The organism is Cellulophaga algicola DSM 14237, assembly GCF_000186265.1.
Classification (GTDB): Bacteria; Bacteroidota; Bacteroidia; order Flavobacteriales; family Flavobacteriaceae; genus Cellulophaga; species Cellulophaga algicola.
The window spans coordinates 1,095,758-1,153,428 of the sequence record NC_014934.1; the positions used below are offsets into that span (position 1 = coordinate 1,095,758).

The following is a 57,671-nucleotide window of genomic DNA, read 5'->3' on the forward strand; positions in this document are numbered from 1 at the left end:
TTGATGCAAAACCCTGGGAACTAATTAAATCTTATGGAAAACTAACCCCTATTATTACGATCTTGACCGTGTTAGTTTTTACATTTTTTAGAAAAAATCATGATTTAAAAACACTAATAAGTTCAATGCTTTGGGTATTATCCATATACTACTTCATATCACCAACCGTACACCCGTGGTATATTATCTTTTTAGTATTGCTTTCCTGCTTTACCAACTATCGATACGCATTAATCTGGTCAGCTACCGTAATTCTGAGTTACTGGGCCTATTCTGATCCTAATTACATAGAACACCTAGGAATTCTTACCGTTGAGTATCTTATAGTATTTTCCTTTATGATTTACGAATTAAGCAAACAACGTAACAAATTGTAAAGTTTTTGTAAAAATTTGAACACTACTGTTGAAAAGTCAATTTAATTTGTACTTTTGACTCATAATGAACAACAACAATAACATATTCACTACTAACAGGTCATCTTCACCTGTTCGTTCATTTACGCCTACACGTCGTCGCCCGTAAGGGTGCATTATAACTATGGAAATAGGTGAGTCCATTTCCGCTAAGTCTCAAAACAACATTTCATTAATATTTTTACTCTTAAACCCTAATTGGCAATGGAATTACTAATTGCTAACGAATCACATTTTAAGTATGCAGAAATTATCTGCGATACTATTGCAGATTCTGCTAAAACTCGTGGTACTGGTATTGCAAAACGTACGCCAGAATACATTCGTAAGAAACTTGAAAACGGTAATGCTGTAATAGCTTTAGATGGAACCACATTTGCGGGCTTCTGCTATATTGAAGTTTGGGGACATGGAAAATATGTCGCCAACTCTGGACTTATCGTACATCCAGATTACAGAGATAGAGGCTTAGCTAAACAAATTAAGCAACGAATCTTTGATCTTTCTGGTGAAAAATTTCCTGATGCTAAAATCTTTGGTATTACTACCGGATTAGCCGTAATGAAAATTAATTACGAATTAGGATATAAACCAACAACATTCTCTGAACTTACAGATGACCCAGAGTTTTGGAAAGGTTGCCAAACCTGTAAAAATTTTGATATTCTTACACGTACCGAACGTAAGATGTGCTTGTGTACAGCTATGCTTTACGACCCTAAAGCCGTATCAAAAAAGAAAGCCGTAGAAGAGAAAGAAAAATTAAATACCAAAGCTTTTAAGCGATTAAAAAGTATAAAAGAATCCCTTTTCCTAAAAAAGAAATAAAATGAAAAAATTAGTTTTAGCCTACAGTGGCGGATTAGACACATCATACTGTGCAAAACATTTATCAAAAGACAAAGGGTTTGAAGTTCATGCCGTTAGTGTTAATACAGGCGGATTCTCAAAAGAAGAAATAAGTCAGATTGAAAAAAAATCTTTAGAATTAGGGGCTACTTCGTATAAATCTATTGATGCCGTTCAAACATTTTACGATAAAGTAGTAAAATATTTAATCTTTGGGAACGTATTAAAAAACAATACGTACCCATTATCGGTTAGTGCAGAACGTATTGTACAAGCTATTGAAATTGTAAACTACGCTAAAAAAGTAGATGCAAAATATATTGCACACGGAAGTACCGGAGCAGGAAATGATCAAGTTCGTTTTGATATGATTTTTCAAATCATTGCCCCTGAAATAGAAATCATCACCCCTATTAGAGATAATAAATTATCTAGAGAAACAGAAATTGCTTACTTGAAAGAAAATGGAATTGACTACCCTTGGGAAAAAGCAAAATACTCTATTAACAGAGGGCTTTGGGGAACATCTGTTGGGGGCGAGGAAACATTAACCTCTAACAAAGCATTACCAGATAGTGCATACCCAAGTCAATTACAAGAAAAAGAACCTACAGACGTAAAACTAACTTTTGAAAAAGGAGAATTAGTAGCTGTTGATGGCGTCAAAGATAAACCTGTTGCCAATATAGAAAAGCTAGAAGCTATGGCTTCTAAATATGCCATTGGTAGAGATATACATGTGGGCGATACTATTATTGGCACAAAAGGCAGAGTTGGTTTTGAAGCTGCTGCTGCTTTAATCATCATTAAGGCACATCATTTATTAGAAAAACATACCCTTACCAAATGGCAACAATACCAAAAAGAACAGCAAGGTAACTTCTATGGAATGTTGTTACACGAGGGTAATTATTTAGATGAAGTAATGCGAAACATTGAAGCTTTCTTAACAGATACTCAAAAGAATGTTTCTGGGGATGTTTTCTTAAGCTTATACCCATTCCAATTTAGATTAAACGGAATTTCATCTACACATGATTTAATGACGGATGCTTTTGGAAGTTACGGTGAAGAAAATAAAGGATGGTCTGCTACCGATGCGAAAGGTTTTATAAAAATACTTTCAAATCCAGGTAGAATATACAATCATGTAAACGTAGAAAAGTAAAAACGATGATCAAAGCAGGCATAATTGGTGGTTCTGGATATACGGGTGGAGAACTTATTCGTATTCTTTTAAACCATCTTGAAACAGAAATAGATTTTGTGTATAGCACTACAAGAGCAGGTAAAAAAATTACTACAGCACATCCTGATTTATTAGGTCTTACAACTATTGCTTTTACAGGTACTGTAAATTTAAAAGTCGATGTTGTTTTCTTATGCTTAGGACATGGAAATTCTACCAAGTTTTTGAAAGAAAATAAATTTTCTTCAGATACTAAAATTATAGATTTAAGTAATGACTTTCGCTTACATGCAGATGCTATATTAGAGGGCAAAGAATTTGTTTATGGTTTACCTGAAACCAATAAGGAAAAAATAAAGTCCGCCAATTACATTGCAAATCCCGGTTGCTTTGCTACCGCTATTCAATTGGCTTTATTACCCTTAGCAAAAGCAGGACTCCTTAAAAAAGAAATACATATTAATGCTGTTACAGGGAGTACTGGTGCTGGCGTTAGTCCTTCTGACACGACACATTTTAGCTGGAGGAACAATAACGTGTCTTGGTACAAGCCATTCACACATCAACATTTAGGAGAAGTAGGTGAAAGTTTAGCTTCTTTTAATACTCCTGTTGGCGAGTTATTATTTCTACCCACTAGAGGAAACTTTCCTAGAGGAATTTTAGCTACAGCATATACCGTGTTTGATGGTGAACTAGACGAGGTAATTGCTTTATATAAAGATTTTTACAAAAACGCTTTGTTTACTCAGGTTGCAGACGAAGAAATACATCTAAAACAAGTGGTAAACACCAATCAGTGTCATATTCACTTACACAAACACAATAACAGATTATTGATCACTTCTGCAATAGACAACCTATTAAAAGGTGCCTCTGGACAAGCGGTACAAAATATGAATCTCATGTTTGGTCTTGAAGAGCGTAGCGGATTAAATTTAAAAGCAGCAGCATTCTAGTTAGCTTCGGTTAGCGCAAAATAAACGCATCCTTTATCGGAAAGGAAGGTATAGGTAACAAAAACGAACTTAAAGAACAGTAATGAAAATAGCAATTATAGGAGCAGGAAATTTAGGTCTGGCTATTGCCAAAGGAATCTTAGCTACCAATGGTGCAACTACCATGTACCTAACCAAAAGAAAAACAGGCAGCATTGAAAAGTTTGAAAAATACGGCAATGTAACCGTCACCTCTAATAATAGAGAGGCTGTAACTAACGCTGATATTCTAATTTTTGCAGTTCAACCCAATCAGTTTGTAAACATACTAGAAGAAGTAAAAGACCTATTAACAGATAAACATGTGTTAATTTCAACCATTACTGGGTTTAGTATCGCTCAAATAGAGGCTATCGTAGGAGAAGACCAAAATATTATTAGAAGTATGCCTAATACAGCAATTTCTGTAGGCAAATCTATGACCTGTATTTGCGCTAATGAAAGGGGAAAGAAAAGAATTGAACTGGCGCTGGCAATCTTTAACAGAATGGGATATTCTATGGAAATTCCGGAATCTCAAATGCAAGCAGCTACTGTAATTTGTGCTAGCGGAATTGCATTTTGGATGCGTATGATTCGCGCAACTACACAAGGTGCAATACAATTAGGTTTTGATGCTAAAGAAGCACAAGAACTAGCCATGCACACCTGTAATGGTGCCGCAGCCCTACTCATTGAGTCTGGCAGCCATCCAGAAGCAGAAATAGACAGAGTTACAACGCCTCAAGGTTGTACTATTCAAGGATTAAACGAAATGGAACATCAAGGTTTGAGTTCTTCATTAATACAAGGGATTGTAGCTTCTTACGATAAAATTAGCCGTATCAAAGAAGGAAACATGTAGTTACTAATACATTAAAAATTAAAAAATGAAACTATTTGATGTTTATCCTTTATACAACGTAACTCCCGTAAGTGCTAAAGGAAGTATCGTTACCGATATAAACGGACAAGAGTATTGGGATTTTTATGGAGGTCATGCTGTAATATCTATCGGACATGGACACCCACATTATGTTAAAAGATTAGAAGATCAATTACATAAAATTGGGTTTTACAGCAATGCTATTCAAAACCCACTACAAACAGAACTCGCTACTAAATTAGGAGTACTGTCTGACTGTGAAGATTATAATTTATTTCTATGTAGTTCAGGAGCAGAAGCCAATGAAAATGCTTTAAAAATGGCTTCATTTATTACTGGAAAATCAAGAGTTATTGCTTTCAATAATGGATTTCACGGAAGAACCTCTGCCGCTGTTGCCGCTACTGATAATCAGAACATAAATGCCCCCATCAATAAACAGCAAAAAGTAACTTTTTTACCTTTTGATGCTATTGATGCCTTTGAAAGCGAAATTAAAAAAGGAGATGTTTGCGCCGTAATTCTTGAAGCAATTCAAGGAGTGGGCGGATTAGACGAACCATCTACCGAATTCTACCAAGAAATTGCAAGAAGCTGTAAAGAGCATGGTGTTATATTAATCGCAGATGAAGTGCAATCCGGATTTGGCAGAAGTGGTAAATTCTTTGGATTTCAACATCACAACATTCAACCAGACATTATTAGTATCGCTAAAGGAATGGGGAATGGTTTTCCTGTAGGAGGAGTTCTAATTCACGAAAGCATTGAAGCTAAATACGGAATGCTAGGAACCACCTTTGGCGGTAACCATTTGGCATGTGCTGCATCTCTTGCCGTGTTAGAAGTTATTGAAAAAGAGAAGCTAATAGAAAATGCAGATAAGATAGGTAACTATTTTAAAAAACGTGCTGTTGAAATTCCACAAGTAAAGAAAATTAAAGGACGTGGATTAATGCTTGGTTTAGAGTTTGATTTTGAAGTGTCAGAATTACGCAAGAGACTAATTTACGATCAGCATATTTTTACCGGTGGAGCAAGTAATAAAAAACTGCTGCGTATTTTACCTGCGCTTAACATTTCAGAAAAAGAGATTGATATCTTCTTTGAAGCTTTAAAAAAAGAACTATAGTGAGTTTATTATTAAGTATAGAACAACGGAATAAGGTTTTAAATACCATGGCTGAGTATATAGCCCTGGAAAAAGAAGCTATTTTAGAAGCCAATAAAAAAGATCTGGCAGCCTATACCGGTGATGATCTTGCTATGGGAGACCGACTAAAAGTTGATGACGCTAAAATTGAAGGTATGATTATATCTTTACAACAATTGGCAGAACAAGAAGATCCTTTAGGGGTAGAACGCTTTGGTTTCACGCATGAAAATGGCATTAAAGTGAGTAATAAAACAGCTCCTTTTGGAACTATTTGCATTATTTACGAATCAAGGCCAGATGTAACTATTGAAGCCGCCGGGATTGCTTTTAAATCTGGAAATAAAATCTTATTAAAAGGCGGAAAAGAATCCATACAAAGTAATTTAGCCTTAGTAGCGCTTTGGCATAAAGCTTTAGAGCACAACGAGTGCACTACGGACTGGGTAACCTATTTGCAATTTAACCGTGAAGAAACACAAGCATTTTTACAAAATCCAACACAAAAAATAGATTTAATTGTACCACGTGGAGGAGAAAAGTTAATTGCCTTTGTAAAGAAACACGCTACTTGCCCTGTAATTATCAGCGGGAGAGGTAATAATTTTGCTTACGTTGCCACAGATGCCGATTTAGAAATGGCAATCGATATTATTATCAATGCAAAAACCACCAAAATATCAGCTTGTAATGCGTTAGACAAAGTTCTAATTGCTGCTGATATGCCTCGGAAATTTGAATTTCTTCAACATCTAATTCAAGAATTAAAGAAACGTGATGTAGAAATTTTAACAGATCAAACGCTTTCTGATTTAGAAGGTTCTACCACTTTTGAAGATGAAGCAATTTGGTATGAAGAGTTTTTAGATTATAAGATTGTTATTGGACAGGTTGCAGACATAAACGAAGCAGTAGCTAAAATTAATACCTACGGTGGCGGCCATTCTGCTGTGATTATCACTTCAAACGAAGAAAAAGCACAGCTATTTATGGAGTCTGTAGATTCTGCCGCAGTATATCATAACGCCTCCACGCGATTTACCGATGGTTTTCAATTTGGATTAGGAGGAGAACTAGCCATAAGTACAGATAAATTACACCAAAGAGGACCTATTGGCCTACAGCATTTAGTAACCAATAAATGGTATGTTTTAGGAAACGGACAAGTTAGAAGTTAAGATAAAATGAAGAAGATTCGCGTATTATTAAAAGTGGGTTCAAATACTTTAACTAAAGAAACAAATCATATTTCTCGAGGAAAAGTAGAAGATATTGGGCGTCAAATAGAGCACTTAAAAGACACACATGAATTTATTATCGTGAGCTCTGGTGCAATTGCTGCAGCACGACAATTTGTAAAATTAGAGCACAATGGGGAAGATATCAATGTAAAACAGGCATTAGCTTCTATTGGTCAGCCCCACTTAATGCGTATTTTCCAAGAGAATTTTCGTGAATTAGGGTTGTTTACTTCACAATGTTTGTTATCCTATTTAGATTTTGAAAACCCAAAATCTAAATCGAATATTAAAAATACTATAGACGTTTTAGTCGCGAATAATTTTATCCCAATTATTAACGAGAATGACACCGTAGCTACCGATGAAATACAGTTTGGCGACAATGATAAATTAGCCGCATTAACCGCAGCTTTATTAAAAGTTGATTTACTGATCATTGCCACCAATACCGATGGAGTTTACACGAAAAAATCACTTACGGAAATAATGCCAGAAACGATTAAGGAGGTCATCCATTTAAATGAATTGATTAATGAAGTTGGCGATCATAAGTCTACACACGGCACTGGCGGTATGCAATCTAAAATAGAAGCAGCAACCATTGCAAAAGCTGCTAATATTGAAACATGGATCATCAACGGAATAAAAGATAATTTTATCACGGATGCCATGAATGGTAAAAGTAATTTTACAAAAATAAAGTAAAGCCTTAAGGTTATAAAAAGTACAGTATCATGAAGCATTACACTAGCATTCAAGACATAGATTCGCTCCCAAATTGGATACAGGAAGCAAGAGCATTAAAAGCAGCACCTAAAGCGTTTAAAAATTTAGGAGCAGATAAAACCATTTGCCTATTGTTTTTTAATAATAGTCTAAGAACACGCTTAAGTACGCAAAAAGCAGCTACTAATTTAGACTTGGAAGTAATGGTCATGAATTTTGGAAGTGAAGGCTGGGCTTTAGAATATGAAGACGGCACTATTATGGACCAAGGTACATCTGAACATATTAAAGAAGCTGCGCAGGTAGTTTCTCAATTTTGTGATATCGTTGCCATACGTGCTTTTGCTACTTTAACAGATAAAGAAAAAGATGAAGCAGAGTTAGTCCTTAACGGTTTCAAAAAATATACGAGTATTCCTGTTGTAAATATGGAGAGTTCTGTTGGTCACCCATTGCAAGCCTTGGCAGATGCTATCACGATAAGTGAGCAAAACACAAAAGCTAGGCCTAAGGTTGTGCTTTCTTGGGCACCACACCCTAAAGCTTTACCACATGCCGTAGCAAATTCTTTCACAGAAATGATGCTAAAACAAGAAGCCGATTTTGTAATTACACACCCAGAAGGTTATGAATTAAATCCTGAAATTACAAAAGACGCTACGATAGAATACAATCAAGAAAAAGCATTAGAAAATGCAGATTTTGTGTATGTAAAAAATTGGAGTAGCTACAAAGACTACGGTAAAGTAATCAACCAAGATAAAAATTGGATGATGACTAAAGAAAAACTAGGGAGTGCAAAATTCATGCATTGTTTACCTGTACGTAGAAATGTAGTGGTAGAAGATGCTGTTTTAGATTCTGATCAAAGTATTGTCATAGCACAAGCCAATAATAGAACTTATGCTGCCCAAATCGTATTAAAGAAAATTCTAGAGCACCTTATCTAATACTAGTAGGAGAAAGGAATAACAAACTTAATCTGGAAAAATGAAGACAAATTCAACCGAAAATAATAATCTTCCTTATGGGGAGAAAAAGAGAGGATTATCAGTTGTAAAAATAGGAGGCAATGTCATTGAAGATTCCGTTGCTCTGGATAAATTCTTGACATTATTCTCAAAAATAGAAGGCCCTAAAATTTTAGTCCATGGAGGTGGTAAATTAGCCACTCAATTAGCCAATAAGCTAGGGATTGCTTCACAATTAGTTAACGGAAGACGTATTACCGATGGTGAAAGTATTGATATTATCACCATGGTATATGGAGGCCTAACCAATAAAACTATTGTTGCAAAATTACAAGCAAAGAGCTGTAATGCCATAGGTCTTAGCGGTGCTGATGGCGATGCCATTCAGGCCCATAAACGCCCTGTAAAAGAAATAGATTATGGTTTTGTTGGTGATATTGACGGAATAAATTCAGAATTAATTAATTCTTTATTAAAAATAGGCTTAACCCCTGTATTTTGTGCTTTATCACATGATGGTAATGGACAAATATTAAATACCAATGCGGATACCATCGCTTCTGAAATTGCTATTGGAATGGGAGAAAAATACGAGACAACTCTGTACTATTGTTTTGAGAAAAAAGGGGTTCTTTTAAATATTAACGACGAAAATTCTGTAGTTACGCATATCAATACAGCGAAGTATAAAGAACTACTGGATCAAAAAATTATAGCAGATGGTATGCTTCCTAAGCTAGAAAATTGCTATCATGCATTACATCATAACGTACATAAAGTGTGTTTGGGTGATCTAGAAATGATTCACGAAGACGCACAATTGTTCACCACAATAACCTTATAATCATGAATCAAAAGCAACTTACAGAAAAAGCAATCGATTTACTAAAACAATTAATTAGTATACAATCTTTTTCTACCGAAGAAGACAAAACTGCTAACGCTATCCAAGACTGGTTTCACTTTTTGGAGATTCCTTTCACAAGAGATAACAACAATGTATATGCAAAAAATAAACATTGGGATGATACAAAACCGACATTACTTTTAAATTCCCATCACGATACTGTTAAACCTAATCAAGCTTATACGAAAGACCCATTTCTACCACATATTGAAGATGGCAAGTTATATGGCTTAGGCAGTAATGATGCTGGAGGTTGTTTGGTTTCTTTATTAGCTACCTTTTCACATTTTTACGCTTCAGAAAATCTAAATCACAATATTCTAATGGTTGCGTCCGCAGAAGAAGAGAACGCTGGAGTGAATAGCCTAAGAGGACTTTTACCTTCATTACCGCATATAGATGTTGCTATTGTTGGTGAACCTACATTAATGAATTTAGCCGTTGCAGAAAAAGGATTAGTAGTTTTCGATGCAGTTGTTAAAGGAACGCCTTCTCATGCTGCACACCCTAATAATGACAATGCCATATATAATACCATAGAAGTTTTAGAATGGTTTAAAAACTATAGCTTTGAAAAAACATCAGAGGCACTGGGAGAAGTAAAAATGACGGTGACGCAAATTAAAGCTGGAAGCCAACATAATGTAGTACCATCACAGGTAGATTTAGTTATTGACGTGCGTGTCAATGATTGTTATACCAATCTAGAGATTGCTACGATGCTTAAAACAGAAGCACCTTGTATGTTGCAAGAACGCGGATTAAAACTAAATTCATCAAAAATTAATAAAGACCACGCTTTGGTGCAATCAGGAATTGCACTAGGAAGAGAAACCTATGGTTCTCCTACACTTTCTGATCAAGCTGCACTTACATGCCAATCGTTAAAATTAGGGCCGGGAGATAGTACACGTTCTCATTCTGCAGATGAATTTATCTTTGTGAATGAAATAGAAGAAGGCGTAGATTTGTATATTAAAATTTTAGAAGGATTTTTGCACTAAGCGTGCAGCTAATTATGTAAAAAATTCAGGTACAAATATGTATTTTGAATTTTAAATTTCAACTTGACAAACGACTTATGAAACTTTGGGATAAAGGATTTAGCACCGATAAGAAAATTGATCATTTCACAGTAGGTAATGATCGCGAATTAGATTTATTATTGGCTAAATATGATGTAATAGCATCTACAGCACATGCCAAAATGTTAGGCAGGATTGGCTTACTAACGAAAGATGAAACCGATAGCCTTGTAAAAGAACTTGCCAATATTGGTAAAAGTATTGAAAAAGGAGAATTTATCATTGAAGATTCTTTTGAAGATATGCATTCTAAAATCGAGTATGTGCTAACCGAAAAGCTAGGCGATACCGGTAAAAAAATTCACACAGCACGTTCCAGAAATGATCAGGTTTTAGTAGCGATGCATTTGTATTTAAAGAATGAGTTAGCAGAAATAAAATCTGAGACAAAAATACTTTTTGACCTATTATTAAATTTAGCTGATAAATATAAGTCGGTTTTAATCCCTGGCTATACTCATTTACAAATTGCAATGCCGTCTTCTTTTGGCTTATGGTTTTCTGCCTATGCAGAAAGTTTAATTGATGATTTGTATTTTATTGATGCAGCTTACAAAATAGCAGATCAAAACCCTTTAGGTAGTGCTGCTGGTTATGGTAGTTCTTTTCCTGTTGACAGGACTTTTACGACGAAAGAAATGGGTTTTGCAAATTTAAAATACAATGTTGTTGCCGCACAAATGGGACGTGGAAAAGTTGAGAAAGCCACGGCTTTTGGCATAAGCAGTATAGCTGCTACCTTATCCAAAATGGGAATGGATATCTGTTTGTATATGAGTCAGAATTTTAATTTTATTTCTTTCCCTGATGAACTTACAACAGGCTCTAGCATTATGCCACACAAGAAAAATCCTGATGTTTTTGAACTGGTACGAGGTAAATGCAATAAGCTACAAGGAGTCCCTAATCAACTGGCTTTAATCTTAACAAATTTACCTAGTGGGTATCACCGCGATTTACAATTGGTAAAAGAAGTAATTGTACCTGCAATTCAAGATTTAAGAGCTTGTATAGAAATCTTAACGTTCAGTTTAAAAGAAGTTAGAGTAAATCAAAACATTCTGGAAGATCCTAAATATGATTATTTATTTAGCGTAGACACTTTAAATGAATTGGTTTTAAGTGGCATTCCTTTTCGCGATGCATACAAACAAATGGGTACAGAAATTCATGAAGGTAGATTTACGCCCAAGCGTGATATAAAACACACCCATGAAGGTAGTTTAGGCAACTTATGTCTAAATGATATCCGAAAGAAAATGGAAGATATCATGTAACCATTACAGCTTTAAAAGGATTATTTTTTATTCTACTAAATAACCATGCTAGCAGACAATTTCTTAAAATCGTCTGCTAGTATTTTTTTTATCTGCTCCTCTACAAAGCTGAAGAACACTCAGTGCTCTAACTGAAAAATTCTATTGCGCTGTCTTCAGTGCTTTTACAGAATTTCTTTTTCGCTTTCTACTTTTTAAATATTTATAGCCCATATATCCAAATTGAGCACCTATAAGTACGAGTTTTATTTTCTTGCTTTTGACAAACAATTTTGCCATTCCTATTAGTGGAGTAATTTTCATGTTATTTATTTTAAAGGCAAGGTAGCCACAAGTGGAAAATACTCCTTGTTGAAATGAATTAAATCTTAACACATTGACTTTAAACAACTAGAATTTTTACTATAAAACACTTAAAATCAATCGCTTAATTCATCCTTTAGAAATGGACTTCCATTAATGTCCAGTTTGGGCTCTGCTATTCCTTAAAAAAAAATAAAATCAGGTGTCACTACAGATTAATCTCTTTTCCTGGCTGGAGTATATTTTTGATAGTGTCTGGTGTATAAGTAACTATAAGCTAAGTACAAAAATCTATATTAGAAAATACCCATGGGTTTGTACCTAATTATCAATTTTGTGAAGGATACCCTATTGATTCAGTTCTTTTTATCAAGCTTGTTACTTTCTAAAAACACTTAGAAGGATGTGAATAAAATAGGTAATTTGAGCTATTATGAAGAGTAGTATACCAAGATAATTTAAAGTGTCAGGATATACTGTAATCTCATAAAATCGTTTTGAAGGACTTAAAAAATTCACAGTACTGTATTCTAATAGTAACAATGTGAAGGCAAGTAAGCTCATCAACAGATGACCCCTACTCAACCAAGAAAACATTCTCTTGTTATAATACTTCAAAAGAAAATAACCAATACCACAGACAAAAAACCAATACCCGAATGCCTGCAGTAATGAACTTTTAGAGATCACATAATAGGTATCGTAATAATTTATATCAATCGTTGAATCATAATTAAAAAAATAGCTCAAAGAATAAATAACAAAACATAGCGCAGCAAAAAACCAAAGAATAATATGTGGCTTTTCTTTGAGTGAGTATATATTCTTAATTTTCAAAATACAACTAATCTACTTCACCCTCACTTTTAAAACAGTCGCCATAGCTATATTTACAAAATAGATTGTTTGTGCTACAAGGAAGATTAAAATTGATGCCCAAGCTATTACACTTTCTACCCCATCATTATTTGTAAACTGATCTACAACGATGCCAAGCAAACTTAATAAAGTTGCTCCTAAATGAATTTTTGTGAGTGAATAAATGGGCTCTATTTCATACTTATGTAAGATAAAATAACCAAAACCACATAATAAAAACCAAAGTGATCCTAAAAGAAATATATGAGAGTGTGCTACTACTAAATAAATATCTCCTATCGTCAATAAAAAATTGGTGTCAATCTTAAATAAATAAGAAATACAACAACCTACAGCCAATATAGCACCAATGAACCATAAAACTAAATGTGGTTTTTTCTTTAACATGTTAAGCAACTATTATTTTATCATTCCTAAGTTGATAATTTCTTGCTCGGTCAAAGGTCTCCAGTGTCCACGTGGTAAATCTTTTTTTGTAAGTCCCGCATATACCACAAGGTCTAGCTTAACTACATCATAGTCTAATTTTTCAAATAGTCTACGTACAATATTGTTTCTTGTACTGAATATTTCAACACCAACTTGTGTTTTAGGAGCATTCTCGATATAACTAATATCTTGTATTCTTACAACACTCTCTTCTATTTCAATACCTTCTTTAATACGCTTAAGATCTGTACTTTTTAAAGGTTTCGTTAACTCTACGTGGAATATTTTACGCAAACCATTTTTAGGTGAGTTTAAACGAGCCGTCAAATCTCCATCATTAGTAAATAACAACAAACCTGTAGAGGATTTATCCATTTTACCTACAGGAAGTAATTTTGCTTTTGAAGCGTTAGAAACTAAGCCCATTGCAGTACGGTTACCAGCACCGTCTCTTGTAGAGGTTGCAAAATCTTTAGGCTTATTAAGTACTACATATTCTTTTTTGATCGGATTTAAAAGTCGGCCATCAAAACGAACCTCATCTGACAATTGAACTTTATAGCCCATTTCAATAACAGGCTTACCATTTACAGTAACACTACCTGCAGCAATATAGATATCAGCTTCTCTACGAGAACAAACACCTGAATTTGCTACATATCTATTTAGTCTTAAAACATTAGGGTTAGAAGGTTTTCTTGTTTCAACGTTCTTCTTCATTGGAGCATTGCCTCTGGCATAGCTTTTCTTTCTAAATGTACCTCCCTGTCTTCCTGATGACTTATTATCATTATTGGAATCTGACCTACTCATAACTAAAATATTTCCGCAAAGGTAATAAAGGAAATCGGATGTATAAGCAATCTAGCCCGTGATTTAACTGTCTCGGTTATATAAAGTTAAAAATAACACTTAATCGTTGTATTCTACAGTAGATTGCCGTTCTCTATTAACCGTTAACCTGGTTACATCTGGTCTTGAATAATGGCCTACTACATCAAAATTCTGACGTTCTTCATACACCCTATTAAAGTCTAAAGTATGATAGATAAGCCCTTCTGTATCCAAAACAGGTTTCACAAGCCATTCGCCATCAGGTCCGGCAATACAGGAACCACCGTTAGCTAAGACTTCAGGAGATTTTTCTAGAATTTTATCGAGGTGCGGTGTATTTTTAGGGAAATCACTTTTTTTCATTAAGGAGGATACTGAAATTACAAAACTACGCGACTCGCGGGCAATAAAACGCGTAATGTCTTTTGTATTATGATCACTACCTGGCCACACTGCAATATGCAGATTTTCACCTAAACCATATAATGCAGTTCTAGGCAATGGCATCCAATTTTCCCAGCAATTTAATCCACCCACTGTAAATTCTTTTAGTGGATGCACTTGTAAACCATTACCATCTCCAGGAGCCCACGTTAAACGCTCATCATAGGTAGGTTGTAATTTACGATGAACAGATTTTATTTCTCCCAATTCATTAATATAAACTAAAGAGCAATAAATGCTATGACCTCCTCTATTTTTTGCGCGCTCCATGATACCCAAATAAATAGCAATGCCATGTTCTTTAGCTAATTTACAAACTGAGTCAAGTTCTCCTGCCTCTACTTGTATGGCATTACGAACATAATGTGCATGAATTTCTTTATTTACTTTTAAATCCCAAGTAGCACCATCCGTTAATGCCAACCAAAAAGGATAACCAGGTAATAGCGCTTCGCCAAAGATTACTAATTCTGCTTTTTCGTTTGCCGCTTCTATAATAGAAGCTTCAATTTTCTTTAAAGTTGCTGCTTTATCTAACCACACTGGAGCAATTTGCGCCAAGGCTACTTTTAGTAAATTATTCATTATAAAATTCTATTTAATACCAGATTTACATTGATTAACAAGATACTAAAAACCCCCGCTATAATTATAAATTTAAGAATATTGTGTAGTAGAATATAATGCTTTTTAGAATCGGAGCGCAATAATAATACAAGGCATAATAACAATAGAATAACACATGCTATAAAGTAGATGTACATATAACCAACATCAAATTTTAAAATTAATAATACAGATGGTATTAAAGTCAATAAAAATAAGATTCCGATTATCGTCTTTGATGTATTTTCTCCGTAGAGAATAGGTATTGTTTTATAATTCTGAGCAATATCTCCTGCTATATTCTCTAAATCTTTAATTAATTCTCGCGCTAGAATCACTAAAAATAGAAATAACGCATGAACAAATATTACATGCTCAAAATTTCTATAGTATACGAAAACAACAAAAAATGGCGCTACAGCAAGTGTTGCCGAAATAAAATTTCCAATAAACGGAATTCTTTTCAATTTGTGTGAATACACCCAAATTCCGAATATATAAGACGAAAAAAATAAAACTGCCTTAAAAGAGACATAACTTGCTACGAGTACTGATAAAAAATTTAGAATAAAATAAGTACTTAGCTTGAAACGCTGACTCACCAATCTATCTAACATAGTTTTATGCGGCTTATTGATTAAATCTTTCTCTGCATCATAAAAATTATTGATAATATACCCTGCTGCAATGACCATTGAAGAAGATAAAACTATAAGAAAAAGATTGAAATCAAAAACCACTTTACGTAGTGGTAAATTAGGTGATAAAATATAGATAGATGCTAGGTATTGAGCAATTACAATAATTAAAATATTGTACCCTCTAACTACAGAAAACAGACTCAATAACTTTAAAAGCAGGAGCTTGTTTTTTCTATTAAGCATGTTTCAGCAATTTAACATTAGAGTATCGCATAAAATCCATTTCTTTCTCGCTCATTTGTCATCGCAAAAGAGAACCATAGTTATTGCTATACTTATATTTTACTCTTAAACTGGACAAAATAATTTAAATTTTTAAGACGACATTTAAAAATTTGATGGTATTGGGTTCCTTAGAAGTTATAGACTACTTCTAATTTATGACCCTTCAAAGATTTCTCTGCTTTCTCAAAGTCTTCTGTAAACCCTAGGATATAGCCGCCACCACCTGAACCACAAAGTTTTAAATAATACTCATTGGTATCTATCCCATGTTTCCAAAGTTTATGAAATTCTACAGGAATCATAGGTTTAAAGTTATCCAAAACAACATGAGAGAGTTGTTTTAAATTTCCGAAAAGTGAACTCATATTGCCACTAACAAAATCCTCTACACAAGCATCAGTATGTTTTATAAATTGATCTTTTAACATTTTACGGAACCCTTTCTCTTTCATTTGCTCCATGAAGATTTGCACCATTGGCGCAGTCTCGCCAACAATACCACTATCTAACAAAAACACAGCACCTTTACCCTCAGCATTTTGAGAAGGAATACTGGTAGACTCAATATTATCTTTAGAATTGATTAAAATAGGAAGACTTAAATAACTATTTAAAGGATCTAACCCAGAAGATTTTCCATGAAAAAATGATTCCATTTTTCCGAAAACGGTCTTTAAGGTCAATAATTTTTCTCTCGTAAGGTTTTCTAAAACAGTTATTTTATCAAAAGCATATTTATCATAAATAGCAGCTACTAAAGCACCACTACTCCCTACCCCATACCCTTGAGGTATAGAACTATCAAAATACATTCCTTCTGCTACATCCTTTTTAAGTAATTCAATATCAAAAACTACTAAATCCGGATTTTTAATAGATAGCTGCTCAAGATACTGAGCAAATCTATCTAAACTACTGTTCGATTTTTTTGCTTCCTCTGACAAATTATCATCTGTCTTTAAAGCACCTTTAAAGAAATTATAAGGTATAGAAAGTCCCTTGGAATCTTTTATAATTCCATATTCTCCGAAAAGTAAAATTTTTGAATAAAATAATGGTCCCTTCACCTTTTTTATAGTTTTGACTTGATACTAAATTAACAAATTATTACAATTTAAATGGGCTTCATCCAAATTATAACTGTAACAATCAGAATATACTTTAATTGATAACGTAAATAATTAGCTTAAATTACTCTTGTTATGCATTCATTTTTAATTGTTTAGCACCAAATCCAATTCGATCGCAAATATACTGCTGGTTTTCACAATATCCAATTAACTCATCTTTAATAAATTGAAAAACCACATCCTTTTCATTTTCAGGATAAAGCACATGAACATTGGCGCCAGCATCTAAAGTAAAACAAACATTGGAGTTCGATTTTTCTCTGAATTCCCAAATCTTATTAATTATTTCTAATGTATTTGGTTTCATTAAGATAAAATTAGGCATACTAGTCATCATCATTGCATGTAACGTTAAAGCCTCACTCTCTACAATGGCAATAAATTCTTTTAAATCTCCACTTTCAAAAACAGCAATCAATTTATCTAAATTTTCATGGGCCTGCTTAAATCGCTGTGTAGCAAATGGGTGGTTGTGCATCAAATTATGTCCAACAGTACTACTCACTTGCTTTTGACCTTTATCTACTAGCAAGATCGTATCATGAAAACGTTTAAAATTATCATGAACTTTATATGGATATTTAATTCCGAATAAATCTGAACTTCCCTCCGTATTTTCATGATTTCCCCACTGCACTATATCACCTTCAATACTTCTACAGGCACTCCCCGACCCTAATCTTGCTAAAAAAGATACTTTTTTAGTAAAAAAATCATCACTCATTTCAGGATTAAGCTGCTTTTCCAGAGCTACCAGACACAAGGCTAGTGCAGACATCCCACTTGCGGAAGATGCAATACCACTGCTATGCGGGAAAGAATTTGAAGTTTCAATCGTGAAATGATATTCTTTTAAAAAGGGCAAATAAACTTCTATTCTAGTGAAAAAAATTTTGATCTTTGGTTTAAAATCTTCCTTTGAATTTCCTTCAAATAATAAATCAAATGAATACTCTTCACTTGGTTTATTTAATCTCTTAAAAGATATTTTAGTTGTTGTTGCGCAAGCATCTAACGTAAAGCTTATAGAAGGGTTTTGCGGTAATTGATTTTCTTTTTTCCCCCAATATTTGACTAAGGCTATATTACTGGGTGATTTGTAGCTTACTTTACCCTCTGTAATCGTATGGTTATATGCTGAAGGAATAAAGTCTTTTTCAATCATGAAATTTCAATTTTCTTACAAAGATAGTTTTTAAGTACTATTCCATGATTATCATTAGAATTAAATCGCTATTTTAGTTGCGAGACAGCCACTTATATTGTGAAAAAACAACTATATTATATCAGCATTGCTATTGCCATTTGTTTGGTGATAGGATTTTTATCTGGTTTTGCCACCAAGGCATCTATTTTAGATTGGTATCCTTTGCTTAACAAGCCTAGCTTTAATCCGCCTAATACTATTTTTGCCCCCGTTTGGAGTGTTTTATATGTTATGATGGGTGTTGCCGCAGGATTAGTTTGGGCCAAGGGATTTCATCACATTTGGGTAAAAACTGCCTTGTATCATTTTATTTTCCAATTACTTTTTAACGCCTTATGGAGTATTGTGTTTTTTGGATTGAAAGAACCCTTTTGGGCGCTGATTGTTATTCTGACTCTTCTACTACTTATCATACTAACTATCCGCTGGTTTAAAGTCGTAAATACAACATCAGCCTATCTCCTTATCCCCTATTTACTTTGGGTTTGCTTTGCTACAGTGTTAAATTATAAAATTTGGGAACTTAATTAACAACACTTGATAGCGCTACTAATTTTGACATCGTTTTAAGATTTCTTGTCGTTGCTTGAACCTTTAACTTACGTTCAAAAAAATTATTAGTACACTTAGCCTTCCCATACCCTATTTTACAATTTAAATAGATGCATTTTGCAGAAATGACAAACTCTTCATTCAAAAACGTTTCTGAGTTTAATAGGGCTACCAAAAAATCTGCTGGCAATGTTTTAAGTAGCACAAAGTAGCTATGATTTACCTCAAAACAGTTTCTGAATCTAAATATGGAGAACCTTTGACAATAGTTTCAAATTCTTTCGCCTCAAACACCAACACCGGAACCTCAAATTTATAGGACTCAAAAATTAATTTCTCAATGGACTTTTCTAAACTAGATTCTGAAGTTATAGCTGAGTCAAAAACCACATTTCCACTTTGAATATAGGTCTGAACGTTTTGTAAACCTAACTTTTCTAAAGATTGTTTTAGGCCTGTCATTTTGATTTTTTTCTGACCCGAAACATTTATTCCTCGTAAAAGCAACATATAGGTTTTCATAAAACTTATTTTTTAGCAGCAATTGCTTGGGCAGCTATATACCCACTGGTCCACGCATTTTGAAAATTAAAACCGCCAGTGATAGCATCAACATTAATAACCTCTCCTGCAAAAAATAAATTAGCAACTACCTTACTCTCATAGGTTTTAAAATTAATTTCTTTTAAAGCTACACCTCCAGCAGTAACAAATTCTTCTTTAAAAGTGCTTTTACCATCTACATTATATTCCCCAGCTGTTAATTCTTTCGCCAATAGTTGCAGCTGAACCTTAGTAACATCTGCCCATTTTACGGCTTCAGAAATTCCAGAAGCTTTTACTAAATTAACCCAAAGCCTTTTAGGAATAGCTACTGCATTGGTACGCAACACGGTTTTTTTAGCCTCTACATCTTTTATTTGAAGTAATAATTGCAACATTCCTTCTTCCTCATATTCCGGCAACCAGTTTACGCTGATTTTAAATTTATAACCCCAATCATTTAGCATCCTAGCCCCCCAAGCAGACAGCTTTAAAATTGCTGGACCGCTCATTCCCCAATGGGTAATTAACAAGGGGCCATCTGAAACTAATAATGCTCTAGAGGCCACTTTACTCTTTAGATGGATGGTTACTTTACTTGGTAAGGTTTTCTCCAACACTTCTATAGAAGCATACGTACTTACTCCTGGAATACCTTCTATACGATCGTCTTTTATATTAAAGGTAAATAAAGACGGGACTGGCGGAACTATCGTATGCCCTAATTTCTCTAAAAGCTTCCATATTTTAGGATTACTCCCTGTAGTAACTAGTAGTTTTTTAGCAAAATATTTTTTTTGGATAGACTCAATCATCCACCCTTTTAAAGGTGATTCTTCTGATTTTTCTACAGTTTCAATAGCAACTACAGAACTGTTTCTAAGCAATTTTATACCTAAACGTTCTGCTTCACTCATGAAACAATCAATAATAGTTTGAGAGGTATTACTTTCCGGAAACATTCTACCATCTTCTTCAATCTTAAGTGTAATTCCTCTTTTATCAAAAAAAGCAATAGTATCCCCACTACAATAGGTATGAAAAGGGCCCCGAAGCTCTTTCTCTCCTCTTGGATAATTTTTAACCAATTCATTAGGATCAAATTCCGCATGGGTCACATTGCAGCGCCCTCCACCTGAAATTTTTACTTTGGTCAACACTTCTTTACCACGTTCTAAAATGGCAATTTTTAATTCTGGATTCGCTTCTGCGATATGAATCGCTGCATAAAAACCAGCCGCTCCACCACCCACTACAATTACATCAAACATTAATTACTTTATTCTTTCTGGAAAGTTGGTAAACATACCATCTACGCCAATTCGTTTCATTTCTTCAATTGCCTCGGGCTTGTTTACAGTCCAAGGGTAAATTTTAAATCCTGCTGCTCTTATTTCATTGGCAATTTCCAAATCTAATTTTTCATAATCAGGATTAATTGCTATTGCTTTTAATTCTTTTGCTAACGGAATAGCTTCTCGTGGATCGTCATTTTCAATCAGTACGGCTAGTGCAATAGTAGCATTTTCAATCCGCATTAATTTAAGCTCTTCCCAATTAAAGCTAGAAATTACAAAATCTTCTAAGGTCCATCCTTTTTGTATAAAGTCTGCTATAATCCTATTTACCTCTTTAGCGGTACCTGCTCCTTTTAGTTCAATATTTAAAGACACCTTTCTATCTATTACTGTTATCACTTCGGTTAGTAAAGGTATTTTATGATTCCCTATAACCGTAAGCTTCTGCAGTTGTTCCCAAGAGTAAGTCTCTATATTTCCCTTCCCGTCTGTTAAACGCTCAACAGTATCATCATGAAAAACAACTATTTCTCCGCTTGCAATTTTAAAGACATCTATCTCTATCATATCTACTCCTAATTCCAAAGCCCTATAGATTGAAGGAATTGTATTTTCAGTTTCATGACCCATTGCACCACGATGTCCAATGATTAAAGGTGATTTATTTTCCATACAAGAACAAGCTATAAGTAAAATAAGAAACGAGTATCTAATTTTCATTTCTATTATTTTAATCTAAAAATAAATGACTCCAGAGGTTTTATCTGTATTGAGAACGCACCCGTTTTATTCTCTTCGACCAATAAATTAGGTTCTATGGTATGATACAACTGATCTTCCATTGGATATGCTCCAGGAGCTAGTGCCCATTTTTCAATCATAAATTCTGGTACTTTTAAAGTGAAATCATAAGATTTCTCCTTATCAAAATTTGTCACTATAATTAGTTTTTCATCTGACGACCATCTACAAAAAGTAAATAAGCGGTGATCATAACCCGGAGTATTATCTTTATTATAATAATGAATTTCTTGATATTCGCCCATTAAGGCATCACTTTGAATGGTAAAGCTTAATAAGCGTTTATAAAAATCGCGTAAGTTTTTCTCTTCTTCTGTAGATTGTCCTCCATCAAAATTTTTATTATTGACCCAACGTTGAAATGTAGGCACACCAATATAATCAAAGATTGATGTTCTACTTGGACTACCAAAACCAGCGTGCTCTGCTGCAGGCTCCCCAACTTCTTGTCCAAAATAAATCATGGTAGGCGCCGTACTCAAGGTAGCAGACACTACCATTGCAGGTTTTGCAATTTTAGGGTCTCCTGCAAACTCAGGACTTGCAATACGCTGCTCATCATGATTTTCTAAGAAACGAAGCATGTGGTGCTCAATATCTTTCATACCATGTTCTACGGTCTCTATATGATCTGTCCACCCATGGCCCTCCATAATATGTTTGAGGCTATCATATAATTCTACTTTATCATACAGATAGTCCATTTTACCTTTATGAATATAGGCTCGATACAAATCAGGATTATACACTTCTGCCAATAGAAAAGCCGTTGAATTTTTCATTTTGATGCTAGAATTCATGTAGCTCCAAAATTCTACAGGAACCATTTCTGCCATATCAAAACGGAAGCCATCAACTCCCTTTTCTAACCAATATAATGCGATATCTTTAAATTTAATCCATGAATCAGGAACGTCTTTATCCTTCCAAAATTCAAAATGTGCTTTATAATCTTTGGTATCAAAATTTTCAGGAAGCACCTCAAAATCATAAGTACCATCTGGACGTACTCCGTAGTTAACTTTTACAGTTTCATACCAATCATTCCTATCTGGTTGCGCTAAACGGGATCCATTGCCCGTCCATCTGGCTGGAACCTCGGTATATTTCCCGTCTGCTAAATCTATTTTTTCACCCCCTAAAGGCAAATATCCATCTTGCCATTGTGGGACTTGAAACGCTGCATTCGGGATGTAATAAAAATTATTATCACGATGGTATTCCACCGAGGTATCATCTGATGCTCCGAAAGGCTCCTTTCCTTTTGGAGTGGTTTTCCCTTCGTAATTACGAGCCACATGATTTGGAACGATATCAATAATTACTTTTAAACCAACTTTATGTGATCGCTTAATTAAATCTTGAAACTCTTTTAATCTATTTTTTGGGTCATCTGCCAAATCAGGATTTACATTGTAATAATCCTTCACTGCATAAGGAGAACCCGCTCTCCCTTTCACGATATCTGGGTCGTCATTAGAGATACCAATTGCCGTGTAATCCCTAATCACATCATGATGCGGAACACCTGTATACCAAATATGGGTTACCCCTAAATCTTTAATTTGGTTTAGCGCTTTTTCTGAAAAATCAGAAAATTTACCTACTCCGTTTTCCTCAATAGTTCCCCAAGGTTTATTGGTCGTATTTGTATTTCCAAAAAGTCGTGTAAACACCTGGTACACCACTTCTTTCTTTTTAATTGAACTTGTAGGTTTCATGATTTTTTCTTCTTTTTTATCATTCTTACAGGCAAATACTACGACTAAAACGAGTAAAGTATACCATTTTTTCATCGACACCCCTTAATTAGAAACTACTGTTTCTTTATTCGGAGCTATAACCACACGTTTTCCGTTAACACGTATTGATGTTTCTTCTGCACCTTCCAATTGAAATTTAGTTTCTTTTTGTGAAACGGCAACTTTTAGAATCCGATTCCTAAAATTTATTTTAAACGAATATGCCTCCCATTGTTCTGGAATTCTAGGAGTGAAAGATAATTTATCTTTTACCACACGCATACCCCCAAAACCTTCCACAATACTCATCCAAGTACCCGCCATAGACGTAATATGTAAGCCCTCTTCTACTTCTTTATTGTAATCATCTAAATCTAAACGAGAAGTACGCAAATAAAACATATATGCCTGCTGCATTCTATTTAACTTAGATGCTTGTATACTATGTACACAAGGAGATAATGATGATTCATGTACCGTAAATGGTTCGTAAAAGTCGAAATGTTTTTCTAAAGCTTCTATAGAAAATTGATCTTCGAAAAGATAAAACCCTTGCAACGTATCTGCTTGCTTAATATATGGAGAACGTAAAATTCGGTCCCAACTCCATTTTTGATTAATAGGACGTTGAGATTTTGGCAAATTAGCCACCGGTATTAATTCTTTATCTAAGAACCCATCCTGCTGGAGGTAAATACCATGTTCCTTTGAAAACGGAAAGTACATATTACCCGCTACCACTGCCCATTTCTCTAGCTCTGTATCATTAAGTTTTGTTACCCCAATAATTCTATGGTAATCATCAGAATAACCTTCTTTTACTTTCTGTAGTTGCTCTAAAGTATAAGTAATACACCATTTGGCTAAATAATTAGTATACCAATTATTGTTAACGTTATTTTCGTATTCATTAGGACCTGTAACTCCCAAGATTACATACTTATCTTTCTGTGTAGAAAAAGTAGCTCTTTGATGCCAAAAACGTGCAATACCAATAAGTACCTCTAGCCCCATTTCTGGAATGTAAGTATAATCTCCCGTGTACCGGTAATAATTATAAATTGCAAAAGCAATAGCACCATTTCTATGGATTTCTTCAAAAGTAATTTCCCATTCATTATGGCACTCTTCCCCGTTCATTGTTACCATAGGATACAATGCAGCACCTTTAGAGAAGCCTAATTTCTGAGCATTTTCAATCGCTTTTTCTAAATGATTGTAGCGGTATTCTAAAAGATTACGTGCCACTTTCGGTTCCTTAGTCGCCATATAAAACGGAATGCAATATGCCTCTGTATCCCAATAGGTACTACCACCATACTTTTCTCCTGTAAACCCTTTAGGACCAATATTTAAACGAGAATCTGTTCCTAAATAGGTTTGGTTCAATTGAAATATATTAAATCGGATACCCTGTTGTGCTTTTACATCTCCTACAATAGTGATATCACTCATCTCCCAGATATTTGCCCAAGCTAATTTTTGAGTATCTAGAAGTGCATCGAAACCTAAATCTAACACCTTTTTTAATGCTGTTTTTGCTGCTTTTATTAATTCTAATGGCTTGTGGTTTCTATCTACAGTATACCCACCAAATTTATGAAGCGCAACAGTTTCTCCTTTTTTAACGTGTTGAACATAGGAGTGTTTAACTAAAAATTCCGTCTTAGATTCTACAGGGGTTTGAATAGTTACTTCGCCATTATAAATCAATTGAGACTGCATAAACGTACAGGTGGCAAAATTGGTCTTCATGGTATGTGCTTCTATAAAAGCTTGACCACCTTCAGCCGTAATAGATGTGGTATTCCAGAACTTATCATCCCAATTACTATCCTCATTAGTAATACCACTATCTAAGTAAGGCTCAAAGATTACTTCCGCATCTATTTCAAGCGGAGTTACTTCATATGCTATTGCTCCTATCTCATTAAAAGCTAAACTTAAAAATCGGGTTGCCTTAACCGTAATTTTAATATTATTAGGTAGGACAGCTTCGAAAGAACGTTGATACCAACCCTCTTTCATGTTTAGTTCTCGCCTATACCCTGAAACAGCTTTACAAGTATTAAGATCCAGGTACTCTCCATTAATCCTAACATCAATCCCTATCCAGTTTGGTGCATTTAATACTTTAGCGAAATATTCAGGATAGCCATTTTTCCACCAACCAACACGCGTTTTATCGGGGTAGTAAACCCCTGCAATATAACTTCCTTGAAACGTATGCCCCGTGTATTTCTCTTCAAAATTAGCACGTTGCCCCATTGCACCATTACCCATACTAAATAAACTTTCGGAAGACTTTACACGTTCTTTATCAAAACCTTCTTCTATAATTGACCAAACGTCTGGTTTTATATAATCTTGATTCATTTTTTTAAATTATAATATTTTATTTTAATATAAAAGCATCTAAAACGATGGTCGATTGCACTATTCTATAATTAGTGTATCTAAAAATGAAAGGCTTATTTCTGTAAAATCTTTAAAATTATATTTTGCCTGGTTTAATATTTCGGCATCACCAATACCAATACTAATCATTCCTGCAGCGTTAGCCGCCTCTATTCCCGCTACTGCATCTTCAAAAACAATACAATTGCATGGTTTTACCCCTAATTGTTTTGCAGCAATTAGGAATACTTCAGGATCTGGTTTAGCTTTGGTAACATTATTACCATCCACTAGTACATCAAAATAAGACAATAAGTTTACCTTCTCTAATATTGGCTTTGCATTCTTACTTGCAGAACCTAAGGCAATAGGGATATTTTTATGCTTTAGATAATCCAATACTTTAGGAACATCAGGTAAAATCTCAGAGACATCCATGTTTTCAATATAAGCCAGGTAATCTACGTTTTTTTCAATCATCCAAGAATCAAACTGTTCTTGGGTTGCTTTAATTTTACCTATAGCTAATAAAATTTCTAAACATCGTTTTCTACTTACTCCTTTAAAAAGTTCATTTTGCTCATGAGTAAACTCAAAACCCAATTCATTAGCAAGCTTTCTCCATGCTAAATAATGATATTTTGCAGTATCTACGATGACACCATCTAAATCGAAAATAAAACCAGTTTTAATAGTATTCATTTTTTAAACGTGTTATTTTTTACGCATTAAGTGTTGATTCTCTTTCTATTATTGTAGGCTCTAGAATTTCAGTACGATAAGTTTCTACCTCATTATCGCTTTCTATCTTTTCAATCAACATTTCCGCAGCTATCTCACCCATTTTTTCTCCATGCTGCGCAACTGCAGTAAGAGTAGGGTTTGAGAATTTAGATAAAATACCATCTGTAAAACCTATAAATTCAATATCCTGTGGAATATTAAATCCTAATTTTTGAGCGATACGCATTCCATGAATTGCATAAATCTCATTTACACACAAAACAGCATCTACTTTTTCATTTTTAAAAAAGTTCTCCATAGCATCGCCTTCAACACTACTCATAGAAGGCAATTTCAAAATCAGGCTTTCTTTTACTTCAATATTAAATTCTTTCAAAGCTTGAAAGTAACCATCAGCTCTTTCTTTGCTCACACTTAAATAGTCTTCGGTAGCGACAAGAGCAATCCTCTTTTTGCCATTTTCAATTAGTTTCTTAACCGATCTATACGCACCATCTCTATCATTTATTAAAACCTTATCGCATGCAACCTCATCCGTAACCCGATCAAACAAAACCAATGGGATACCTTGCTCCGTAAGCTCCTTTAAATGATTGTAATCATTCTTAAGTTGAGTTTCGGAAGATAAAGACATGATAAAACCATCTACACTCCCATTAGCCAATATTTCCATGTTAATTACTTCCTTATCAAAAGATTCATCTGATACACAAATAATTACATTGTACCCCTTTTCATTGGCTATTTTTTCTATACCATGAAAAACAGTAGTAAAAAAATGATGCACAATATCTGGAATGATTACCGCTATATTTTTAGTGCTTTTATTCTTTAGACTAATGGCTATATTATTTGGCTTGTAATTATAAAGCTTTGCAAAGGCCTGAATTTTCTCTTTAGTATCCCTACTAATCTCTTCACTATTTTTAAGTGCTTTAGAAACTGTAGAGATTGAAACTCCTAATTCTCGCGCAATGTGCTTTAGAGTGATTTTTCGCTTTAACATTTTTAAATTTTGAGTAGTTACTTCAATTAATAGGTTAAATTAACATATAAATACGCACCCCATAGCAAATATTAGTTTTTTAACAATTGGCCGTGATATTCTAAAAAAATTAAGAAAAAAATAAATACGTATCTTAGAGTTATATTTTCAAATTCTCACAATAATTATAAAATTTTAAGAAAAATCTAATCTACCGAGGTGTATTTTAAAATTAGCGCAACAAAATAAAGTTATCAACACGAAACCGTTTTCGTAAAATCATATTGATTACGCCCTATAACTTTAACAACTTTTTTACATATTTTTAACTTTTGAATTTAAATTAACTCAACTTAAATTAATTATCTATGAAGATTAAGCTATTTAAAAGCTTGCTTATTGCTGGGGCATTTCTATGCTTTGGCATGATACAAGCACAGGAGGTATCAGGGACTGTTTCTGATGCCAGCGGGCCTTTACCTGGAGCGAGTGTTTTAGTAAAAGGTACCACAAACGGTACTCAAACCGATTTTGACGGAAATTTTTCATTAAGTAACGTAGCATCTGATGCTACCTTATTGTTTAGCTACATAGGATATAAGACATCTGAAGTAGCTGTAAATGGGAAAACAACCGTGAACATAACTCTTGCCGAAGACGCAGAGGCCTTGGATGAAGTTGTTATTATTGGATATGGTACTACTACCGTTAAAGATGCTACAGGATCTGTTGCATCTGTAACGTCGGAAGATTTTAACGGCGGTGTTATTGCATCTCCCGAACAATTGATTCAAGGTAAAACTTCTGGAGTACAAATATCTCAGTCGAGCGGTGAACCCGGTGCTGGTATTGCCTTAAGAATTAGAGGTACAGGTTCTGTTCGAGGAAACAACAGTCCTCTATTCGTAATTGACGGAGTTCCTGTTTCAAATGAAAGTGTTTCTGCATCAGGTCAAGATGTTGGAGCCGGAACTAGCGGATCTAAGAACCCATTAAACTTCCTTAATCCCAACGACATTGAAAGCATGAGCATCTTAAAAGATGCCTCTGCAACTGCTATTTATGGGTCAAGAGGTGCAAATGGAGTTGTCGTTATTACTACAAAATCAGGAAAAGGTGGCGGTTCTAATGGCCAATTTACATTTTCCAGTAACTTAAGTATATCAAAAGTCGCCAATCAATATGACTTACTAACTACTGAAGAATTCATTGAAAGAGGAGGGGCTAACTTAGGCGCGTCTACTGACTGGCAAGACTTCATATTTAGAACTTCGGCTTCAACAGACAATAACTTTTCGTATTCACAAAATTATGGAAGTGGAAACGTTAGAGCTACTTTTGGTTACTCAAAACAATTCGGTATTATAGAAAATACTGATTTAGAAAGAATTACAGGAAGAATTAACGTAAATCAGAGATTCTTTAAAGACAAATTAAAAGTTGGCGTACAAACAACTATATCTAGAATAAATGATAGAGTTCCTTTCATCACTAGAACAGCAGGTAGTACTGGAGATTTATTAGCCTCAGCATATTATTCAAACCCGACACTGAATGCTGATCCAAACTATAATACAAGTCCTGATAGAAATCCTGCAAATTTACTAGCCTATTATGATGACAATACCTATACGGATAGATTTTTAGGTAATGTTTCTTTAGATTATTCAATTACCAGCGAATTGTCTGCTAAATTAAATTTAGGTCTTGACACTTCTACATCTTCAAGAGAACAAGTTGCTGGTCCTCAAACATTAGGATTAGGAAATGGCGTTGTAGGAAATGGTAGAGGGGCAGTAAGTATTTTAGATACTCAAAATAAATTACTAGAATTAACAGCTAGTTACACCAAGGAATTTGAAAATTCTAAACTAGATGCACTTGTAGGTTTTTCTTATCAAGACTTTAATAGAAATGGACAAAACTTACTAGGTCAAGGTTATGGAACATCAGACTTGAATGAAATTGCCGCAATCACCAATCAAGCTTACGAAAACACAAAAAACATTACCAGTAATTACCAAGGTTACGGTATAGGTGTTTTTGATGATAACGTTGCTGCTGGAAACCAGTTTAGAGCATTAAACTTATTCCCAAATTTAAATGAAACGACTCTTAGTGCACCTTCTACAGGAATTGACGCTTTTAGAGTTGATACATTTGACAATACTGACGAATTACAGTCGTTCTTTGGAAGACTGAACTATACGCTTTACGACAAATATCTTTTCACTGGAACTTTCAGAGCTGATGGTTCTTCAAGATTTGGTACAAATAATCAATATGGATTTTTCCCATCAGCTGCAGTTGCATGGAAACTTAATCAAGAAGATTTTATAAACGAAGAGACCTTCTCTACCTTAAAGTTAAGATTTAGCTGGGGTATTACGGGTAATCAAGACGGTCTTGGCTATGGCAACTTTGTAAATAGAACTAGATGGAATGCCCTAGGAATTTCTGCAGGAACGCAATTATCACAACCAGCTTCCTCTGAAGTAGCATTTGCTAATCCAGATCTTAAATGGGAATCTACCGCTCAATATGGCCTTGGTTTAGACTTTGGTTTTATTAATGATCGTTTAACAGGTAATATTGACGTGTATAGAAAAGAAACAACTGACATCTTATTAAATTTACCAGCGGTACAACCTGCTACTTCTCCATTTGTTTTTCAAAATGTTGACGGAACAATCTTAAATCAAGGTATCGAATTAGGACTAGATTACGATATAATAGTTGGGGATGGTTTTAATTGGAATGCAAATTTCAATATATCATACAACGACAATAAACTAACAGATTATGAAGGTCCCAATATATTTGCAGGGCAATTATATGGTCCTGGTTTAACGGATTCTTTCTCACAGGTTTTAGCTAATGACAAACCACTCTACACCTACAATGTTAGATTAGTAGATGAAAACTATCAAGTAGATGAAAACTCAACGATTTTAGATAAGTCTGGATTACCAAAAATTATTGCTGGTTTTTCCACAAGTGCATCGTATAAAAATTGGGATGCTTCCGTATTTTTTGCTGGCCAATTTGGGCACTATGTTTACAACAACACGGCTAATGCCTTATTTGCACAACCTCAGATTGGAAGCAGAAATAACCTAAAAAGTGTTTTAGATGACAACATAAACCTTTCATCTGGTAACGCTAGTACCTATTTTCTTGAAAAAGGTGACTTTGTTAGACTTCAAAATGCCTCATTATCTTACAATGTACCCTTAAGTGGCGCAGGAGTTTTTAAAAGCATGCGTTTAAGCGCTGTTGGCCAAAATCTTTTTCTAATTACCGATTATAGCGGATTAGACCCTGAAGTAAGTACTTCTAATGTATCAGCAAGTGGCTTACCTTCTGCATCTATCGATTATTTATCATACCCTAGACCAAGAACTTTTAGTTTTGGAATTAACATGACTTTTTAAAAAAAAATAAATATGAAAAAAATAATAAATTATTCATGCTTAACACTATCTCTATTACTGATAACAGCTTGTTCAGATTTAGAGATTGAGCCAACGGACTCTTTAATTAGCGAAGGTTTTGCAGGTGTTGCCAATGTAGATAGTGAAGTTTCTAACCTTCAAAATATCGTAGCCGGAGGTGATTTAGCAAATCAAGCAGGACTATATGCATTGAATGAAGTTTCAACGGATGAATACATTATTCCTACAAGAGGAACAGATTGGGGTGATAACGGTAGATGGCTTTCCATGCATAAACAAACCTGGAATGCAGAATTAACAGATATTATCAATACTTGGCAAGAACTTAACAGTATCACTATCAACGCCACTCGTATAATCAACCCCCAAAGTACAATCACTGCGGACGGCGATTTAATTGAGCAAAAAGCAGCAGCTCATTTTTACAGAGCCTGGGCAATGACGTGGATCCTTGATATGTGGAGACAAGTACCTTATAGAGATGTTGATTTACCAAATAGTGAAACACCATCTGTATTAACTGGTCAAGCAGCTATTGATAGTATTGTTGCCGATTTGAATATCGCACTTAGAGACCTCCCAACAGTTACTGCTAGTGATGATATTTCAAAAAAATCACTACCAACTAAAGCATCAGCCAATCAACTATTAGCTGCACTTTATTTAAATAAGCATATTTACTTAAATACGGCTGCAAACCCAGCCGATATGCAAGTAGTAATTGATGCCGTAGATGCTATAGCTGCTGATGGTTATACTTTAGCTGCAGCTGGAGATTTCTTTGATATCTTTAGACCAAGTAATGACGTAGAAACAATTTGGTGGTCTCCTGCCGGCACAGGGTCTAGAATTTGGCCTACATTACATTACAATCTTAACTCTCCAGATCAAGCTGATGGTGGCTGGAATGGCTTTGCAACTCTTTCAGAGTTTTATCAATTGTTCGAAGGTGATCCAGATACGAACTACCAAGGCGACGGTCAAGAAGAACGAAGAGGATGGGTACCTGATGCTACTACTGCAAATTCAGATAATTTAGGTATTGGATATGGTTTCTTAATAGGTCAACAATATGAAGAAGATGGAACAGCATTAACCGCAAGGGATAATGTTGGTGGAGTACCATTAGTCTTTACTAAAGAAGTTGAAAAGGCTGAATATACCGCTCCTTCAGATAATGCAACATTAGAAACATCTGGAACAAGAATGTTAAAATACCACCCTAATGAAGAAGGTGGCCATGATAGAAAACACATTGTAAAATATAGATTTGCCGATGCCTATTTAATGAAAGCTGAGGCAATGTTTAGAAATGGTACTGATGTAACTGCTATGATCAACACTTTAAGAATACAAAGAGGCGCAACAGCTTTAGCTACGGTAAGTGAAGCAGATTTACTTGCAGAAAGAGGACGAGAATTGTACGCAGAAGGCTTTAGAAGACCGGATTTAATTAGATTTGGTCAGTATCTTAGAGCATGGAATCTTAAAGATGCAGGAGATGCTCATTTAGAAATTTTCCCAATTCCATTATCTGATGTATTAGCTAACCCTAACTTAGTGCAGAACCCAGGGTATTAATATTTATTTTATCCATAAAATCACTAGACCGTACTTAACGTACGGTCTTTTACTTTTTAACATTTTTGCAGCTCTAAAAAATGCCTTTTTAGTTTTACGTGCCTACTTAATTAATTACCTTAGCTGATAGGGACCAATGCTAATTTTAAAAAAATAGAATTAGTAACTTATGTAATTTAAACCTCGCTTTTTGACTAGAAAAAAATTACACACTTTCTACTTTTATACAAAAATTACTACTTAAAATGATTACTAAACGTATACACCTATTGAAATCTAAAAAAATTCTTTACTTCTCCCTATTAAGTTTAGCAATCCTATCTTCTTGTAACGAAGAAAAAAAATCTGAAAAGCAAAAAGTAAGTATCGAAAATCAAATGTTTACGTTACTAGACTCCACGGCTACAGGAATCAACTTTATCAATGAAGTACAAAATCAAAAAAACTTCAACGTTTTTAAATATAGAAACTTCTACAATGGTGGTGGTGTAGCCATTGGAGATATAAATAATGATGGGCTACCAGATATCTACTTAACCTCTAATATGCATTCCAATAAATTGTATTTAAATAAAGGGAATTTAAAATTTGAAGACATTACCGATAAAGCTTTGGTTGCTGGAAATAAACCATGGTCTACAGGAGTCGTAATGGTAGATATAAACAATGATGGCTTTTTAGATATTTATGTAAGTAATGCCGGAAACATGAAAGGCAACAATCATGACAATGATTTATATATTAATAACGGTGACTTAACCTTTACCGAAAAAGCTACGCAATATAATTTAGCAAAAACAGGTTTCTCTACGCAAGCATCTTTTTTTGATTACGATAAAGATGGCGACCTTGATGCCTACATATTAAACAACAGTAATATACCTGTAAGTAGCCTTGGCTATGCCGAACAAAGAGGTGTTCGCGCTCAAGACTGGGAAGGGGTTCCTGATATTTTTAAAGGGGTTGGAGATATGCTTTTAAGAAATGATAACGGAAAATTCGTTGATGTTAGTGAAGAATCTGGGATATACGGAAGTTTAATAGGTTTTGGTCTTGGAGTTATGGTTAGTGATATCAATGGAGATTTGTATCCTGATATCTATATCTCAAATGATTTCTACGAAAGAGATTACCTCTATATTAATAATCAAGACGGAACATTTAATGAAGAAATAGAAAACTGGACTTCACACCTATCTTTATCTGCAATGGGCGTAGACATGGCCGATATAAATAATGACGGTCTTACTGATATATATATAACAGACATGTTACCAGAAGGGGACCAAAGAGTTAAATCTGTCATGGAATTTGAAGGTTACAACGTATTTAAGCTTAAGCAAAGTAAAGATTTTTATCAGCAATATATCCAAAACACGCTCCAACTCAATAATGGTAATAATACTTTTTCTGAAATCGCTTATTATAGTGGAGTAGGAAAAACAGATTGGAGTTGGGCTGGTCTATTGTTTGATATGGACAATGATGGCTTAAAAGATATCTATGTCACTAATGGGGTTAATCACGATTTAACCGATCTTGATTTCATAGATTTTTTTGCAAGTGAGATTGTTCAAAAAATGGCGTTAACAGGTAAAAAAGAATCTATAGATTCCATTATTAATAAAATGCCCATTGCACCACAATCTAATTATGCTTACCAAAATAATGGTGATCTCACCTTTAATAATGCCACTAAAAAATGGGGATTAGAAATACCTAGTTTATCCAATGGCGCGGCTTATGGTGATTTAGATAATGATGGCGATTTAGATTTAATTGTTAACAATGTAAATATGCCACTTTTTATTTACGAAAATAATACACAAAAATTATCACATAACAATTATATTAAACTAAAACTAGAAGGTTCAGAAAAAAATAGATTTGCCATTGGCGCCAGTGTTAAACTCTATCTTAACGATACAATTTTACTTCAAGAACTTATGCCTTTTAGAGGTTTTCAGTCTTCTATGGATTACACCATGACTATAGGTCTGGGGAAAACAAAAAAAATAGATTCATTACAAGTTTTATGGCCTGATGATCAGACTCAAAAGCTATTTGATGTAAAAGCTAATCAGTTTTTAACTTTAAAACACAAAGACGCAAAAGAGAAGTACATCCCAATTAAAAATACACAACAAAAAACTTTACTAACTCCAATTAATGAAGACAATCTAATTGCTCATAAGGAAAATACATATCAAGATTTTGATTACGAAGGTTTGATTTCTAAAGCAATTTCACAAGAAGGACCAGCCTTGGCGGTAGGTGATATAAACAATGATGGAAATGAAGATGTTTTCATTGGAGGCTCAAAAAACCAGTCAGGTATAATATACATTCATAAGGGCAGCGGAAAATTAACCGCAAGTAAGCAACCAGCTTTGATTGCTGATGCAAATGCCGAAGATACCGCAGCAGCCTTATTTGACGTTGACCAGGACGGAGATCTCGATTTAATGGTTGGATCTGGCGGAAATGAAGTTGATAGCGAAAATACGTATACAACAAGACTCTATTTAAACGATGGCAAAGGGACGTTTCGTAAAAGCAAAGAAAATCTTCCTTCAGCATTTAAAAATATTTCAGTAATTGCCCCTGTAGATTTTGACCAAGATGGAGATATTGATGTTTTTATAGGCTCTAGAAGTATTGTTGGAAATTATGGCATTGATCCAAATCATATATTCTTAGAAAATAATGGAAATGGCACTTTTAGCAATGCAACAGAAAAAATAGCTTATGATACTAAAAATGCAGGAATGATAACGGATGCTATCTGGGTTGATATTGACGGCGATAACAAACCAGACTTAATTACAGTATCTGATTGGGGAGTTCCTAATATTTATAAAAATAACGGGAGGAGGTTAGCTAAATTCCCTACTGATCTAGATAATCTAAAAGGGTTTTGGAATACCATAGAAACTGCAGATATTGATAATGATGGCGATTTAGATTTAATAATAGGGAATCAAGGTAGTAATGTTCCTTACAAAGCTACAAATTCAAATCCAATGAAAATGTGGATTAATGACTTTGACTCCAATGGAACTATTGAACAAATTTTCACTCAAAGTTTTAGTGGCAATGATTACCCACTACATCAGAAGAGAGAAATAATGGCACAAATAGTTTCACTAAAAAAGAAAAATCTAAAAGCATCTGAATACGCAAAAAGAACAATTTCTGAGTTGTTCCCTAAGGATGTTTTTGAAAGTTCTATATGTAAAGAGGCAACAATAATGGAATCTATTGTTGCTATAAATGATGGTACCGGACAATTTACATATAAAATTCTTCCTCCTCGAGTTCAATTTTCATGCACTTGTGGCATCACTTGTACTGATGTTAATAATGACGGAAATATAGATTTAATACTAGCCGGGAATAATTTTGAATTTAAACCGCAATACTCTAGGCAAGATGCTAGCTATGGAAATGTATTACTGGGTGATGGTTTAAATAATTTTGAATGGCAAGCTTATGCAGTAAGTGGTTTTGAAATAAAGAATGAAGTTAAACACCTCAAGTTATTCAAAGACAAAAGCGGTAAAGTTTTTCTTATAGCAGCTATTAATAATGAACAACCTAAAGTATTTAATCTAAATGAAAAATAATTTAATACTTATCATATACAGCGTTTTACTCATAAGTTGTGGGCATAACGAGGGAAGTCTTTTTAAAAATCCAACACCAGAAGAAACTAATATTCTATTTACAAATACACTTACAGAAACCGATGATGTAAATATTTTAGATTACCTCTATTTTTATAATGGTGGCGGCGTAGCAATTGGCGACATCAATAATGATGGCCTCCCTGATATTTATTTATCAGGAAATCAAGTAAAAAATAAATTGTATTTAAACAAAGGTAAGCTTGTTTTTGAAGATATTACCCAAACAGCAGGTGTTGCAGGCAACAGTTCTTGGAATACAGGAACTATTATGGGTGATGTAAATGGTGATGGTTTATTAGACATTTATGTTTGTGCAGTAGTAGGAATAAATGGTTTTAGCGGACACAATGAACTATTCCTTAACAATGGAAATAATACATTTACAGAAAGTGCTGCAGAATATGGCTTAGATTATGACTCCTACAGTTCTTCTGCTGCATTTATTGATTATGATGCTGATGGAGATCTAGACATTTACCTACTTAATCATGCCGTACATACCCAAGAATCTTTTGGTAAAGCAAATCTTAGACTAAAAAGAGATTTTCAGTCTGGCGATAAACTTCTACGTAACGACAACGGAAAGTTCATTGATGTGAGCAAAAGTGCTGGAATTTATGGTGGAGTAAATGGTTATGGACTTGGTATTTCAATAGCTGATTTTAACCAAGATGGATATCCTGACATATATATAGGAAATGATTTTCATGAAGATGACTATTACTATTTAAATAATGGTAATGGCACTTTTACTGAAAGCCTCAGAGACAATTTTGGTCACACGAGTCGTTTTACAATGGGTATGGATGCTGCAGATATCAACCATGATGGATGGTCTGACTTACTAACCTTAGATATGTTAGCAGAAGATGAGAAAGTGCTAAAATCTTCAGAAGGAGATGATGACATTCAAATACAAAAATTAAGAACTGGGTTGTATGGTTACCATTATCAATTTACTCGAAACATGCTTCAAGTAAATCAAAAAGATGCCCCATATTCAGAAACCGCCCTATTAAGTGGCATTTCTGCAACAGATTGGAGCTGGAGCGCACTTTTTGGAGATTATGATCAAGACGGAGAACAAGATGTTTTTATCTCTAACGGCATACCTAAACGCCCTAACGATTTAGATTTTATCAATTTTGCATCAAATGAACAAATCGTTCAGAAATTAAATAACACTAAACTAGTAGACAAACAAGCACTAAACATGATGCCCTCGGGAGCTGCACAAAATTATATTTTTAAAGGTCTTGGTGATTTAAAATTTAAGGATGAATCTAAAACTTGGATAGCAAATGATTCTCTTATCTCTGGCGCATCAGCTTTTGCTGATTTAGATAATGACGGTGATTTAGATATTGTTGTGAATAATATTAATACGCCCGCCCAGGTATACGTAAACCAAACCAACAGTAAAGCTAGGTATTTAAAGCTAAAATTTGAGTACAGCAAAAAAAACAACGATGGCATAGGCACAAAAGTTTTTACGTATACCAATAACATATTACAATATAAAGAACTGTATACCGCAAGGGGTTTTCAATCAAGTTCTGAACCAATTGTTCATTTTGGCTTCAATCAGACAGAAAAAATAGATTCTATAAAAATAATTTGGCCAAATAATACCTACCAAGTTTTAAAAAATGTAAAAACAAATCAGACATTAACTTTAAAACCTGAAAACACCAAGACCTTTGATTATAACGAATTAAAAACTAGCTCAAAAAAACTATTTAATAAAGCTGAAGGAAATTTAGGTATTAATTTTACTCATAAAGAAGATAATTATATAGACTTCAACAGACAGAAACTAATGCCGTATCAAATTTCTGACAATGGCCCAGCATTAGCGATAGGTGATATTAATAATGATGGCAAAGAAGATATTTTTTTTGGAGGTTCAAAACTTATACCTTCTCAAATTTATATTCAAAACGATCGTGGTTTTGTTCGCACCAAGTACCCCTCAATCTTCAATGATTCTATCAAAGAAGATATAGCTACTGTTATTGCTGACTTTAATGGTGATAAAAAAAATGATTTATTTATTGCGACTGGTGGTGGCGATTTCTATAATAAAATGGCACCACTTAATGATAGCTATTATGTTGCAAAAGATTCTGTTTTTGAACTAAAAAATATTGTTGAGGACTTTGAAAATGCTTCAATTGTAAAACCATTTGATTATGACAATGATGGCGATTTGGATCTATTTATTGGAAACTACGCGACTTCTAATGATTTTGGAAAAATTCCATCATCATATTTACTTAATAACAATAAGGGGAACTTTATTAAAGTAAAAAACAAAGCATTAGAACAAACTGGCATGATTACAGATGCCATTTGGGATGATTTTGATAATGATGGCATTAAAGACTTAATAATTGTGGGAGAATGGATGTCTCCATTATTTTTTAAAAATGACAAAGGCAATCTTATTAAAACAGACGTAAACTTAAGAAATAGCAATGGGCTATGGCAAACAATTATCCCTTTCGATATTGATAATGATGGAGATAAAGATTATTTAATTGGCAACTGGGGAACAAACACTAAATTTATAGCCTCAGAAAAATATCCATTAAAAATGTACTATTCAGATTTTGACAAGAACGGAAGTACTGAAACGATAGTCGCTATTGAAAAAAATAATGCTTATTATCCTTTAGAAAATGCTGTTGAACTGACTAGTCAACTGGTAAGTTTAAAAAAGAAATTTCCTACGTACAAAAGTTTAGCAGGAAAAACAGTAGACCAGATATTTGGGACTGATATAATTAAAAAAGCTACACTTTTCTCAGTACAAGAGCTGCGGTCAGGATATTTAAAAAATGATAATAATAAATTCACTTTTGTTGCTTTTGAAAATAAAATGCAAACGGCACCAATTACAGCATTTGTTAATTTTGATTTTGACAAAGACGGGAGAGATGAAATTTTAGCAGGTGGTAATTATTTTGGCGTTAAACCATTTCAAGGGAGGTTTGACTCATTTTCAGGAGCACTTATAAAAAATATAAATAACATTAAACTAGGTAATGAAATTGGATTAGACTTTTCTTTAAAGTCAGTAAGACACTTAAATATTATTTATATCAACAAAAAACCTTTTTTGTTGGCAACGATAAACAATGACAAAATTCAAGTTTATAACTTATTAGATTAAAATATGAAAACAAAACTAAAAGCTATAGCCCTCTTTGCACTTTTAATTAGTTCATGCAAAGAAAAAAATGAACCCATTATAGTAACAACAGATGAATATCATGCATCAGTAGATAAAATTACTAACATCATGATTCATGATATATTTTCTCCTCCTGTTGCGAGTAGAATATTTGCGTATCCGAATATTGCTGCTTATGAAATAGTAGCACAAAACAATAGTGACTACGCTACATTAGTTGGACAAATTAAAGACTTAACGAGCATACCAACACCAGATAAAGATATTCAAATTAACTACCAAGTATCTGCATTAATAGCACATATGGATCTAAGTAGAAAGCTAATATTTTCAGAGGATAAAATGGAAGTTCTTAGAGATAGCTTATATAAGGTTTGGGAAACAAAAAATAGGCTAACATTTAACAATTCTAAAGCCTACGGTCTTAAAGTTGCAGAACATATTGCAAAATGGATGGATAAAGACAATTACAAGCAAACCCGTACCATGCCAAAATTTACAGTAGATACTGATGATCAATCCAGATGGCAACCAACCCCTCCTTCCTATATGGATGGTATTGAACCACATTGGAGTAAAATAAGACCTTTTGCTCTAGATTCTGCCTCACAATTTAAACCAGTACCTCCACCTCCATTTTCTATGGACAAAAATTCAAAGTTTTACAAAGAGTTAATTGAAGTCTACAATGTGAGTAACGAAATGGAAAAAAAGGGAGATACTTGTGAAGAAATAGCCATAGCGCAATTTTGGGACTGCAACCCATACGTATCTGTTACTCAAGGACATCTTATGTTTGCGAAAAAGAAAATAACGCCCGGAGCACATTGGATTGGCATTACCAAAATAGCAAGTAAAAAGACTAATGCTGATTTTGATAAAACTATTTTTGCTCATACTAAAACATCTATTGCTATGTATGATGCTTTTATAAGTTGTTGGGATGAAAAATATAGAAGCAATTTAATTAGACCTGAAACTCTAATCAATCAATATATTGACGAAAACTGGAAACCCGTTTTACAAACACCTCCATTTCCTGAATACACTAGTGGCCATAGCGTTGTCTCTGGAGCAGCTGCCACAACACTTACGAGTATTTTTGGTGAAAATTTTGATTTCGAAGACGATAGTGAAATTAATTTTGGATTACCAGTTAGGCACTTTAAATCTTTCTTACAAGCTGCAGATGAAGCAGCCATAAGCAGAATGTATGGGGGTATACATTACCGTTCTGCAGTAGAAGTAGGCATAAATCAAGGTAGAGATCTTGGAGGTTTTGTTAATAAAAAGCTAACAATGCTTGCTAAATAGGACATTTCACACTGGTTATCAATATGAAAAAAAAAATTATTTCAATACTATCAATTATTAGTATTGGCGGATTAATCTGGTATTTATTCATTAAACCGTATGATTATTTAGTCCGTTTTAAAACGAACACAAATGTTGGAGTAATTAATCAAGCCTTAAAAGCTTGGTCCAACTCGTATACTGATTCTAAAATTCAATTTTCAGATAATTTAAATATGCTAAGTCAGCAAATAGATTTGGGTGAAGACACATACACCTACGAATGGGTTATAGAGCCAACTACAGACTCTACGTCATTTGTAAAAGCGTATGCTACAGATACTAAAAACAGCCTTATAAACAAGCTAAAAATTCCTTTTACAGAAACAACTATTGAAAAAAAAGTAAAAGAAAATATTTCTGAATTTAACACCTATTTAATTGAACATCTTAAGAACTTTAAAGTTGGAACTGTAGTACAAGAGAAATTACCATCTAAATATGTGGCTTACGTAAGCATTAAAACCACACAAAATAAAAAAGTTGGTGGTATGATGAAAAACCATCCTTATCTCGACAATATTATGGCTACTAATAAAATAAAACCAGATGGTCTTCCTTTTATAGAGGTTACCTATTGGAATACAAAAAATGATAGCATTTATTATGACTTTTGTTATCCAATCATAAAAGAAGACAGCTTACCTTATTTTAAAGACATTAAATACAGAAGATTTGAAGGAGGTAATATGCTTAAAACAGAATACAACGGCAACTACATTACATCAGACAGAGCATGGTACAAACTAATGAATACCGCTAAATCCAAAAATATATCGGTTAAGAAATTACCGATTGAAGTTTTTTATACGAATCCTAATTTTGGAGGTAATGAACTAGAATGGAAAGCTGAAATTTTTATGCCCATAATTATTAAATAAAAAAAGGAACTCTTTTCAGAGTTCCTTTTTTTATTTAATAATTTATCTTAAGACCTACTTTGCAAAGTAGACATAAATAGCAATAACAATAACACAAATAGCAATACCTATTTGATTTACATATTTATACGGTGTAATAGATACCTGATTGGTATACTCTAAAACAAATGGTTCTTTTCTTGGATAGAAATATCCAATAACCAACATAATAGCTATATTCAATACAAATAAAATTGCCAAGTTATGTAAGAAATGAGGATATGCACCAGCCTCTATTAACCTAAGTGCATTTACATCCGTAACACCTGCTAATTCCGCTTTCTCTAATGCAGCTTTTACCATGCTTGGCCCAACAACAAACTCACTAATAATGTATAATATGGAACCGGATATAATACCGATCTTTGCTGCAATTGCAGGCACCCTTTTTGTAAAATAACCCACAACAATAATGGTAAAAATTGGAATACTATAAATTCCGTTTATTTTCTGTAAATAATTAAATAAACTATCGGCATTAGCAATTAAAGGAGCTATAAACATTGCCGCTAAAGCCAAACAAACTCCAAATATTTTTCCATATTTTACAACAATATTTTCTGGAGCCTCTGGATTAATGTGTTGCTTATAAATATCAATTCCGAAAAGTGTTACAGAACTGTTTAAAACACTATTAAAAGAGCTTAAAATAGCCCCGAAGAGTACTGCTGCAAAGAAACCTACTAAAGGTTTTGGCAGTACTGCCCGTACTAATTCAGGATATGCCATATCACTAGATGCTAGTCCATTATCAAAATAATGGTAGGCTATCATTCCTGGTAAGACTAAAATTAACGGACCTAATATTTTTAAAAATGAAGCTAAAAGTAATCCTTTCTGTCCTTCTGCAAGATTCTTGGCACCTAATGCTCTTTGAATAATTTGTTGGTTGGTTCCCCAATAAAATAATTGCACCAACATCATCCCTGTGAAAATCGTTGAAAAAGGAACCTCTTGACCAGGGTTTCCTGTAGAATCAAACCGCGCTGGATCTGAAGTTATTAAAATATCTAATCCTCCTAAAACACTACCATCACCGATAGCCATTAATCCAAATATAGGAATCAGCATTCCTCCTATCAATAAACCAATTGCATTTATAGAATCTGAAACCACAACAGCTTTTAACCCTCCAAATACAGCATATATAGAACCTATAATTCCTATACCCCAAATACACAGTACAAGAGCCGTTTTATCAGAAACATCTAATAGGGTAGGAATATCAAACATACCACTTATCGCTACAGAGCCAGAATAGAGTATAACTGGTAATAGAACTACAACGTAACCCGTTAAAAATAAGGCTGAAGTTATTGTTTTTGTGGTAGTATCAAATCGTTTTGCTAAAAACCCTGGTATCGTGGTTAATCCTCCTTTTAAATATCTAGGTAATAAAAAGATTGCAGTTACGACGATGGCTATCGCAGCTAAAGTTTCCCATGCCATAACAGATAATCCGTCTTTATAAGCACTACCATTTAACCCTACAATTTGCTCTGTAGATAAATTAGTTAACAATAAAGAACCTGCAATTACTCCTGCCGTTAAGCTCCTTCCTCCTAAAAAATAACCATCTGATGAAGATTCGTCTGTCTTCCGCGTAGCAAAGTAAGAAATGATAGCCACAAGAGCTGTAAATCCTACAAATGAAATAATTCCTAACATTTTTTATTTAGTTTGATTATAATTTATAAATATATTGGAATAATTACACATAATTTAATTTACACGCCTATAATTATTAGTATAGTAGAATCATTTATCATATTCATACAACTACAACGTTTTCTTTAATCAAAAATTCATTTTAACAGGAATTTCACCATTTTAAAAAAGCTATTTCGTTGCTTTGTAAAATCTAAATGAAAAATTTTTTAAATCGAAAAAATGAAACTTTTATCGTTTATATCTATTGCTGTTTTTTTAACAGGTTGTTCCAACTACGGACAGCTAACCTTTGTTACCAAACTACCTAAAGCCGTAAAAGAAAATTCTGGAATTGCTTATTACGGGAATGAAAAGGCTTGGTTTGTAGAAGATCATGGTAATGATGATGTACTATATCAAATTGGTTTTAATGGCAAAATTTTAAAAGAGCTCCGAGTTAAAAATGCTAAAAACCATGATTGGGAAGATTTAACTCAGGATAAAAAAGGAAATCTTTATATTGGTGATATTGGTAACAATGCTAACGAACGAAAAAATTTAGTTGTTTACAAAGTTCCAAACCCAGAAATAGAGCCTGGAAATAAAATTGATGCACAGCAAATAGAATTTTATTATCCTGAGCAAAAAGAATTTCCTCCAAAAAAAGATAATTTAATTTATGATGCTGAAGCCTTGTTTCATTTTAATAATGCACTTTATATCATCACAAAAAACAGATCAGAACCTTTTACTGGAAAAACGTTTATTTATAAAATCCCAGATACTCCTGGAAAATACGCTGCAGAATTAGTGGGTGAATTTACTCCTTGTGAAACTGCTCGAGTATGTCAAGTTACCTCTGCTACTATTTCTCCAGACGGGAAAAAACTAGTGATCTTAGGGTATGGCTTTTTATGGATTTATTCTGATTTTAAAGGTGATGATTTTATTAATGGTAGGTTAAAAACTATTGATTTAGGTGCAACAACGCAAATAGAATCTGTTTGTTTTAAAGACGACAACACCCTTTTAGTCTCTGATGAAGAGCGCGCTAAAACGGGTCAAAATCTATATTCATATACCTTAAAATAAAACAGCTCAAGCCCTATATAAGTTAGAATCCAAAGCCTAGCCCAAAAGTAAATCTTGCACCATCTGTACTATTAAAAATAGCTACATTAACAGATATGATATCTGCAGCATTCAAGAAAAAACCACCCCCATATGAGGTATGCCAAGTATTTGAATCTATTGTAGGAATCCAAACTTTACCATAATCAAACCCTCCATAAATTCCCATGGCTGTAGGTAAAATATTGGTTCTTTTTTTTCGCAAGCTAAACCTTAGATCTGTATTTTGATAATAGGAAGATTTTCCGGTAAACCGTTGATTTCTAAATCCACGTAACCCATCTACCCCTCCAATACTAGCCCCTTGGTAAAATTCATAATCATTACCAACAATAAAGTGACCTTTCCATTTAGTAGCTAAGACTAATCTCCCATTTGATATTAATTTGTAATCAAAAGACAAACTTGGCACTACGTAAGCAAACCCATTATCGGCGTCATTTAAATCTGTTTTATACCCTAATTTAAGCGCTGTGGCCATCCCTAAGGTTGGAAATGCTTGGTTATCCTTATTTTCATATGTATATTCTGCTTCCGCACCAATAAAACTATTTCTAGTTTCTTCACCATTGGCCTGGTAAAATTCATTTACAAACCTATCTGCTGTTTCTTCTACCTCGATAGATTCAATATTAAATCCTGCTTTAAACTTTGCTCCTAATCTACCCCTCCAAACTAAAGAGGGAGCAAATTTTACAGTTTCAATACGCACTCTATTATAGTCCATACTAAAATCATCATCAAAGTTTTCCGTGTCATTCCCAAATCCAAAAAAGTTAATTGAAAAATTTGGACTCGTAAATCGTGCTGCAAGTTCTAAATTCCAGTTTTCAAAAATATGTGCAAATTCCCCGGTATAGGCAACATCATAACCACTCGTTGCAAAATAATATGATGCTGCAAGTTCATGTTTCTGTGTAAACGGATTTTGTCTAAACCCGTTATATGTATAGGTATTCTGGAACCCTATCTTAACACCATCATCCGGATTAAAACCTAAAGTGGGTATAATCTGGTTTGTACTGGTCCTTATTTTTAAGGGCTGATAGGTATTCACCGTATAATCATCCATCAGCTTTACCTTAACGCCTTTTACATTTTTAAATGTATTCTCCTTGCTCTTATAATCGTAAATACTAATATTACGTGGTGTCTCTACATCGTATATATCATTATTCTGACCTCCAATTAGTCTTACTTTAATTGCATTATTCTTAACTCCTTTTACCTCAAATAAATCATCATCATCTAAACCATACACCCAAATTTCTTTAGTGGTTTTTTTATTGAAAGTCTTCTCGAAAAACAGCTTCTTCTTTTTATCGCCTATATTTCTGTACGCTTTAATTTCTGTTTCATTTTCATTTATTCTATTAATTACAAACCAATCATCCTTATCTGTTCCTGTAACTACTGCAAATTTATTTAGGATGGAAAAATACGTTTCTGCGGTTTCTGTTATTGAAGCTAAACGGGATAACAAAGTACTTTTAATTTCAGCAACTTTCTCATCTCTTATTTCTTCAGGAAAAGCTAAAAGTGCTTCATCTATAACTGCTGGAGTAATATGTTTCTTAAGGTAATTAGCTTGTTCTATCCATTCACTTTCCGTAGTCTCTGGTAACAAAGCCATGTCCAAGACATAGGTTTTAGGAGATGAATTAAAGCCTTTTACACTTCTAATTTTATCATTAAAACCTTCCATTAATCGCAAACCAGGTATTATACGCGTTGCAATATTCATTAATATACCATCTCCCATTTCTGAGAATACTTGATCCCGATCTCTTGGCACTGGTCTGTATACTACTTTTTTGGTATCTTTATCTTTAAATTCTGCCCAACGCCATTGATCTGTGTGCCTATCCCAATCTCCAATAGCCATATCAAACAAACGTGCTCTAATATAAAGCTTAGTATCTACACTATACTTCTCATCATCTCGTAAATCTTCAAGCATAGAATCTGTACTTTTCAATTCATCACTATATCCAAAACTTTTTAAATCTCCGTGTCCGTCTCCCGCATGCTCTTCAATCATATACAACTCATCTCCAAAGGTATCGTTGTATTCTTTTAAGGCAGATTGCTTTGGCACATAATAAAGTACAGGGTTTGTATGGTATAAATCTACCGCATCTGATAAGGTTGCTACTGCAAAAGGAGCAAAAGGATGTGCGCCTGTATAAAAATCTTCTAATAATTTTTCAGTATAGGTATCTTTTAAATCATCTGCAATATACTGGTCTTGGAATGCCATGGATTGAAGGTATAATTCTGCACTTTTACGAATAGCACGCATTACATATTCTTTACCATTCTTATCTCGTAATCGTAATGATTTAGATTGATGACCCCCACCTTTTTTAACAGGTTCTAGACCGCCAAATAAGGTATCTATCCTTACCGTTGGGGCAGAAATTTTAGTACCATAATACTTTCGGTATTTTTTTCCCCATATTTTTTCGTGCAATTTAGATTTATCTACTTCTTCCGCACTATAAATTGAAGAGCTTACGGTAGCAGGAAAGTTTTCATCATAGATTGTATCATCTAAAAATCTATCTCTTTTCAATACTTCAGTACCAAAAAGAAAATTTTCAGATAAATCATCATCCAAGCCATAGAAACGAACCTTTGAGGAACCATCTTTATAAACCTCTAATACAGCATACCCCATTTGTCCAGTTGAAAACTCACTACCATTCAGCAATTTTGTATGTCCCTTTTTTGATCCAGAGCCGCTTACAATCTGTGGTGTATTTTTCTCAACAATATATTGCAGGGTATGTTCATGACCAGATGCAAAAATTACTTTATCAGAGAACTGAGCTAATGTGGTAATTCTATTACGCAGTTCCCGATACATTTTATTGTTATTATCTTCAATAGAAGGTCCCGCTGTTTTCCTAAGCACATTTGCCACGGTACCAAGCACGGGTAAAGGAATATTTTTGTTTGATGGGTACAGTTGTTGTTTTAACGTGGTTTGGCCACCGTGAGAACCATAGGTAAACATAGGATGATGCAGCGCAATTATAGTAGTACGCTCGCGATTGTCTTTGATAACATCCTCTACTTCTAACAAAAATTTGTCTCTACTCTTAATATCGCACTTATCATTAATATCTGGCCGTTTATCCCAATTTGTCAAGTACCACTCTGTATCTATCACTACAACCACGACATCATCATTAATCTCAATAGTTTCAATAGGACAGCCGTTTTCCGGAAAAAAGACATCATCACTAGCTAATTTTTCTTGAATATATTTCTGTTCTCTTTTTAGCCCTACTAGTCCCTCTGTATACCAATCATGATTCCCTGGAATAAAATATTTATTTCCCTTAAAATTAGCTAAGGTTGAAATCTGAGCATCTAAATGGCTAGCAGCAGTTCTAAAAGCCGAGGTAGAATCTACCGGATCAGGCAAACCAGCTGGATAAATATTATCACCAAGAAAAATGGCAGTACTATTTTTATCTGCTTTAGTTAATCTTTCTTTAAAAACCTTTAATGCAGGATTCATACCTCCAATAGGAGACAAACCCGCATCGCCAATCAAATAAAAAGTATGCGAAACTTCTTTTGTAGTGGCTGTATCTTGATTGTCGTCTATATTTTTATACTTAGCATGATAAGTAGCACATCCTGAAAAAAACAAAAGAATTACGATAAGAGTAAAATGTTTATGCATAGCAGCAAGTAAAGAGTTATAAAATTTGTAATTTGGACTTTTAATCATGATTCATATGAACGACATATTATCCAAAACCGAAGAACATGCTACAGAGCTACTGACTAAAAAATTAGATAGCAGCTATTTGTATCATAATCTAAGACACACTCAAAGAGTCGTTAAAAGTACTAAAGAATTACTAAACTTTTATAGCCTAAAGGAGGAAGAAAATAACGCAATCACTATTGCTGCATGGCTTCATGACATTGGTTACACCGTTAGCGCTACAGATCATGAAGAACACGGAGCTAAACTTGCTAAAGCATTTTTAGAAAACTTAAATTGTGAACAAGGTCTTATAACGACCGTTTGCAGATTAATTTTAGCCACTAAAATGGGTCATGACCCCAAAGATATTTGTGAAGAAATTATAAAAGATGCAGATTGTTCGCATTTTGCACAAAGTAGTTACGTAGAAACGTCTGAACTTTTAAGAGATGAATTAGCCCAGTTAAACATCGCTACTTTAACTAGAAAAGAATGGCGTAATAAGAATATTGAGCTCTTTAGAACGCAACATCATTATTATACCGAGTATGCCAAAGAAAATTGGCAACCAAAAAAAGACGAAAACTTAGAAGACTTATTAAAGAAAAAAAAGAAAAATAGCAAGCTCGTAAAAAAAGAAGAGTTAAAAGTTAGCTTAAAAAACAAAAGTCCTGAACGCGGCATCCAAACTATGTTTCGCGTAACCATGCGCAATCATTTAAAGCTAAGTGATATTGCAGATACAAAAGCTAACATTTTACTATCCGTAAATGCTATTATTATCTCTTTAATTTTAGCCAACCTAATACCAAAACTGGATAACCCCACAAATGATTACTTAGTAATACCCGCTGCAATATTTGTTATTTTTAGTGTTGCATCAATGATTATGTCAGTATTAGCTACGCGGCCTAATGTAACGAGTGGCGAGTTTACCAAGGAAGATGTTGAAAACAAAAAAGTAAATCTACTATTTTTTGGAAACTTTCATAAAATGAAACTAGAGGAATATGAATGGGCAATTCAAGAATTAATAAAAGACCAAGTATATGTGTATTCTTCATTGACTAAAGATTTATATTTTCTAGGATTAGTTTTAGATAAAAAATATAAGCTTTTACGCTGGACGTATACTATCTTTATGATTGGTATGGTACTATCTGTAATTGCATTTTTTGTAGCCTTAAAATTTTATGGACCAGAACGCATCATAGAATTACCTACTTAAAAGGAATTTATATAAAGTAAATTTTTTAAATCAACCACCATTTTAAACTGCAACTTATCTTTCAATAAGAAAGAGGCTGCATTGTTTTATTTGAATTAATATAACACTTCAATGACAACTACTGGTGAAAAACTTAAAGAAAGAATAAAAGAACTTACGTGTCTCTACGAGGTAACTTCTATTATCGTAAATTGTGATTACAACCAATTAGAAACTACATTAGAAGCCATTGTAGACTGCTTAAAAAAAGCAATGCGATATGATAAAGATGCTTTTGTATTTCTTTCCTGTGACCAATATGATATAACCTCTCATTCTATACTTCCTGCACTCGTATCTATAAAATCTCCTATAAACGTTTTTAATACTATTGATGGACATATTATTGTAGGCTATCCTGAAAGCGATTATACTCCAAAAGATTTCTTAAAAGAAGAACTTACGTTACTAAATAATATAAGTCTTGCCATTGGGAACCTATTAGAAAAAAAACAAATACGAGAAAATGAAATTACTATAAAAAGGCAAGTTGAGCGAGCAGATAGATTAAATATATTAGGAGAAATCACTGCGGGAATAGCGCACGAATTAAACACACCGCTTGCCAATATCTTAGGTTTTGCAGAACTTCTAAAAACTAACCTTACAGAAGAAAAAGCCATTCGTGATTTGGATAAAATTGTTGACAGCGCTATTTTCTCGAGAGAAGTAGTTAAAAAACTGATGTTTTTTACTTGCGAAATGCCACAACAAATGGGCATATTAACCATTAATCCTATTATTTTAAATGTACTGAATCTCTTAGATCTTACTTTTAAGAAAAATAAAGTAAAACACAGCCTTTCTATAAATAAAGATGCTATTCAACTAAGAGCAGATAGTGTTCAACTAACACAAGTCTTGTTTAATTTAATTATGAATGCTATTTACTTTTCTCCACCGCACTCCACAATTTCAATTAAGGTTGAAGAATTGGTACACCATATAAAAATTAGTATTTCTGATGAAGGTTCTGGCATATCAAAAACCAATGAGGAAAAAATATTTCAGCCTTTCTTTACCACCAAACCCGTAGGAGAAGGCTCAGGGCTAGGATTAAGTGTAGTACATGGCATTGTAAAAAGTCATAAAGGCCAAATTATTTATTCCCCTAACACTCCAAAAGGGGCAACTTTTATTGTTGATTTTCCTAAATTATAATTATGCAATTACTTAAAGAAAATATCTTAATTGTAGATGATGATGTTAATATTTTAGAATTACTACAACGTCAATTGCAACTACTAAATTACCATATTTACAAAGCTGTATCTGTGCAACAAGCCTTATATATTCTTAAAGAGACAGAAATAGATTTATTAATAACTGACATACAAATGCCAGAAGTTGATGGTTTAGAGCTTATAAAATACGCCTCAGAACATTATCCAAAAATACCAAAACTAGTTATTACTGGTTTCCCCTCTTTGGATGGGGCTTTAAACGTTATTAAATCTGGAGCTACAGATTATTTAACGAAACCTTTTACTAAAGAAGAGCTAAAACTAGCTGTAAAAAAGAGTTTAGAAAATAAAACGTCAGTAGTTTCCATTAGAAACACCAAACATACAGAAGATCTAAATTCTGAAATGATTGGTAATTCTCCTTCCTTTAAAAAAATTACTCATATTATCAACAGGGTTAAAGACAATAAGGCCACCGTTTTAGTGCAAGGCGAAAGTGGTACCGGTAAAGAATTAGTTTCTAGAGCCATTCATTATTCAGGAAAATTTTCTCGCGAACCTTTTATTGCTGTGAACTGTGCTGCGATACCAGAAAACTTATTAGAAGCAGAATTATTTGGTTATACAAAAGGTGCTTTTACTGGTGCCAATGAAAATAGAAATGGTTTTTTTCAAGCATCAAACAAAGGAACATTATTTCTAGATGAAATAGGAAATGCCTCTTTGGCTGTACAAGCAAAATTACTTAGAGCGTTACAAGAAAAAGAAATTACAAAAGTAGGCTCTCAAAAAACAGAAAAAATAGATGTAAGAATTATTGCGGCCACGAATGAAAACCTATCTGCAATGATTGACAAAAAACTATTTAGAGAAGATTTATATTATAGACTTACCGTAGTCCAAATTGTAGTGCCACCGCTTAGAGAAAGAAAGGACGATATTAAATTACTAGTTGATAAGTTTATTCGAAAATATGGCATTGAGTATAAAGACAGGCTCTTAAACATATCGCAAGAAGCATTGGCTATTCTTGAAAGGTACTCCTGGCCAGGAAACATTAGAGAGCTTGAAAATGTCATACAAAATGCCGTAATCATGAGTGATCGTATTATTGATGTTGAAAATCTTCCTGAAAACCTAAAATTTAAAATAGAATTCCCTAAAAATTCACTTAAATCATTAGCCGAAATTGAAAAAGAGTACATTCAAAAAGTACTTTTTTCTACCAATAACAACAAAACTAAAGCTGCAGAAATCCTTCAAATAGATCGTAAAACTTTACGTGAAAAACTAAAGTAACTACTGATACCAAAACACCCAAGCGAGACTTTTCTCCTCAATGGCTTGGATATAACAATACTACAAAAACAGATGTAATTAATTGATTTTTAGGTTTTTAATATTAAAAACCTAATTACAATCTTTTATTGGCATACAACTTGCCTACTAATAAAGTATTCATATTTAAAAATGTTGCTAACATAAGACTATGAATTTTTAGGTTTTAAACATTTAGTTTGGAACCACAATCATAATCGTGGTTGATTGATGATGTCTACTTGGCTTTCTAGATTTAAGGTCTAATGGAAGTCAGGTAGATTATTAAAATACTAATTAGTAATCGCTTATGGAAAAATATAGTAATAGTATTTGTTCTACCTGTACACATCAAAAATATTGTGTACTTACTAGTAACCAAGAAAACATAAGTTCTTGTGGCGAGTATGAGCATTATACAGAAAGTTTAAATAGTAACGAATACGCAATTAAACGTATTCAAACACAAGGGTATTAGTCTAAAATAGAAACAATGATTGCAAAAGCAAAAGAAGTAAAGGCTACAAAACAAGGCATGTTAGATAATGTAATGCGCCAGTTTAATAATGCCGCAGATATTATAGATCTGAACTCAAATATTAGAAAGATTCTAGAAATTACAAACAATGAACTTGTAGTACATTTTCCTGTAAAAATGGACAATGGAGAAGTAGAAATTTTCACAGGATACCGTGTTCAACACAATAACGCTTTAGGACCATACAAAGGCGGATTACGATACCACCCTACGGTAGATATTGACGCCGCTAGAGCTCTTGCTATGTGGATGACTTGGAAAACATCTCTTGCTGGCTTACCATACGGGGGAGCAAAAGGGGGTATACAATTAGATCCTTCAAAATATTCTATTTCAGAATTGGAACGTATCACCAGAAGGTTTACGTATGCTTTAGGCGATAATATAGGACCAGAATTAGATATTCCTGCTCCTGATGTGAACACCAATCCACAAACTATGGCTTGGATTCTAGATACCTATATGTCTACAAAATCTCCTTCAGAACGCTCAAAGAACATGCACGTTGTAACAGGAAAACCCTTAGGAGCAGGTGGCTCTGAAGGGAGAGATCGCGCCACAGGATATGGTGTGTTCTTAAACATTAAATTTTGGGCTTTAGAAAAAAAAATAGACTTAAAAGATAAAAAATTTATTGTTCAGGGTTTTGGTAACGTAGGGTATTGGACTGCTCATTTTCTTGAAAAAGAAGGTGCTAAACTAGTCGCTGTTCAAGATCAATTTGGCTGTATTACTAATGAAAACGGAATTGAAGTAGAAACACTTTTTGAATATACTAAAGCGAATAAAGGAAGTATTCTTGGTTTCGCAAATACGACACCCATTAAAAATAAAGATTTCTTTAGTGTAGATTGTGATATTTGTATCCCAGCAGCCTTAGGAAACCAAATTACTGAAGAAAATGCTCCTTCAATTAAAGCATATTTAATTGCAGAAGGTGCTAATGGTCCTACTGATATTAATGCTGAACAAATATTACTAAAAAAAGGGACTGATATTATCCCTGATATTCTATGTAATTCTGGAGGAGTAATTTGTAGCTATTTTGAATGGCTTCAGAATAGAAACGGAGAAATATGGCATCTAAATGAAGTCATGGAAAAGCTAGAGAAAAAACTAGAAGAGTCCTTTAGAAAAGTAATTGAAACATCAAAAAGAAGAGCTGTTGATATGAGGACTGCAGCTTTCATTATAGCCATTGAACGATTAGAACTTGCTTACGTACAAAGAGGGATTTTCCCTTAATAATGAGTGCCATCAAATTTAAATTAGGTAAGATGAAATACGGAACTATAACAATTGAGAAAAAAGAATACGTTATGCTAAAACGTTTCTTACACTTATCTGGTTATCACAGAGACACAACTTTTAAAAAATCTATTAGAAAACTTTCGGAAGAATTAAGCTTTGCCAAAGTTTGTAATAATAATGAGATGCCAAAAGATGTGATTCGTTTTAACTCTATCGTGACAATAACAGCAAATAATGGCTGGACTAAAGAGTTTCAACTAGTAACACCAAAAGATAGTGACCTTAAAAACAATAAAGTTTCTATTCTAACCCCAATGGGAGCTGCTGTTATTGGTTATGCCGAAGGAGATACTATTTCTTGGGAGTTTCCTAGTGGTGAACAACAATTAACCGTCTCTAAAGTAGAGCAGAAGAATAGTCAAATTGATATTAATGTTTTATTATAAAAAAATAATGAGAACATTCAACCTTACAGAATCGGACACTACAATACTGCTAAAAAAAGATAAGGCAGAAATTGAAAATTGGATAGAAAACCTAGAATTTATCAATACAGAACTAGAGTACTTTACTGAAATTGAAACCAAAATTCTAAAAGATAATTCAATAAATCAATTGATTCAAACTTTAAAAAGAGGTAACACTTTAAAATTAGGCATATTATATCGCTGTGAAAGTAATATGTCTAAAATTAGAGAATGTGATAGTATGCAATGTGATACATACTATCTAAATAATCATGAAAAAAACAGAACTTCCTATTTAGAACACATGAAACTGTGCTATCAATTAAAAACTAAGATATATGATAATTTATTAAAATTTAAAGTTACTTAGGAACAGAATTAAATTTCAAACTCTTCAATTAGGTCTTCATAAGTATACATTTTATCTGTGCTCACTGCTGTTTCAGAATCTTTAACAGAATACAAAATATCTGCTCTAATAGCTTTTAATCCTGCAACACCTTGAAGACCTTCTAATTCTACTATTTCTAGTTTTCCGCTAAAATAGCCTTTAGATTTTAAGAATTTTATATACCGAAGGTATTCTAATTCATCACTTTTTTGAGCGTATACTATGACCATTTTACCTGGCTCTGTTATACGCTTATTTGTCCCTTTTATATATGACTTATCAATACGTTTTTTAATGATTTCATACCTGGCATTATAAGTACCATCTACATCAAAACGTTTTTCATCCATTCTAAAACGAATAGCTAAAGACGTATTGTACACTAGCATTAATGATGCTACATCAAGCGGAACAGAAAGCTCTGGCTTTAAATTATAGTGCTTATTTTCCATTTCGCACATAATCTGCAATTGCCACAACCTTAAATTACTTAAATAAAGCGAATCAAACTTTTGATCATCTACTATAGAAGCTCCTATGTACATATTGTGTTCTACACCATCTGTCTTATAACGTTCAAAATAATGCGGAAACATTGCCTGTGCATCTTTCTGTTTTTTATCAATCACAGCAGATAGCTTTTTGTTAATCATCATAACACTTTCATCATAATTTCTACGATGATCGTAATATGACTTTGTTCCCATATCAATGCTAGATTCATATGAAATAATCATTTGAAGCAATTCTTTATCCTGATTTTTTAAATGCTCAAAAACGGGCACAATTTCATTTTGAACAAAATTAAATACCGCTTGCTCACTGTTGGTATTTAGCAATTCTTTTACCTCATCAATATAATTGCTGATTCTAAATATTAACTCTTCATAGATGGGTAATTTATTTTTTTGCCATGCAAATTCTAATACCTTATTAATTTCAGATAGCTGAATCATTATATCTCGCTGAATAGCTGTATTTCTAGCTAAAGAAGAATCTTTTATATCTATTTGTCCATAAAGAGGATACACATCTTTAAAAACAATTTCTTTAAATGAAGGTTGTCTATCTTCTAATCCATCAACAATAAAACGCTTAGCTTCCTCTCTAAATTTCCAATATACCGAGGAATGTACAGATGTACACTCGTTTTGAATAATTGCATCAATTCTATTTTCTTCCTCAGACATAGAACGCAGTACTCCCGTGACAATAAACGGCATAATATCTTCTAGCTTATTAGCATTTACACTATTAAGTCCGTTTTTCTGTGTAGATACTAACTCTAATACACCCAATAAGTTTCCTTCAGAAGCTATAGGTGCAAAAATCACACTTTTAATCCCTTGCTCTTTAAGGCTCTTATAAGGCATAATACCTCCAGAAAGTTCAAAATATTTATCCACATCAGAAATAGAAAAATATCCATTTTCAGTCAAAAGCTTACTATACGAAGATTGACAAAGTGCCTCTTTACAAGCCTCTACTTCCTTATCTTGAAGTATAAAACTCTCCAAGCCAACACCAAATACTTTTTCAAATTGATCTTTCTTAGGGTTATAGGTTACAAAACCAGCACGTATATCTGGAATACTAAAAAAGGATTTAAAGGTTTCCTGCAAGTTGTACATGAAACTCTCGCTCCCTCTTTTATCATTAGCAATTAAACTAGATTTTATTTCAGAAATAGCATGTTCATTGGTAACATCAAACATAGAAGAAATTACAAAACCTTTACCAATAAAACTTTGTGGAGGAAATTTCTCTTGCCACAGTGCTAAATTGTCAAAATTCTCTAAAAGCTCATCAATATCTTCTTTAGATAAATTTTTCGCTTTTTCTGTTGGAAGAATCTCCATAAAATCAGCATTATACAAAATGCGATAATGACGCATAACCCCATTTTTATCAGGTATATCGTAAAAAAAAGGTCTTTTAAAATCTATAGAATACCCATAATGTGCACTTAGAATAATAGTACAGGTCATTATATATAAATGATGATCAGGAAAATCACGAAGGTGTGGTAAAAATTCTTTTCCTCCAGCATTTTCTAAAATTCTTTTAAATCTTTCTGAAGAATTAAAAACCACATTATCAAATGGTAATGAAGCTGTTTTTATTTCATTGTTGGTTAATACCTCCGAAAAGGTGTCTTGTAATATAATTTTAATGACATTTTTATACTTTTTAAGTAATGAAATATCAGTAAAACCTTCTCGCAATTCCGGATAAGGTGCCTGAGCAGCTAATATATGCTTAGCCTTACTAGCCAGATAACTATCGTCACTTTGAGCCATGGCATCATATTGCTTTAATATTTCATTAAAACTAATCATCTGACTAAGTGGTGATTGCAACTTATCTATCATATCTTCATTGGTCGTTATCGAGCCTGTAAAATTACAAAAGAAAATCCACAACTTTAGTATTTAGATTTGTTTAGATACCTTCGTTTTTTAGAACTTTACATAAACACAAAATTATGTCTTCAAGCACAAGACTTTCACGAGCGTATGAAAATGCCAAAACGGTACCTTTTGATGATGATTCAAAATTTATCTTGTTTAGTGATTGTCATCGTGGAGATAACAGTTTTGCCGATGATTTTGCGAATAATAGAAACATCTATTTCCATGCCTTACAGTATTATTTTAAAGAAGGCTATGAATATTTTGAATTAGGTGATGGCGATGAGTTATGGGAAAATTCAAACTTCGAATCTATATTTAACGCTCATAAGAACGTATTTCAATTGCTACGGGAGTTCCATATTCGTGGGAGATTGCATATGATTTGGGGCAATCATGATATGGTATATAAAAGTGATTCCTATGTAAAGCAGCAGCTAAGTAGCTATTTTGAACCTATTGAAGGTTGTGAGAAAGAACTTTTTCAAGATATTACCTATAATGAAGCTATTGTTTTAAAACATAGAAAGACCAATCAGGAAGTATTTTTAACCCATGGCCATCAAGCAGACTGGTGGAATTATACCTTTTGGCGCTGCGGAAGGTTTCTAGTGCGCGTATTATGGAAACCATTACAAGTCTGGGGTAT

The 57,671-nt window shown here is 33.6% G+C and carries 45 protein-coding genes (2 of these 45 running past the window's edge); 28 read left to right on the top strand and 17 right to left on the bottom strand.

All coding sequences use genetic code 11. The annotated features are described in order from the left end of the window. From CELAL_RS04715 to argH, 12 genes are all read left to right on the top strand, one after another. On the top strand, positions 1–377 hold the 3' portion of the coding sequence (locus CELAL_RS04715) for a glycosyltransferase 87 family protein (protein WP_013549765.1). 919 nt of this gene lie to the left of the window's left edge; only the last 377 of its 1,296 coding nucleotides appear in the window; the start codon falls outside the window, past its left edge; the stop codon is at positions 375–377. Between the two features lie 243 nt (positions 378–620). Beyond that, positions 621–1,244: a GNAT family N-acetyltransferase gene (locus tag CELAL_RS04720; protein ID WP_013549766.1), complete on the top strand. Its 624-nt coding sequence runs from the start codon at positions 621–623 to the stop codon at positions 1,242–1,244. A gap of 1 nt (position 1,245) precedes the next feature. Next, positions 1,246–2,433, top strand: a complete 1,188-nt coding sequence (gene argG / locus CELAL_RS04725) for an argininosuccinate synthase (protein ID WP_013549767.1) — start codon at positions 1,246–1,248, stop codon at positions 2,431–2,433. Positions 2,434–2,438: 5 nt separating this feature from the next. Continuing rightward, positions 2,439–3,413, top strand: a complete 975-nt coding sequence (gene argC, locus CELAL_RS04730; protein ID WP_013549768.1) for an N-acetyl-gamma-glutamyl-phosphate reductase — start codon at positions 2,439–2,441, stop codon at positions 3,411–3,413. Between the two features lie 82 nt (positions 3,414–3,495). Next, positions 3,496–4,296, top strand: coding sequence for a pyrroline-5-carboxylate reductase (proC, locus tag CELAL_RS04735; RefSeq protein ID WP_013549769.1), 801 nt, complete (start codon positions 3,496–3,498; stop codon positions 4,294–4,296). Positions 4,297–4,321: 25 nt separating this feature from the next. Next, the gene (locus CELAL_RS04740; protein WP_013549770.1) at positions 4,322–5,446 is read left to right on the top strand and encodes an aspartate aminotransferase family protein; all 1,125 of its coding nucleotides are present in this window, start codon (positions 4,322–4,324) and stop codon (positions 5,444–5,446) included. After that, on the top strand, positions 5,446–6,645 hold the full coding sequence (locus CELAL_RS04745; RefSeq protein WP_013549771.1) for a glutamate-5-semialdehyde dehydrogenase: 1,200 nt from the start codon (positions 5,446–5,448) through the stop codon (positions 6,643–6,645). Before CELAL_RS04740 ends, CELAL_RS04745 begins: the two co-directional genes overlap by 1 nt. A gap of 6 nt (positions 6,646–6,651) precedes the next feature. Next, positions 6,652–7,413 carry a glutamate 5-kinase gene (gene proB / locus CELAL_RS04750; RefSeq protein ID WP_013549772.1) on the top strand — a complete coding sequence of 254 codons (762 nt, stop codon included), beginning with the start codon at positions 6,652–6,654 and terminating at the stop codon, positions 7,411–7,413. Positions 7,414–7,442: 29 nt separating this feature from the next. Beyond that, positions 7,443–8,384, top strand: a complete 942-nt coding sequence (locus tag CELAL_RS04755) for a Rossmann-fold NAD(P)-binding domain-containing protein (RefSeq protein WP_013549773.1) — start codon at positions 7,443–7,445, stop codon at positions 8,382–8,384. A gap of 40 nt (positions 8,385–8,424) precedes the next feature. Further along, positions 8,425–9,249 carry an acetylglutamate kinase gene (gene argB, locus CELAL_RS04760; protein ID WP_013549774.1) on the top strand — a complete coding sequence of 275 codons (825 nt, stop codon included), beginning with the start codon at positions 8,425–8,427 and terminating at the stop codon, positions 9,247–9,249. 2 nt (positions 9,250–9,251) lie between these two features. Next, on the top strand, positions 9,252–10,316 hold the full coding sequence (locus CELAL_RS04765) for a M20 family metallo-hydrolase (RefSeq protein ID WP_013549775.1): 1,065 nt from the start codon (positions 9,252–9,254) through the stop codon (positions 10,314–10,316). 77 nt (positions 10,317–10,393) lie between these two features. After that, a complete protein-coding gene (gene argH / locus CELAL_RS04770; RefSeq protein ID WP_013549776.1) occupies positions 10,394–11,674 on the top strand; it encodes an argininosuccinate lyase in 1,281 nt (426 codons plus the stop codon). A gap of 141 nt (positions 11,675–11,815) precedes the next feature. Here the strand turns inward: argH and CELAL_RS22315 are convergent, their stop codons facing one another. The 7 genes from CELAL_RS22315 to CELAL_RS04800 all read right to left on the bottom strand — a co-directional run bounded on the left by CELAL_RS22315 (position 11,816) and on the right by CELAL_RS04800 (position 18,390). Further along, positions 11,816–11,977: a hypothetical protein gene (locus CELAL_RS22315; protein ID WP_169311398.1), complete on the bottom strand. Its 162-nt coding sequence runs from the start codon at positions 11,975–11,977 to the stop codon at positions 11,816–11,818. Between the two features lie 849 nt (positions 11,978–12,826). Beyond that, positions 12,827–13,243: a hypothetical protein gene (locus CELAL_RS04775; RefSeq protein WP_013549779.1), complete on the bottom strand. Its 417-nt coding sequence runs from the start codon at positions 13,241–13,243 to the stop codon at positions 12,827–12,829. Between the two features lie 12 nt (positions 13,244–13,255). Next, a complete protein-coding gene (locus CELAL_RS04780; RefSeq protein WP_013549780.1) occupies positions 13,256–14,098 on the bottom strand; it encodes a pseudouridine synthase in 843 nt (280 codons plus the stop codon). A 99-nt stretch (positions 14,099–14,197) separates the two neighbouring features. Then, complete coding sequence (locus CELAL_RS04785; RefSeq protein ID WP_013549781.1) at positions 14,198–15,148, bottom strand: carbon-nitrogen hydrolase family protein; 951 nt, start codon at positions 15,146–15,148, stop codon at positions 14,198–14,200. Then, positions 15,148–16,053 carry a geranylgeranylglycerol-phosphate geranylgeranyltransferase gene (locus CELAL_RS04790; RefSeq protein ID WP_013549782.1) on the bottom strand — a complete coding sequence of 302 codons (906 nt, stop codon included), beginning with the start codon at positions 16,051–16,053 and terminating at the stop codon, positions 15,148–15,150. Before CELAL_RS04790 ends, CELAL_RS04785 begins: the two co-directional genes overlap by 1 nt. Positions 16,054–16,223: 170 nt before the next feature. Further along, complete coding sequence (locus CELAL_RS04795) at positions 16,224–17,162, bottom strand: mevalonate kinase family protein (RefSeq protein ID WP_013549783.1); 939 nt, start codon at positions 17,160–17,162, stop codon at positions 16,224–16,226. A 133-nt stretch (positions 17,163–17,295) separates the two neighbouring features. After that, positions 17,296–18,390: a diphosphomevalonate/mevalonate 3,5-bisphosphate decarboxylase family protein gene (locus CELAL_RS04800; protein WP_013549784.1), complete on the bottom strand. Its 1,095-nt coding sequence runs from the start codon at positions 18,388–18,390 to the stop codon at positions 17,296–17,298. A 99-nt stretch (positions 18,391–18,489) separates the two neighbouring features. Here CELAL_RS04800 and CELAL_RS04805 point away from each other — a divergent pair, with 99 nt between their 5' ends. Further along, positions 18,490–18,963 carry a TspO/MBR family protein gene (locus CELAL_RS04805; protein ID WP_013549785.1) on the top strand — a complete coding sequence of 158 codons (474 nt, stop codon included), beginning with the start codon at positions 18,490–18,492 and terminating at the stop codon, positions 18,961–18,963. A gap of 240 nt (positions 18,964–19,203) precedes the next feature. Here CELAL_RS04805 and CELAL_RS22580 read toward each other — a convergent pair whose 3' ends face one another. Genes CELAL_RS22580 through CELAL_RS04845 form a run of 7 tightly spaced genes read right to left on the bottom strand, consistent with a single transcriptional unit; the run spans position 19,204 to position 27,515 of the window. Next, on the bottom strand, positions 19,204–19,506 hold the full coding sequence (locus CELAL_RS22580; protein ID WP_013549786.1) for a DUF1697 domain-containing protein: 303 nt from the start codon (positions 19,504–19,506) through the stop codon (positions 19,204–19,206). A gap of 5 nt (positions 19,507–19,511) precedes the next feature. Continuing rightward, positions 19,512–20,798, bottom strand: a complete 1,287-nt coding sequence (locus CELAL_RS04820; protein ID WP_013549787.1) for a BaiN/RdsA family NAD(P)/FAD-dependent oxidoreductase — start codon at positions 20,796–20,798, stop codon at positions 19,512–19,514. Positions 20,799–20,801: 3 nt separating this feature from the next. Next, positions 20,802–21,497 (bottom strand): glycerophosphodiester phosphodiesterase, encoded by a 696-nt coding sequence (locus tag CELAL_RS04825; RefSeq protein WP_245529678.1) that lies wholly within the window; start codon positions 21,495–21,497, stop codon positions 20,802–20,804. 53 nt (positions 21,498–21,550) lie between these two features. After that, positions 21,551–23,422 (bottom strand): alpha-amylase family protein, encoded by a 1,872-nt coding sequence (locus CELAL_RS04830; RefSeq protein WP_013549789.1) that lies wholly within the window; start codon positions 23,420–23,422, stop codon positions 21,551–21,553. Between the two features lie 9 nt (positions 23,423–23,431). Continuing rightward, positions 23,432–25,744, bottom strand: a complete 2,313-nt coding sequence (locus CELAL_RS04835) for a glycoside hydrolase family 65 protein (RefSeq protein ID WP_013549790.1) — start codon at positions 25,742–25,744, stop codon at positions 23,432–23,434. Between the two features lie 60 nt (positions 25,745–25,804). Further along, positions 25,805–26,467: a beta-phosphoglucomutase gene (gene pgmB / locus CELAL_RS04840; protein WP_013549791.1), complete on the bottom strand. Its 663-nt coding sequence runs from the start codon at positions 26,465–26,467 to the stop codon at positions 25,805–25,807. 19 nt (positions 26,468–26,486) lie between these two features. Then, a complete protein-coding gene (locus CELAL_RS04845; RefSeq protein ID WP_013549792.1) occupies positions 26,487–27,515 on the bottom strand; it encodes a LacI family DNA-binding transcriptional regulator in 1,029 nt (342 codons plus the stop codon). A 347-nt stretch (positions 27,516–27,862) separates the two neighbouring features. Between CELAL_RS04845 and CELAL_RS04850 the strand changes: the two genes are divergently transcribed. The 6 genes from CELAL_RS04850 (at position 27,863) to CELAL_RS04875 (ending at position 41,649) form a co-directional block, all read left to right on the top strand. Next, positions 27,863–30,928 carry a SusC/RagA family TonB-linked outer membrane protein gene (locus CELAL_RS04850; RefSeq protein ID WP_013549793.1) on the top strand — a complete coding sequence of 1,022 codons (3,066 nt, stop codon included), beginning with the start codon at positions 27,863–27,865 and terminating at the stop codon, positions 30,926–30,928. Between the two features lie 12 nt (positions 30,929–30,940). Further along, positions 30,941–32,530, top strand: coding sequence for a RagB/SusD family nutrient uptake outer membrane protein (locus CELAL_RS04855; protein ID WP_013549794.1), 1,590 nt, complete (start codon positions 30,941–30,943; stop codon positions 32,528–32,530). A gap of 245 nt (positions 32,531–32,775) precedes the next feature. Beyond that, the gene (locus CELAL_RS04860; RefSeq protein WP_013549795.1) at positions 32,776–36,156 is read left to right on the top strand and encodes a VCBS repeat-containing protein; all 3,381 of its coding nucleotides are present in this window, start codon (positions 32,776–32,778) and stop codon (positions 36,154–36,156) included. Beyond that, positions 36,146–39,394 (top strand): VCBS repeat-containing protein, encoded by a 3,249-nt coding sequence (locus CELAL_RS04865; protein ID WP_013549796.1) that lies wholly within the window; start codon positions 36,146–36,148, stop codon positions 39,392–39,394. Before CELAL_RS04860 ends, CELAL_RS04865 begins: the two co-directional genes overlap by 11 nt. A 3-nt stretch (positions 39,395–39,397) precedes the next feature. Beyond that, complete coding sequence (locus CELAL_RS04870) at positions 39,398–40,729, top strand: vanadium-dependent haloperoxidase (RefSeq protein ID WP_013549797.1); 1,332 nt, start codon at positions 39,398–39,400, stop codon at positions 40,727–40,729. Positions 40,730–40,752: 23 nt separating this feature from the next. Continuing rightward, positions 40,753–41,649, top strand: a complete 897-nt coding sequence (locus CELAL_RS04875) for a GyrI-like domain-containing protein (protein ID WP_013549798.1) — start codon at positions 40,753–40,755, stop codon at positions 41,647–41,649. A 54-nt stretch (positions 41,650–41,703) separates the two neighbouring features. Here the strand turns inward: CELAL_RS04875 and CELAL_RS04880 are convergent, their stop codons facing one another. Next, complete coding sequence (locus CELAL_RS04880) at positions 41,704–43,356, bottom strand: solute:sodium symporter family transporter (RefSeq protein ID WP_013549799.1); 1,653 nt, start codon at positions 43,354–43,356, stop codon at positions 41,704–41,706. Between the two features lie 222 nt (positions 43,357–43,578). Between CELAL_RS04880 and CELAL_RS04885 the strand changes: the two genes are divergently transcribed. Next, complete coding sequence (locus tag CELAL_RS04885) at positions 43,579–44,430, top strand: hypothetical protein (protein WP_013549800.1); 852 nt, start codon at positions 43,579–43,581, stop codon at positions 44,428–44,430. Positions 44,431–44,452: 22 nt separating this feature from the next. On the opposite strand, the gene CELAL_RS04890 is transcribed toward CELAL_RS04885, so the two are convergent. Next, a complete protein-coding gene (locus CELAL_RS04890) occupies positions 44,453–48,166 on the bottom strand; it encodes a metallophosphoesterase (RefSeq protein WP_041557957.1) in 3,714 nt (1,237 codons plus the stop codon). Between the two features lie 55 nt (positions 48,167–48,221). Here CELAL_RS04890 and CELAL_RS04895 point away from each other — a divergent pair, with 55 nt between their 5' ends. From CELAL_RS04895 to CELAL_RS04920, 7 genes are all read left to right on the top strand, one after another. Next, positions 48,222–49,424, top strand: a complete 1,203-nt coding sequence (locus CELAL_RS04895; protein ID WP_013549802.1) for a Pycsar system effector family protein — start codon at positions 48,222–48,224, stop codon at positions 49,422–49,424. Between the two features lie 111 nt (positions 49,425–49,535). Beyond that, positions 49,536–50,624: a sensor histidine kinase gene (locus tag CELAL_RS04900; protein ID WP_013549803.1), complete on the top strand. Its 1,089-nt coding sequence runs from the start codon at positions 49,536–49,538 to the stop codon at positions 50,622–50,624. Positions 50,625–50,626: 2 nt separating this feature from the next. Then, positions 50,627–51,946, top strand: a complete 1,320-nt coding sequence (locus CELAL_RS04905; RefSeq protein ID WP_013549804.1) for a sigma-54-dependent transcriptional regulator — start codon at positions 50,627–50,629, stop codon at positions 51,944–51,946. Positions 51,947–52,274: 328 nt separating this feature from the next. Continuing rightward, entirely contained in the window at positions 52,275–52,442 is a 168-nt protein-coding gene (locus CELAL_RS22320) for a hypothetical protein (protein ID WP_013549805.1), read from the top strand. Positions 52,443–52,457: 15 nt separating this feature from the next. Then, entirely contained in the window at positions 52,458–53,747 is a 1,290-nt protein-coding gene (locus CELAL_RS04910; RefSeq protein ID WP_013549806.1) for a Glu/Leu/Phe/Val family dehydrogenase, read from the top strand. A 32-nt stretch (positions 53,748–53,779) separates the two neighbouring features. Next, the gene (locus CELAL_RS04915) at positions 53,780–54,199 is read left to right on the top strand and encodes a GreA/GreB family elongation factor (protein WP_013549807.1); all 420 of its coding nucleotides are present in this window, start codon (positions 53,780–53,782) and stop codon (positions 54,197–54,199) included. A 7-nt stretch (positions 54,200–54,206) separates the two neighbouring features. Next, positions 54,207–54,590 carry a hypothetical protein gene (locus CELAL_RS04920; protein ID WP_013549808.1) on the top strand — a complete coding sequence of 128 codons (384 nt, stop codon included), beginning with the start codon at positions 54,207–54,209 and terminating at the stop codon, positions 54,588–54,590. An 8-nt stretch (positions 54,591–54,598) separates the two neighbouring features. On the opposite strand, the gene CELAL_RS04925 is transcribed toward CELAL_RS04920, so the two are convergent. After that, complete coding sequence (locus CELAL_RS04925; RefSeq protein ID WP_041557533.1) at positions 54,599–56,983, bottom strand: cell surface protein; 2,385 nt, start codon at positions 56,981–56,983, stop codon at positions 54,599–54,601. 113 nt (positions 56,984–57,096) lie between these two features. Between CELAL_RS04925 and CELAL_RS04930 the strand changes: the two genes are divergently transcribed. Continuing rightward, positions 57,097–57,671 carry the 5' portion of a metallophosphoesterase gene (locus CELAL_RS04930; RefSeq protein WP_013549810.1) on the top strand. 319 nt of this gene lie beyond the right edge of the window, so 575 of the gene's 894 nt are visible here — the first part of the coding sequence; it begins with the start codon at positions 57,097–57,099; its stop codon lies beyond the right edge, outside the window.

What these genes read in the sequence shown, in the direction of transcription:
- CELAL_RS04830 (WP_013549789.1), bottom strand. Translation starts at nt 23,422, where the DNA reads ATGAAAAAATGGTATACTTTACTCGTTTTAGTCGTAGTATTTGCCTGT.
- CELAL_RS22580 (WP_013549786.1), bottom strand. Translation starts at nt 19,506, where the DNA reads ATGAAAACCTATATGTTGCTTTTACGAGGAATAAATGTTTCGGGTCAG.
- CELAL_RS04885 (WP_013549800.1), top strand. Translation starts at nt 43,579, where the DNA reads ATGAAACTTTTATCGTTTATATCTATTGCTGTTTTTTTAACAGGTTGT.
- CELAL_RS04850 (WP_013549793.1), top strand. Translation starts at nt 27,863, where the DNA reads ATGAAGATTAAGCTATTTAAAAGCTTGCTTATTGCTGGGGCATTTCTA.
- CELAL_RS04910 (WP_013549806.1), top strand. Translation starts at nt 52,458, where the DNA reads ATGATTGCAAAAGCAAAAGAAGTAAAGGCTACAAAACAAGGCATGTTA.
- CELAL_RS04765 (WP_013549775.1), top strand. Translation starts at nt 9,252, where the DNA reads ATGAATCAAAAGCAACTTACAGAAAAAGCAATCGATTTACTAAAACAA.
- CELAL_RS04895 (WP_013549802.1), top strand. Translation starts at nt 48,222, where the DNA reads ATGAACGACATATTATCCAAAACCGAAGAACATGCTACAGAGCTACTG.
- CELAL_RS04890 (WP_041557957.1), bottom strand. Translation starts at nt 48,166, where the DNA reads ATGCATAAACATTTTACTCTTATCGTAATTCTTTTGTTTTTTTCAGGA.
- proB (WP_013549772.1), top strand. Translation starts at nt 6,652, where the DNA reads ATGAAGAAGATTCGCGTATTATTAAAAGTGGGTTCAAATACTTTAACT.
- CELAL_RS04785 (WP_013549781.1), bottom strand. Translation starts at nt 15,148, where the DNA reads ATGAATAATTTACTAAAAGTAGCCTTGGCGCAAATTGCTCCAGTGTGG.
- CELAL_RS04775 (WP_013549779.1), bottom strand. Translation starts at nt 13,243, where the DNA reads ATGTTAAAGAAAAAACCACATTTAGTTTTATGGTTCATTGGTGCTATA.
- CELAL_RS04845 (WP_013549792.1), bottom strand. Translation starts at nt 27,515, where the DNA reads ATGTTAAAGCGAAAAATCACTCTAAAGCACATTGCGCGAGAATTAGGA.
- CELAL_RS04920 (WP_013549808.1), top strand. Translation starts at nt 54,207, where the DNA reads ATGAGAACATTCAACCTTACAGAATCGGACACTACAATACTGCTAAAA.
- argH (WP_013549776.1), top strand. Translation starts at nt 10,394, where the DNA reads ATGAAACTTTGGGATAAAGGATTTAGCACCGATAAGAAAATTGATCAT.
- CELAL_RS04835 (WP_013549790.1), bottom strand. Translation starts at nt 25,744, where the DNA reads ATGAATCAAGATTATATAAAACCAGACGTTTGGTCAATTATAGAAGAA.
- CELAL_RS04905 (WP_013549804.1), top strand. Translation starts at nt 50,627, where the DNA reads ATGCAATTACTTAAAGAAAATATCTTAATTGTAGATGATGATGTTAAT.
- CELAL_RS04925 (WP_041557533.1), bottom strand. Translation starts at nt 56,983, where the DNA reads ATGATAGATAAGTTGCAATCACCACTTAGTCAGATGATTAGTTTTAAT.
- CELAL_RS04740 (WP_013549770.1), top strand. Translation starts at nt 4,322, where the DNA reads ATGAAACTATTTGATGTTTATCCTTTATACAACGTAACTCCCGTAAGT.
- CELAL_RS04900 (WP_013549803.1), top strand. Translation starts at nt 49,536, where the DNA reads ATGACAACTACTGGTGAAAAACTTAAAGAAAGAATAAAAGAACTTACG.
- CELAL_RS04780 (WP_013549780.1), bottom strand. Translation starts at nt 14,098, where the DNA reads ATGAGTAGGTCAGATTCCAATAATGATAATAAGTCATCAGGAAGACAG.
- CELAL_RS04855 (WP_013549794.1), top strand. Translation starts at nt 30,941, where the DNA reads ATGAAAAAAATAATAAATTATTCATGCTTAACACTATCTCTATTACTG.
- CELAL_RS04790 (WP_013549782.1), bottom strand. Translation starts at nt 16,053, where the DNA reads ATGCTTAATAGAAAAAACAAGCTCCTGCTTTTAAAGTTATTGAGTCTG.
- CELAL_RS04870 (WP_013549797.1), top strand. Translation starts at nt 39,398, where the DNA reads ATGAAAACAAAACTAAAAGCTATAGCCCTCTTTGCACTTTTAATTAGT.
- CELAL_RS04755 (WP_013549773.1), top strand. Translation starts at nt 7,443, where the DNA reads ATGAAGCATTACACTAGCATTCAAGACATAGATTCGCTCCCAAATTGG.
- CELAL_RS04800 (WP_013549784.1), bottom strand. Translation starts at nt 18,390, where the DNA reads ATGATTGAAAAAGACTTTATTCCTTCAGCATATAACCATACGATTACA.
- CELAL_RS04865 (WP_013549796.1), top strand. Translation starts at nt 36,146, where the DNA reads ATGAAAAATAATTTAATACTTATCATATACAGCGTTTTACTCATAAGT.
- argB (WP_013549774.1), top strand. Translation starts at nt 8,425, where the DNA reads ATGAAGACAAATTCAACCGAAAATAATAATCTTCCTTATGGGGAGAAA.
- pgmB (WP_013549791.1), bottom strand. Translation starts at nt 26,467, where the DNA reads ATGAATACTATTAAAACTGGTTTTATTTTCGATTTAGATGGTGTCATC.
- CELAL_RS04875 (WP_013549798.1), top strand. Translation starts at nt 40,753, where the DNA reads ATGAAAAAAAAAATTATTTCAATACTATCAATTATTAGTATTGGCGGA.
- CELAL_RS22320 (WP_013549805.1), top strand. Translation starts at nt 52,275, where the DNA reads ATGGAAAAATATAGTAATAGTATTTGTTCTACCTGTACACATCAAAAA.
- argG (WP_013549767.1), top strand. Translation starts at nt 1,246, where the DNA reads ATGAAAAAATTAGTTTTAGCCTACAGTGGCGGATTAGACACATCATAC.
- argC (WP_013549768.1), top strand. Translation starts at nt 2,439, where the DNA reads ATGATCAAAGCAGGCATAATTGGTGGTTCTGGATATACGGGTGGAGAA.
- CELAL_RS22315 (WP_169311398.1), bottom strand. Translation starts at nt 11,977, where the DNA reads ATGAAAATTACTCCACTAATAGGAATGGCAAAATTGTTTGTCAAAAGC.
- CELAL_RS04915 (WP_013549807.1), top strand. Translation starts at nt 53,780, where the DNA reads ATGAAATACGGAACTATAACAATTGAGAAAAAAGAATACGTTATGCTA.
- CELAL_RS04860 (WP_013549795.1), top strand. Translation starts at nt 32,776, where the DNA reads ATGATTACTAAACGTATACACCTATTGAAATCTAAAAAAATTCTTTAC.
- proC (WP_013549769.1), top strand. Translation starts at nt 3,496, where the DNA reads ATGAAAATAGCAATTATAGGAGCAGGAAATTTAGGTCTGGCTATTGCC.
- CELAL_RS04720 (WP_013549766.1), top strand. Translation starts at nt 621, where the DNA reads ATGGAATTACTAATTGCTAACGAATCACATTTTAAGTATGCAGAAATT.
- CELAL_RS04820 (WP_013549787.1), bottom strand. Translation starts at nt 20,798, where the DNA reads ATGTTTGATGTAATTGTAGTGGGTGGTGGAGCGGCTGGTTTTTATGCA.
- CELAL_RS04825 (WP_245529678.1), bottom strand. Translation starts at nt 21,497, where the DNA reads ATGGAAAATAAATCACCTTTAATCATTGGACATCGTGGTGCAATGGGT.
- CELAL_RS04880 (WP_013549799.1), bottom strand. Translation starts at nt 43,356, where the DNA reads ATGTTAGGAATTATTTCATTTGTAGGATTTACAGCTCTTGTGGCTATC.